The sequence below is a fragment of the Microbulbifer sp. SE14 genome, assembly GCF_059834885.1.
On sequence record NZ_JCBAJA010000012.1, the window covers coordinates 56,903 to 113,952 of the forward strand.

The 57,050-nt window shown below is 60.7% G+C and carries 52 protein-coding genes, 1 tRNA gene and 1 pseudogene (2 of these 54 running past the window's edge); 26 read left to right on the plus strand and 28 right to left on the minus strand.

The features are described from left to right. The 8 genes from fadA to AC6R19_RS10375 all read left to right on the plus strand — a co-directional run. A protein-coding gene (gene fadA / locus AC6R19_RS10340) for an acetyl-CoA C-acyltransferase FadA (RefSeq protein ID WP_500579744.1) crosses the window boundary here: on the plus strand, window positions 1-622 show its 3' portion. It extends 554 nt beyond the left edge of the window; 622 of the gene's 1,176 nt are visible here — the last part of the coding sequence; the start codon falls outside the window, past its left edge; it ends in the stop codon at window positions 620-622. 467 nt (window positions 623-1,089) lie between these two features. After that, window positions 1,090-1,174 (plus strand) — tRNA-Leu (locus AC6R19_RS10345). Between the two features lie 226 nt (window positions 1,175-1,400). Further along, window positions 1,401-2,714, plus strand: a complete 1,314-nt coding sequence (gene tig, locus AC6R19_RS10350) for a trigger factor (RefSeq protein WP_500579745.1) — start codon at window positions 1,401-1,403, stop codon at window positions 2,712-2,714. A 192-nt stretch (window positions 2,715-2,906) separates the two neighbouring features. Further along, window positions 2,907-3,548 (plus strand): ATP-dependent Clp endopeptidase proteolytic subunit ClpP, encoded by a 642-nt coding sequence (gene clpP, locus AC6R19_RS10355; RefSeq protein ID WP_500579746.1) that lies wholly within the window; start codon window positions 2,907-2,909, stop codon window positions 3,546-3,548. A 249-nt stretch (window positions 3,549-3,797) separates the two neighbouring features. Then, a complete protein-coding gene (clpX, locus tag AC6R19_RS10360) occupies window positions 3,798-5,084 on the plus strand; it encodes an ATP-dependent Clp protease ATP-binding subunit ClpX (RefSeq protein WP_500579747.1) in 1,287 nt (428 codons plus the stop codon). A gap of 289 nt (window positions 5,085-5,373) precedes the next feature. After that, on the plus strand, window positions 5,374-7,779 hold the full coding sequence (lon, locus tag AC6R19_RS10365; protein WP_500579748.1) for an endopeptidase La: 2,406 nt from the start codon (window positions 5,374-5,376) through the stop codon (window positions 7,777-7,779). Between the two features lie 364 nt (window positions 7,780-8,143). Then, on the plus strand, window positions 8,144-8,470 hold the full coding sequence (hbs, locus tag AC6R19_RS10370; RefSeq protein WP_500579812.1) for a non-specific DNA-binding protein Hbs: 327 nt from the start codon (window positions 8,144-8,146) through the stop codon (window positions 8,468-8,470). A 293-nt stretch (window positions 8,471-8,763) separates the two neighbouring features. Next, the gene (locus tag AC6R19_RS10375) at window positions 8,764-10,641 is read left to right on the plus strand and encodes a SurA N-terminal domain-containing protein (RefSeq protein ID WP_500579749.1); all 1,878 of its coding nucleotides are present in this window, start codon (window positions 8,764-8,766) and stop codon (window positions 10,639-10,641) included. 147 nt (window positions 10,642-10,788) lie between these two features. Here the strand turns inward: AC6R19_RS10375 and AC6R19_RS10380 are convergent, their stop codons facing one another. Both AC6R19_RS10380 and gloB read right to left on the minus strand, forming a co-directional pair. After that, window positions 10,789-12,339, minus strand: coding sequence for a LysM peptidoglycan-binding domain-containing protein (locus AC6R19_RS10380; protein ID WP_500579750.1), 1,551 nt, complete (start codon window positions 12,337-12,339; stop codon window positions 10,789-10,791). A 202-nt stretch (window positions 12,340-12,541) separates the two neighbouring features. After that, complete coding sequence (gene gloB / locus AC6R19_RS10385) at window positions 12,542-13,336, minus strand: hydroxyacylglutathione hydrolase (RefSeq protein WP_500579751.1); 795 nt, start codon at window positions 13,334-13,336, stop codon at window positions 12,542-12,544. 217 nt (window positions 13,337-13,553) lie between these two features. Here gloB and AC6R19_RS10390 point away from each other — a divergent pair, with 217 nt between their 5' ends. From AC6R19_RS10390 to dnaQ, 3 genes are all read left to right on the plus strand, one after another. Continuing rightward, a complete protein-coding gene (locus tag AC6R19_RS10390; RefSeq protein WP_500579752.1) occupies window positions 13,554-14,342 on the plus strand; it encodes a class I SAM-dependent methyltransferase in 789 nt (262 codons plus the stop codon). Window positions 14,343-14,544: 202 nt separating this feature from the next. Further along, the gene (rnhA, locus tag AC6R19_RS10395; protein ID WP_500579753.1) at window positions 14,545-14,982 is read left to right on the plus strand and encodes a ribonuclease HI; all 438 of its coding nucleotides are present in this window, start codon (window positions 14,545-14,547) and stop codon (window positions 14,980-14,982) included. Window positions 14,983-14,995: 13 nt separating this feature from the next. After that, window positions 14,996-15,724 carry a DNA polymerase III subunit epsilon gene (dnaQ, locus tag AC6R19_RS10400; protein ID WP_500579754.1) on the plus strand — a complete coding sequence of 243 codons (729 nt, stop codon included), beginning with the start codon at window positions 14,996-14,998 and terminating at the stop codon, window positions 15,722-15,724. 202 nt (window positions 15,725-15,926) lie between these two features. Here the strand turns inward: dnaQ and nhaB are convergent, their stop codons facing one another. Further along, entirely contained in the window at window positions 15,927-17,462 is a 1,536-nt protein-coding gene (gene nhaB, locus AC6R19_RS10405) for a sodium/proton antiporter NhaB (protein WP_500579755.1), read from the minus strand. 373 nt (window positions 17,463-17,835) lie between these two features. Between nhaB and AC6R19_RS10410 the strand changes: the two genes are divergently transcribed. The 7 genes from AC6R19_RS10410 to AC6R19_RS10440 all read left to right on the plus strand — a co-directional run bounded on the left by AC6R19_RS10410 (window position 17,836) and on the right by AC6R19_RS10440 (window position 25,807). Beyond that, complete coding sequence (locus AC6R19_RS10410; RefSeq protein ID WP_500579756.1) at window positions 17,836-19,533, plus strand: FimL-related protein; 1,698 nt, start codon at window positions 17,836-17,838, stop codon at window positions 19,531-19,533. Window positions 19,534-19,564: 31 nt separating this feature from the next. Further along, window positions 19,565-20,380, plus strand: coding sequence for an NAD(+) diphosphatase (gene nudC / locus AC6R19_RS10415; protein WP_500579757.1), 816 nt, complete (start codon window positions 19,565-19,567; stop codon window positions 20,378-20,380). A 30-nt stretch (window positions 20,381-20,410) separates the two neighbouring features. Continuing rightward, the gene (locus AC6R19_RS10420; RefSeq protein WP_500579758.1) at window positions 20,411-21,061 is read left to right on the plus strand and encodes a cation/multidrug efflux pump; all 651 of its coding nucleotides are present in this window, start codon (window positions 20,411-20,413) and stop codon (window positions 21,059-21,061) included. A gap of 170 nt (window positions 21,062-21,231) precedes the next feature. Then, complete coding sequence (gene sohB / locus AC6R19_RS10425) at window positions 21,232-22,416, plus strand: protease SohB (RefSeq protein WP_500579759.1); 1,185 nt, start codon at window positions 21,232-21,234, stop codon at window positions 22,414-22,416. A gap of 237 nt (window positions 22,417-22,653) precedes the next feature. Then, window positions 22,654-23,655 carry a YhdH/YhfP family quinone oxidoreductase gene (locus tag AC6R19_RS10430; protein WP_500579760.1) on the plus strand — a complete coding sequence of 334 codons (1,002 nt, stop codon included), beginning with the start codon at window positions 22,654-22,656 and terminating at the stop codon, window positions 23,653-23,655. A 243-nt stretch (window positions 23,656-23,898) separates the two neighbouring features. Next, window positions 23,899-25,146, plus strand: a complete 1,248-nt coding sequence (locus AC6R19_RS10435) for a patatin-like phospholipase family protein (RefSeq protein WP_500579761.1) — start codon at window positions 23,899-23,901, stop codon at window positions 25,144-25,146. After that, on the plus strand, window positions 25,127-25,807 hold the full coding sequence (locus AC6R19_RS10440) for a DUF4919 domain-containing protein (protein WP_500579762.1): 681 nt from the start codon (window positions 25,127-25,129) through the stop codon (window positions 25,805-25,807). Before AC6R19_RS10435 ends, AC6R19_RS10440 begins: the two co-directional genes overlap by 20 nt. A gap of 266 nt (window positions 25,808-26,073) precedes the next feature. Here AC6R19_RS10440 and AC6R19_RS10445 read toward each other — a convergent pair whose 3' ends face one another. From AC6R19_RS10445 to AC6R19_RS10465, 5 genes are all read right to left on the minus strand, one after another. Continuing rightward, window positions 26,074-28,290, minus strand: coding sequence for an ATP-dependent helicase (locus tag AC6R19_RS10445; protein WP_500579763.1), 2,217 nt, complete (start codon window positions 28,288-28,290; stop codon window positions 26,074-26,076). Window positions 28,291-28,398: 108 nt separating this feature from the next. Beyond that, window positions 28,399-30,129 (minus strand): SulP family inorganic anion transporter, encoded by a 1,731-nt coding sequence (locus tag AC6R19_RS10450; protein ID WP_500579764.1) that lies wholly within the window; start codon window positions 30,127-30,129, stop codon window positions 28,399-28,401. Window positions 30,130-30,220: 91 nt separating this feature from the next. After that, on the minus strand, window positions 30,221-30,679 hold the full coding sequence (locus AC6R19_RS10455) for a DUF6691 family protein (RefSeq protein WP_500579765.1): 459 nt from the start codon (window positions 30,677-30,679) through the stop codon (window positions 30,221-30,223). A gap of 4 nt (window positions 30,680-30,683) precedes the next feature. Further along, window positions 30,684-31,118 (minus strand): YeeE/YedE family protein, encoded by a 435-nt coding sequence (locus AC6R19_RS10460; RefSeq protein ID WP_500579766.1) that lies wholly within the window; start codon window positions 31,116-31,118, stop codon window positions 30,684-30,686. A gap of 8 nt (window positions 31,119-31,126) precedes the next feature. Continuing rightward, window positions 31,127-31,441, minus strand: a complete 315-nt coding sequence (locus AC6R19_RS10465) for an ArsR/SmtB family transcription factor (RefSeq protein WP_500579767.1) — start codon at window positions 31,439-31,441, stop codon at window positions 31,127-31,129. A gap of 289 nt (window positions 31,442-31,730) precedes the next feature. Between AC6R19_RS10465 and AC6R19_RS10470 the strand changes: the two genes are divergently transcribed. From AC6R19_RS10470 to AC6R19_RS10480, 3 genes are all read left to right on the plus strand, one after another. Beyond that, window positions 31,731-32,600, plus strand: a complete 870-nt coding sequence (locus AC6R19_RS10470) for an MBL fold metallo-hydrolase (protein WP_500579768.1) — start codon at window positions 31,731-31,733, stop codon at window positions 32,598-32,600. A gap of 114 nt (window positions 32,601-32,714) precedes the next feature. Next, complete coding sequence (locus AC6R19_RS10475; protein WP_500579769.1) at window positions 32,715-33,131, plus strand: protein tyrosine phosphatase family protein; 417 nt, start codon at window positions 32,715-32,717, stop codon at window positions 33,129-33,131. A gap of 22 nt (window positions 33,132-33,153) precedes the next feature. Further along, a complete protein-coding gene (locus tag AC6R19_RS10480) occupies window positions 33,154-34,878 on the plus strand; it encodes a SulP family inorganic anion transporter (protein ID WP_500579770.1) in 1,725 nt (574 codons plus the stop codon). A 135-nt stretch (window positions 34,879-35,013) separates the two neighbouring features. Here AC6R19_RS10480 and AC6R19_RS10485 read toward each other — a convergent pair whose 3' ends face one another. The 5 genes from AC6R19_RS10485 to AC6R19_RS10505 form a co-directional block, all read right to left on the minus strand. Next, entirely contained in the window at window positions 35,014-35,223 is a 210-nt protein-coding gene (locus tag AC6R19_RS10485) for a cold-shock protein (RefSeq protein ID WP_500579771.1), read from the minus strand. A 211-nt stretch (window positions 35,224-35,434) separates the two neighbouring features. Further along, entirely contained in the window at window positions 35,435-36,349 is a 915-nt protein-coding gene (locus tag AC6R19_RS10490; RefSeq protein WP_500579772.1) for an alpha/beta fold hydrolase, read from the minus strand. Window positions 36,350-36,705: 356 nt separating this feature from the next. Continuing rightward, window positions 36,706-38,085, minus strand: a complete 1,380-nt coding sequence (locus AC6R19_RS10495) for a hypothetical protein (RefSeq protein ID WP_500579773.1) — start codon at window positions 38,083-38,085, stop codon at window positions 36,706-36,708. 8 nt (window positions 38,086-38,093) lie between these two features. Further along, complete coding sequence (locus AC6R19_RS10500; RefSeq protein ID WP_500579774.1) at window positions 38,094-38,474, minus strand: hypothetical protein; 381 nt, start codon at window positions 38,472-38,474, stop codon at window positions 38,094-38,096. A 13-nt stretch (window positions 38,475-38,487) separates the two neighbouring features. Then, a complete protein-coding gene (locus tag AC6R19_RS10505) occupies window positions 38,488-40,065 on the minus strand; it encodes a hypothetical protein (RefSeq protein WP_500579775.1) in 1,578 nt (525 codons plus the stop codon). A gap of 630 nt (window positions 40,066-40,695) precedes the next feature. Between AC6R19_RS10505 and AC6R19_RS10510 the strand changes: the two genes are divergently transcribed. After that, complete coding sequence (locus tag AC6R19_RS10510) at window positions 40,696-40,971, plus strand: hypothetical protein (RefSeq protein ID WP_500579776.1); 276 nt, start codon at window positions 40,696-40,698, stop codon at window positions 40,969-40,971. A 21-nt stretch (window positions 40,972-40,992) separates the two neighbouring features. On the opposite strand, the gene AC6R19_RS10515 is transcribed toward AC6R19_RS10510, so the two are convergent. The 8 genes from AC6R19_RS10515 to AC6R19_RS10550 all read right to left on the minus strand — a co-directional run bounded on the left by AC6R19_RS10515 (window position 40,993) and on the right by AC6R19_RS10550 (window position 46,931). Then, window positions 40,993-41,343: a DUF488 domain-containing protein gene (locus AC6R19_RS10515; RefSeq protein ID WP_500579777.1), complete on the minus strand. Its 351-nt coding sequence runs from the start codon at window positions 41,341-41,343 to the stop codon at window positions 40,993-40,995. Window positions 41,344-41,557: 214 nt separating this feature from the next. Next, on the minus strand, window positions 41,558-42,337 hold the full coding sequence (locus tag AC6R19_RS10520; RefSeq protein ID WP_500579778.1) for an SDR family NAD(P)-dependent oxidoreductase: 780 nt from the start codon (window positions 42,335-42,337) through the stop codon (window positions 41,558-41,560). A 16-nt stretch (window positions 42,338-42,353) separates the two neighbouring features. Then, complete coding sequence (locus AC6R19_RS10525; protein ID WP_500579779.1) at window positions 42,354-43,034, minus strand: glutathione S-transferase family protein; 681 nt, start codon at window positions 43,032-43,034, stop codon at window positions 42,354-42,356. A 69-nt stretch (window positions 43,035-43,103) separates the two neighbouring features. Continuing rightward, on the minus strand, window positions 43,104-43,430 hold the full coding sequence (locus tag AC6R19_RS10530; RefSeq protein ID WP_500579780.1) for a hypothetical protein: 327 nt from the start codon (window positions 43,428-43,430) through the stop codon (window positions 43,104-43,106). 26 nt (window positions 43,431-43,456) lie between these two features. Then, entirely contained in the window at window positions 43,457-43,702 is a 246-nt protein-coding gene (locus AC6R19_RS10535; RefSeq protein ID WP_500579781.1) for a hypothetical protein, read from the minus strand. 337 nt (window positions 43,703-44,039) lie between these two features. Then, window positions 44,040-44,999 carry a gliding motility protein GldB-related protein gene (locus AC6R19_RS10540; RefSeq protein ID WP_500579782.1) on the minus strand — a complete coding sequence of 320 codons (960 nt, stop codon included), beginning with the start codon at window positions 44,997-44,999 and terminating at the stop codon, window positions 44,040-44,042. Window positions 45,000-45,084: 85 nt separating this feature from the next. Next, on the minus strand, window positions 45,085-45,927 hold the full coding sequence (locus AC6R19_RS10545) for a YwqG family protein (RefSeq protein ID WP_500579783.1): 843 nt from the start codon (window positions 45,925-45,927) through the stop codon (window positions 45,085-45,087). Between the two features lie 119 nt (window positions 45,928-46,046). Then, a complete protein-coding gene (locus AC6R19_RS10550; protein WP_500579784.1) occupies window positions 46,047-46,931 on the minus strand; it encodes a LysR family transcriptional regulator in 885 nt (294 codons plus the stop codon). Window positions 46,932-47,052: 121 nt separating this feature from the next. Between AC6R19_RS10550 and AC6R19_RS10555 the strand changes: the two genes are divergently transcribed. After that, window positions 47,053-48,156, plus strand: coding sequence for a citrate/2-methylcitrate synthase (locus AC6R19_RS10555; RefSeq protein WP_500579785.1), 1,104 nt, complete (start codon window positions 47,053-47,055; stop codon window positions 48,154-48,156). A 185-nt stretch (window positions 48,157-48,341) separates the two neighbouring features. Here the strand turns inward: AC6R19_RS10555 and AC6R19_RS10560 are convergent, their stop codons facing one another. After that, entirely contained in the window at window positions 48,342-48,989 is a 648-nt protein-coding gene (locus tag AC6R19_RS10560) for a DUF899 domain-containing protein (RefSeq protein ID WP_500579786.1), read from the minus strand. 145 nt (window positions 48,990-49,134) lie between these two features. On the opposite strand from AC6R19_RS10560, the gene AC6R19_RS10565 reads away from it, so the two are divergent. Beyond that, the gene (locus tag AC6R19_RS10565; RefSeq protein WP_500579787.1) at window positions 49,135-50,121 is read left to right on the plus strand and encodes a GlxA family transcriptional regulator; all 987 of its coding nucleotides are present in this window, start codon (window positions 49,135-49,137) and stop codon (window positions 50,119-50,121) included. Between the two features lie 40 nt (window positions 50,122-50,161). Here AC6R19_RS10565 and AC6R19_RS10570 read toward each other — a convergent pair whose 3' ends face one another. The 6 genes and pseudogenes from AC6R19_RS10570 to ahpC all read right to left on the minus strand — a co-directional run bounded on the left by AC6R19_RS10570 (window position 50,162) and on the right by ahpC (window position 54,971). Then, window positions 50,162-50,455, minus strand: a complete 294-nt coding sequence (locus AC6R19_RS10570) for a transposase (RefSeq protein WP_500579813.1) — start codon at window positions 50,453-50,455, stop codon at window positions 50,162-50,164. Continuing rightward, window positions 50,450-50,938 (minus strand): annotated as a pseudogene (locus AC6R19_RS10575) (NAD(P)H-dependent oxidoreductase); the annotation flags it as partial. The gene AC6R19_RS10570 and the pseudogene AC6R19_RS10575, both read right to left, overlap by 6 nt. After that, window positions 50,872-51,756, minus strand: a complete 885-nt coding sequence (locus AC6R19_RS10580) for a TolB-like translocation protein (protein ID WP_500579788.1) — start codon at window positions 51,754-51,756, stop codon at window positions 50,872-50,874. The gene AC6R19_RS10580 and the pseudogene AC6R19_RS10575, both read right to left, overlap by 67 nt. 101 nt (window positions 51,757-51,857) lie before the next feature. After that, entirely contained in the window at window positions 51,858-52,103 is a 246-nt protein-coding gene (locus AC6R19_RS10585; protein ID WP_500579789.1) for a hypothetical protein, read from the minus strand. Between the two features lie 556 nt (window positions 52,104-52,659). Beyond that, window positions 52,660-54,261 carry an alkyl hydroperoxide reductase subunit F gene (gene ahpF, locus AC6R19_RS10590; protein WP_500579790.1) on the minus strand — a complete coding sequence of 534 codons (1,602 nt, stop codon included), beginning with the start codon at window positions 54,259-54,261 and terminating at the stop codon, window positions 52,660-52,662. A gap of 143 nt (window positions 54,262-54,404) precedes the next feature. Further along, window positions 54,405-54,971: an alkyl hydroperoxide reductase subunit C gene (ahpC, locus tag AC6R19_RS10595; RefSeq protein WP_500579791.1), complete on the minus strand. Its 567-nt coding sequence runs from the start codon at window positions 54,969-54,971 to the stop codon at window positions 54,405-54,407. A gap of 296 nt (window positions 54,972-55,267) precedes the next feature. Here ahpC and AC6R19_RS10600 point away from each other — a divergent pair, with 296 nt between their 5' ends. Both AC6R19_RS10600 and AC6R19_RS10605 read left to right on the plus strand, forming a co-directional pair. After that, window positions 55,268-56,584: a DUF2157 domain-containing protein gene (locus AC6R19_RS10600; protein ID WP_500579792.1), complete on the plus strand. Its 1,317-nt coding sequence runs from the start codon at window positions 55,268-55,270 to the stop codon at window positions 56,582-56,584. A gap of 11 nt (window positions 56,585-56,595) precedes the next feature. After that, a protein-coding gene (locus tag AC6R19_RS10605) for a GDYXXLXY domain-containing protein (protein WP_500579793.1) crosses the window boundary here: on the plus strand, window positions 56,596-57,050 show its 5' portion. Its footprint extends 76 nt past the window's final position; the window shows 455 of its 531 coding nt (coding positions 1-455); its start codon is at window positions 56,596-56,598; its stop codon lies beyond the right edge, outside the window.

Below are 57,050 nucleotides of genomic sequence, written 5' to 3' on the forward strand. Positions count from 1 at the left end.
AGATGGAAAATTCAACCGGGAGATCATCGCGATCGAGGGTCACGACGACGACGGCGTGCCCTTCCTGGTGGAATCCGACCAGACCATTCGCCCGGACACCACCGTCGAGGGCCTGGCGCAATTGAAGCCGGCCTTCGACCCCAAGCACGGCCAGGTCACCGCCGGCACCTCCTCGCAGATCACCGACGGCGCCTCAGTGATGCTGATCATGTCCGCCGAGCGCGCCCAGTCCCTGGGCCTGACGCCCATCGCCAAGGTGCGGGAGATGGCGCTGGCCGGCGTGGACCCGTCCATCATGGGTTACGGTCCCGTGCCCTCCACCCAGAAGGCGCTGAAGCGCACCGGTCTCAGTATCGACGACATCGATAAGGTGGAGTTGAACGAGGCCTTCGCTGCCCAGGCGCTGCCGGTGCTGAAGGATCTGCAGTTACTGGACAAGATGGACGAGAAGGTGAACCTCTACGGCGGCGCCATCGCCCTGGGTCACCCCTTCGGCTGTTCCGGCGTGCGTATCACCGGCACCCTGTTGTCGGTGATGCAGAACGAGGGTGGTGACCTGGGTGTCTCCACCATGTGTATCGGTCTGGGACAGGGCATCACCACCATCGTCGAGAGGGTGTAACCTGACTCGGGACTCGGGACTCGGGACTCGGGACTCGGGACTCGGGACTCGGGACTCGGGACTCGGGACTCGGGACTCGGGAAGAGGGCGCCTTCGGGCGCCTTTTACTTTTGTGCGGTAATGCTAGGGCTCGTTTAAGCATGCTGGGGCATGATGCGAAGGTCCTGCTGCCGGAGGGTTGGTTGCGGGACTGGCAGCGAGAGGGATCTCGCTGCCAGGCCTACAGGGATGTATTTAGGGGGGGCGCCTAGCCCGTGTCCCGCAACCAACCCTCCGGCAGCAGGGCCGCCACTGCGTTTTGCTTACCGCCACCCAGCGGGCTGTGGGGCCGTTGAGCCCGTATCCACTGGGCATTTTGTTGAAGCCCTTAGGCGCCTGTGGCACAATCTGCTCCCCTCGTCGCCGGGACCCGATGTTTTTGCGCTAAATTGCAGGAATATCAATAAGTTAGCGACGAAGTGGATTTCGGGGACGTGGTGGAATTGGTAGACACGCCAGATTTAGGTTCTGGTGCCGCAAGGTGTGGGAGTTCAAGTCTCCCCGTCCCCACCAAACCAAGGATTCCGCAGCCCGCACCTGCCCTTTGTGAGGCAAGGTACGGGCTGCTTGTATTTGGCGTCGGTCGGGAATTGCTCGGCAATGCCGATGGTGGTGCCAGTAGACGGTTGGCCGGTAGAGTCCCGGCGGCCAGGAAAGCGTTGGCGCTGCGGCGCGCTGGCAACAATAGAAGAGTCTAAAGCGCTGCGGCGCGAGTACAGAAAGTCTCACGAGGATTAACATGCAGGTTTCCATCGAAACAACTTCCGGCCTGGAGCGTCGTTTAACGGTTAATTTGCCGGCGGAAATCGTCGATAAGGAAGTGGACAAGCGCCTTCAGCAGGCCGCCAAGAGCGTCCGTGTAAACGGCTTCCGCAAGGGCAAGGTGCCGCTGAAAGTTGTTCGCCAGCGCTACGGTGCCGGCGTTCGCCAGGAAGTGCTGGGCGAAGTGATGAGCCGCTCCTTCTACGAGGCAGTACAGAAAGAGCAGGTCAAACCCGCCGGCCAGCCGAGCATCGAGGCCAAGCAGACCGCGCCCGGCGAGAACCTGGAATACGTCGCCACTTTCGAGGTGTACCCGGAAGTCGAGCTGGCCGACCTGGCGGAAGTCAGCGTCGAGCGCCCGGTTGCCGAAGTGACCGACAAAGACGTCGACAACATGATCGACGTGCTGCGCAAGCAGCAGCAGGACTGGAAAGACACCAAGCGCAAGGCGCAGAAGGGCGACCGGGTGACCATCGACTTCGTCGGCCGCAAGGACGGTGAAGAGTTCGAGGGCGGCAAGGCTGAAGGCCACAAGCTGGTGCTGGGCTCCGGCCAGATGATCCCGGGCTTCGAGGACGGCATCATCGGCATGAAGCCGGGCGAAGAGAAAGACATCGAAGTGACCTTCCCGGAAGACTACCAGGCGGAAGAGCTGCGCGGCGCCGAGGTGACTTTCAACATCAAGGTCACCGCCTCCGAGAAGCCCGAACTGCCGGAACTGAACGAAGAATTCTTCCAGACCTACGGGGTGGAAGAGGGCGGCGAAGAGAAGTTCCGCGAGGAAGTGCGCAGCAATATGCAGCGCGAGTTGAAAAATGCAGCGCTGAACAAGGTCAAGACCCAGGTCATGGACCAACTGTTCGAGAAGCACCAGGTGGAACTGCCCGCGGCACTGGTGGCCGGTGAGGTTCGCGCCCTGCGCGGCCAGATGGTGCAGCAGTTCGGTGGCCAGATCAAAATGGAAGACGCGGAAAGAATGCTGCCGGACACCATGTTCGAAGACCAGGCCAAGCGCCGTGTAGTGTTGGGCCTGGTGGTTGGCGAGATCGTCAAGCAGAACAAGATTTCCGTGGATGCCGACCGGGTCAAGACCAAGGTCGAGGAGCTGGCCTCCACCTACCAGCAGCCGGAAGAAGTGGTTGAGTACTACTACAACAACCGCGAACTGCTGTCCGGTGTCGAGTCTGTGGTTCTGGAAGACCAGGTTGTGGACTTCGTCCTCGAGGCCGCCAAGGTCAAGGAAGTGAAGAGCAGCTACGACGACGTCATCAAGCCCCAGAAGCAGGCTTAACCCGAGCGGTTAATCCTGTTGGGTGGCGGCCGCGATCCCGCGGTCGCCTTCCCCCTCCTTCCCCTATTTTTTGCCGGCTGGCTTTCTCACGTCCGACCGGTTAAGCTCAGAAAGACCGAATTTCCAGCCTCTGGCGCCATTGCCCGCCGGTTGGTTTGCCTATCACGCCACAAGAAGGAAGCTACGGTATCTATGGCACGTTTTGACTATCCTCAGTCCTCGATCGACCCGAAAGCCACCGGCCTGATTCCCATGGTGGTGGAGCAGACTGCCAGGGGCGAACGCTCTTTCGATATTTACTCGCGCCTGCTGAAGGAGCGGGTGATCTTCCTGGTGGGGCCCGTGGAAGACCATATGGCCAACCTGGTGGTGGCCCAGCTGCTGTTCCTGGAAGCAGAAAACCCGGACAAAGACATCCACCTGTACATCAATTCCCCGGGTGGCTCAGTGACTGCCGGCATGTCCATCTATGACACCATGCAGTTCATCAAGCCCGATGTCAGCACCATGTGTATCGGCCAGGCCTGCAGCATGGGGGCTTTCCTGCTCGCCTCTGGTGCCAACGGCAAGCGCTTCGCGACGCCCAATTCCCGGGTGATGATCCACCAGCCGAGCGGTGGCGCCCAGGGGCAGGCGAGCGATATCCATATCCACGCGCAGGAGATCCTGAAGATCCGTCAGCGCCTGAACGAGCTGATGGCCCACCACGCGGGCCGCTCGGTCAGCGATATAGAGCGCGACACCGAGCGCGATCACTTTCTGAGCGCCGACGAGGCCAAGGAGTACGGCCTGGTCGACGATGTGCTCTCGCGCCGCCAGGCCTTGGAAAAATAAGGCTGCCTGGCAGACAATATTGAGCCGCTGGTGGCGCCGCCGGCGACCGCGGACGGCCCCAGGGCCCGCCCGGGCACAAAAGGCTTGAAAAAGGCGCCAAAAGACAGCATCTTGCTATAGAAACAAGAGGGCGCCTCTGGAAATCATAGCGAGCGGGTGGCCGGTGGTGGCCGCCAGGTACGCGCGCAGTAGATTCCGGGGGTGACCGACGACGGGCCCCGGCTGGCCGAAGAACCACGGAGTATTTTGATGACCGACCAGAACAGCGGAGAAGACAACGGCAAACTGCTGTACTGTTCTTTCTGTGGCAAGAGCCAGCAGGAAGTGCGCAAGCTGATCGCCGGCCCGTCCGTTTTTATCTGTGACGAATGCGTCGAGTTGTGCACCGATATCATCCGCGAAGAGGTGCAGGAGACGTCTGAGGGTCCCGAGGGCCGCCTGCCCACACCGAGGGAAATCACCGAGATCCTCGACCAGTATGTGATCGGCCAGGAGCGGGCCAAGCGCGTGCTGGCGGTAGCCGTCTACAACCACTACAAGCGCCTGCGCAGCAAGACCGGGGTCAAGGGCAAGGAAGACGTCGAACTCAGCAAGTCCAATATCCTGCTGGTGGGCCCCACCGGCAGCGGCAAGACCCTGCTGGCGGAGACCCTGGCGCGCCTGCTCAATGTGCCCTTTACCATCGCCGACGCCACCACCCTGACCGAAGCCGGTTACGTGGGCGAGGACGTGGAAAATATTATCCAGAAGTTGTTGCAGAAGTGCGACTACGACGTCGAGAAAGCCCAGCAGGGCATCGTCTACATCGACGAGATCGACAAGATCTCGCGCAAGTCCGACAACCCGTCCATCACCCGGGATGTATCCGGTGAGGGCGTGCAGCAGGCGCTGCTGAAGCTGATCGAGGGCACTGTCGCCTCGGTTCCGCCCCAGGGCGGCCGCAAGCACCCGCAGCAGGAGTTCCTGCAGGTGGATACCTCCAATATCCTGTTTATCTGTGGCGGCGCCTTCGCCGGCCTCGACAAGGTGATCCGCGACCGCTCCGAGAAGGGCGGTATCGGCTTTTCCGCCGAGGTCAAGTCGAAGGATGGCAAGAGCAACTTCGGCGAAGTTCTGCGCGACCTGGAGCCCGAGGACCTGGTGCGCTACGGCCTGATCCCCGAGTTTGTCGGCCGCCTGCCGGTCACCGCGACCCTGGAGGAGCTGGATCGCGCCGCACTGGTCAAGATACTGACCGAGCCGCGCAACGCCCTGACCAAGCAGTACGCCAAGCTGTTCGAGATGGAGGACGTGGAGCTGGACTTCCGCCCGGACGCCCTGGATGCGGTGGCAACCAAGGCCATGGAGCGCAAGACCGGTGCCCGCGGTCTGCGCTCCATCATGGAGTCGGTGCTTCTGGAGACCATGTACGACATCCCCTCCACCGACAATGTCGCCAAAGTGGTTATCGACGAGGCGGTCATCAAGGGGGAGTCTGCCCCGCTGCTGGTGTACGAGAACGAGTCCCAGCCGCAGAAGGCGGCGCCGGAAGAATGAGCTCAGCCTGGTAAAAAAAGCCGTCAGACTCCGCAAAAAGCCCCAGCCCGGGGCTTTTTTATGCTTGGGGCCTAGGGTGCGCCGAGGCGCCAACCTGGCCTCCGGTGTTTCCCGCTGCGCACGGCGCACCCTGCCTCGGCACAAATTCACCGTTAGATTAGACTTGTATTCCGGTCATCGCTCCCCCATCTCTAGCAACTGACAGGCGGCGGCCGAGAGTAAACTGTATCTCCAACAGCAGCAGTCGATGCCGCGCCAACAACCCAGTGATCGGGCCGAGAGGAGTTCTATGGATCAGCCATCCGATACCAAACTTGAATATCCGCTGTTGCCGCTGCGGGATGTGGTCGTCTACCCGCATATGGTGATCCCGCTTTTTGTCGGCCGGGAGAAATCCATAGACGCGCTCGAAGAGGCGATGCGCAGCGACAAGCAGGTGCTGCTCGTGGCGCAACGCAAGGCTTCGGAAGATGATCCGGGCGCCGATGACATCTATCGCGTCGGCACCGTCGCCAGCGTGCTGCAACTGCTCAAGCTGCCCGACGGCACCGTCAAGGTGTTGGTAGAGGGCAGCCAGCGGGTCAATATCCTCGAGGTGACCGAAGGCGACGGCCACTACCGCGCCACTGTGGAGCCGATGGAAACCGAGGAACTGCCGGAGGCGGAGGCCGAGGCGTTGGTGCGCTCGGCGATGACGCAATTCGAACAGTATGTCTCGGTGAGCAAGAAGGTGCCCAACGAGGTGATCACGTCGCTCTCGGGCATCGACGAACCGGGGCGCCTGGCCGACACCATCGCCGCCCACATGTCGCTGGAGCTGCCGCAAAAACAGGAGTTGCTGGAAACTGCCAGCGTCAAGGAGCGCCTGGAGCATCTGCTCGGCCTGATGGATTCGGAGATCGACCTGATCCAGGTGGAAAAGCGCATCCGCGGCCGCGTCAAGAAACAGATGGAAAAAAGCCAGCGCGAGTACTACCTGAATGAGCAGATGAAGGCCATTCAGAAGGAGCTGGGTGAAATCACCGAAGAGCCCAGCGAGATCGAAGAGCTGGAGAAGAAAATCGCCGAGGCTGGCATGACCTCGGAAGCGGAGAAGAAAACCCGCGCGGAGCTGGCGAAACTGAAAATGATGTCGCCCATGTCCGCCGAGGCCTCGGTGCTGCGCAGCTATATCGACTGGATGCTGAATGTGCCGTGGAAAAAGGCCAGTCGCGTGCGCCACGACCTGATAAAGGCCGAGGAAATACTCGAGAAGGATCACTACGGCCTGGAAGAGGTCAAGGAGCGGATTCTCGAATACCTGGCGGTGCAGAAGCGGGTGAAAAAGGTCAAGGGGCCAATCCTGTGCCTGGTGGGGCCGCCCGGGGTGGGCAAGACCTCCCTCGGCCAGTCCATCGCCCGCGCCACCAATCGCCAATATGTGCGCATGGCGCTCGGTGGTGTGCGCGACGAAGCGGAAATCCGCGGCCACCGCCGCACTTACATCGGCTCGCTGCCCGGCAAGCTGATCCAGAAGATTTCCAAGGTTGGGGTGAGAAACCCGCTGTTCCTGCTCGACGAGGTGGACAAGATGGGCATGGATCACCGCGGTGACCCCGCCTCGGCACTGCTGGAAGTGTTGGACCCGGAGCAGAACAAGTCGTTTAACGACCACTACCTGGAAGTGGACTACGACCTGTCCGATGTTATGTTCGTCTGTACGTCCAACTCGATGAATATTCCCGGTCCGCTGCTGGACCGCATGGAAGTCATCCGTATTCCCGGTTACACCGAGGACGAGAAGCTGAATATCGCCCAGCGTTACCTGGTGCCGAAACAGCGCAAGGCCGCGGGTATGAAAGACGACGAACTGGCCCTGGCCGACGACACGGTGCGCGATATAGTGCGCTACTACACCCGCGAGGCGGGGGTGCGCAACCTGGATCGCGAGATTGCCAAGATCTGCCGCAAGGTGGTGACCAGGCACGTGCGCGAGGAAACCAGCGAGAAGGTCACTGTGGTGCCCGAGCAGCTGGAGGATCTGCTGGGTGTGCGCAAGTACGATTTCGGCCGCGCGGAAGAGGAAAACAAAATCGGCCAGGTCATCGGGCTGGCCTGGACAGAGGTGGGGGGCGACCTGCTCACCATCGAGGCCTCAGCGATGCCCGGCAAGGGGCGGATGATCAAGACCGGTTCCCTCGGGGACGTGATGCAGGAGTCCATCCAGGCGGCGCTCACCGTGGTGCGCGCTCGGGCCCAGGCCCTGGGTATAGCGCCGGATTTTCACGAGACAAAGGATATCCACATCCATGTTCCGGAAGGTGCGACGCCGAAGGATGGTCCCTCTGCAGGTATCGCTATGTGCACCGCCTTCGCATCCGTGCTCACCGGCATACCGGTGCGCTCCGAAGTGGCCATGACCGGCGAGATCACCCTGCGCGGAGAAGTTTTGCGTATCGGTGGTCTGAAGGAAAAGTTGCTGGCGGCACACCGCGGCGGTATCAAGACGGTGTTGATACCGGCGGACAACGAGCGGGACCTGAAAGACATTCCGGACAATATTCTGCAGGACCTGGTGATCAAGCCGGTCAAGTGGATAGACCAAGTGCTGGAGCTGGCACTCGAGCACAAACCGGAATCCCTGTCCGACGAGGAGTACATGGCCCTGCAGAAGCAGGCCGAGGAGCGCTCGCAGCGCTCGATGCATACGCATTAGTCAAAAAAAGGGGCATCGGCCGATGCCCCGGCATTCTCCGGCCATAATTGCTCACCCCCTGCTGCCGGTGGCCAATTGGGAAAAAGCCTCATCGGTCTGTTTACCAGCCGCAGGCGCTTTCCCCAATTGGCCCCCCGGTATCAGGGCCTTGGCATTCTTTTCCGAATCCCGGTGGGGTGGGCTGTTACCTCCGGCTAAAAAATAATCTGCCCGGGGCGGAAAGCTGCTGGAGATTTGTCCAACTGCCCGGAAACCCGCATGGTTCCTTGACCCGCTATCGGGCAGTTGGTATAAAACGTGCCTTATTGCCCGGCGCCCAAATTGCCGGCGATTAGTAGATGGCTTGAAAGTCTCGAACGCAGTGGTGTCCCGCCAGCGGGCACCCCAAACATACCTAGAAAGAACAGAGGGATTAAGTGTGAATAAGTCCGAACTGATTGAAGCGATTGCCGCATCTGCAGACATTCCGAAAGCAGCCGCCGGCCGTGCTCTGGACGCATTGGTAGACAGCATTACCGACGCCCTGAAAAAAGGCGATCAGGTTGCCCTGGTAGGTTTCGGTACTTTCGCTGTCAAAGAGCGCGCTGCCCGCACCGGCCGCAACCCGCGCACCGGCGATCCGATCGAAATCGCAGCGGCAAAAATCCCGAGCTTCAAGGCCGGCAAGGCCCTGAAGGATGCGGTAAATTAAGAAGCCTCGTTTAAACGTCGAAGCTTCAAAGAGGCGTATCGCTCGGATGCGCCTTTTTTGTATCTGGTAATAACTCAAGTTTTGTAGTTCACATTGAGGGCGGGAAGCCTCGGGATGGCACTGTGCGAGGCCCTACTATCGGTGGCGATCTGGCAAATATTTACCGATGAGGTTTTTTGCCAGGTGGCCACCGGTAGCAGGGCCGTTCAAAGGCGCCTCCCCTCGGCGCTGGCAATCCCTGTGAACTCCGAAACTTGAGTAATAATTAATAGAGTTAACTATCGGAGCTGACCATGCTTCAGTCCATGCGAGATAACCTGAAGGGCACCGCGGCAGTCATTGTCGCCGGCTTTTTCGGTTTCATTATGGTCATTGGGGGAATTGATTTTTTCACCGGTGCCAGTGGTGGTGCCGCCGATGCGGTAGCCGAGGTCAACGGCGAGAAGATCAGCAACCTGGATCTGCAGCGCGCAATCCAGAACCGCCGCAATATGATCATGAGCCAGTACGGTGAAAATGTACCTGCGGACCTGCTGAGCGACGAGCAGCTCCGCGAGCCGGTACTGCAGCAACTGGTAACCAGTTCGGTGATGCGCCAGGCGGCCCAGGACAGCGGCATGGTGATGAGCGCTGCAGTGGTCGACAGGGAGACGGTGCAGATTCCCGGCTTTCAGGTTGGCGGCAAATTTGATCCGCAGGTGTTCCGCGACGCACTGCGCCGCATGGGCTACAGCCCCGCCAGCTTCCGCCAGATCATGGAGCGCGACCTGGTGCTGCAGCAGTACGCCGACAGCGTGACCGACAGCGCCTTCACCACCCGCGCCGACGCGGAGCAGGTGGTGTCCGTTTCCATGGAGGAGCGCGACTTCGATTACGTCATCCTGCCCGTGCAGGGGCTGCTGGACGAGGTGGCCGTCAGCGACAGCGAAGTAGAGCAGTACTATCAGGACAGCCGGGACCAGTTCCAGCGCCCGGAGCAGGTGGCCATCGAGTATATCGAACTGAAACCGGAGCTCTTCGCCGGCAATATCGATGTGTCGGAGCAGGATGTGCGGGCCCAGTACGAGCAGGAAGTGGCCAATTTCCAGGCCGAGATCCGCCGCCGCGCCGCCCACATACTGTTGGAGGAGGGCAGTGAGGACAAGGTGGCCGAAATCCAGGCCAAGCTGGATGCCGGCGAGGACTTCGCCGAGCTGGCGAAGACCTATTCCGACGACCTGGGCTCCCGCGACGAGGGCGGCGACCTGGGCTTTACCAGCGGCGATGTCTTCCCGGAGGAATTTGAAGAGGCCCTGGCTTCCCTGGAGGTGGGGCAGGTCTCCGGTCCCGTGACCACCGACAGCGGCACCCACTTTATCAAGCTGCTGGAGGTCGAGGATGCCGAGGCGCCCACCTTCGAGGAGCGCAAGGCGGCGATCACCGCGCAGCTGCGCAACGCCGAGGCGGAGCGCGAGTTTGTCGGCGCCCTGGGGCGCCTGGCGGATCTCGCCTACAACGCCGATACCCTGGCCGGCCCGGCAGAGGAGTTGGGCGTGCCGCTGCAGACCAGCGAACTGTTCGGCCGCCAGGGCGGCAGTGGCGTCACCGCCAATGACAAGGTAGTGGCCGCGGCCTTCGCTCCGGAAGTGAAGGAGGACGGTAACACCTCCGATGTCCTGAACCTGAGCGAGAACCACTCCGTGGTGCTGCGGGTGACCGAGCACAAGCCCGCCGGTACCTATCCGCTGGAAGAGGTGAAACAGCAGATCGTCGACCGCCTGAAACGCGAAAAGGCGAGCGAGCAGCTGGCGAGCCGCGCGCAGCAGCTGAAGGAGCAACTGGAAGCGGGTGGGAACTTCGCCGAGCTGGCCGAGGCCCAGGAACTGACCCTGGAGACCAGCGACAAGACCCGCCGGGGAGGCTTCGGCAAGCGCGGCGAGATCATCGCCGAGGCCTTTGCCCTGGAGGCGCCCGGCTCCCGCGGCGATGTGGTCACCAGCTTTGCCACCAGCGATGGCGACCGGGTCGTGCTGAAACTGCGCAATGTCCGCCCCGGCCAGCTGTCACGCCAGAGCAGCGAACAGCGCCGCGCACTGATGCAGCAGCTGGCATCGGTGAACGGCCAGGCTGAACTGGCGGCGGTGCAGAAGTACCTGTCCGACAGGGCGGATATCGAGATGCCTGAGAAGTGATTGGTGGCCGGTGGTGAGTGGCCCGTGAAACCGCTCGCCGACTGGTTCACGTCAAACAAAAAAGCCCGCTTGCGCGGGCTTTTTCCGTTGTTAGGACACTGACGTTGGACTTCGCTGTGCTCAACCCAGCCCTACGCCAGCCGTCGATCAGCCGCTGGTGGCGCTGTCGACAAACAGGGTCAGGTTCTGGCCCGGCTGCAGGTAGCTGGATTTGCTGATCTTGTTCCAGCGCAGGATATCGTCGATATCGATGCTGAACTTGCTGGCGATACGGTACAGGGAGTCGCCGCTGCGCACCCGGTAGGAGACTTTGCGGGTGGTGCGGTCATCGCTGCCGCCGCCGTAAGCCACCAGCTTGTGCCCCGGGCGCAGTGTGTCACCGGGCGCCATATTGTTCCAACTGGCCAGTTGGCGCACGCTGACGTTGAGGGAGCGGGATATGTCCCAGAGGGTATCGCCGGGGCGCACCGTGTAGCTGGTCTTGCGCCCGCTGCCGGAGGACTGGCGGCGCTTGACGCGCTCGTCCAGGGCGTAGGCGTACTGGCCAGCGGGCCCGGAGGCGCTGGGGATCAGCAGGGTCTTGCCGGCGCGAATGTTGTTGCCGCGCAGTTTGTTGGCCTCGCGGATGGCGGCCACGGTGGTCTCGTAGCGGCGGGCTATGGTGGACAGGGTGTCGCCGCGGGCTATCGTGTAGCGCTGCCAACTGACGCGCTGGTCTTTCGGCAGCTCCGCCAGGGCGGCTTCGAAGATATCCCGTTTCTCCACCGGTACCAGCAGGCGGTGGTCACCGTTGGGATCGGTGGCCCAGCGGTTGAATTCGGGGTTCAGGAGGTAGAGCTCTTCGGTCTCGATACCGGCGAGATCCGCCGCCTGGGCCAGGTCTATCTGGCTGCCCACGTCCACGGCGGCGTAATAGGGCTGGTTGGGTACGTCGTGCAGCGGCACACGGTAGTAGTCGGGACGGGAAACCACCTCCGCCAGCGCCAGCAGCTGCGGCACATAGCGCTGGGTTTCCCGCGGCAGTTTCAGGTCCCAGAAGCTGGTGCCCAGGCCGCGGCGCCGGTTGCGCTCGACGGCGCGGCGCACAGTGCCCTCACCGGCATTGTAGGCGGCCAGCGCCAGCTCCCAGTCGCCGCCGAAGTGCTGCGACAGGTAGGTGAAATATTTGATGGCCGCGCGGGTGGATTCATCCACGTCCCGGCGCCCGTCGGACCACCAGTTCTGGTTCAGGCCGTAGTGGCGGCCGGTGGCGGGAATAAATTGCCACATGCCGGAGGCGCGGGCGTGGGAATAGGCAAAGGGGTCGTAGGCGCTCTCGACGATCGGTAGCAGTGCCAGCTCCAGTGGCAGGTTGGACTGCTCCAGCTGTTCCGCCACGTGGAAGATGTAGCGGCGCGAGCGCTCGGTCACCCGGGCCATATAGCCCTCGTTGCGCGAGAAGTAGGCGATGTAATCCTTGACCTTGGGGTGGTCGATACGGCGGTCGAGGCGGAAGCCGCGGCGCAGGCGATCCCAGATATCCACCGGTGGCAGGGTCTTTTCCGCCGGTTTCAGGATGTCGGTAGTGCTGGCGGTCGCTACAGGGGTTTCTGCCCCCTGCGGTATCTGATTCCCGGGCGCGATGCGCTGTTCCTGCATCTGCGCGCAGGCCCCCACCGCCGCTGCCAATAGGGCGACGGCAAATTTCTTGTGAACCATGCTTGGTGTTCCGCGAGTCGTTCTTTTAATGTCCCGGCTCAGGATACGCTTTTGCGCTTATCTGGTATTGCACCTGAGCTTATCGTTGTAATTGTCTGATTCTAAAGACCGCGGTTAGTTTCGGTCAATGTGAAATGGCTAATTATTGCGCAGAATGTCGGAGGGAGCCCTGCTTCTTTCCGTCGTTTCGGCGTGAATTTGATTAAAAATTGTCCTTCCAGCGCCTCAGTCTGGCGAACACCTCCACCTCGTCTGAATCCTCCGCGCCGCCGTTGGCATCGTGGTTGGCCGCGCGGCGTGCCACGGCGGGAATATGGCAGCGCAGAAACGGATTGGTGGCCAGTTCCTCACCGATGGTCGAGGGCAGGGTGGGGTGCTCGTCCGCGCGCAGTGCTTCCACTTCGGCGATACGGTTCTGAATGGCGGTGTTGCCCGGCTCTGCGGCCTCGGCAAAGCGCAGGTTCGCCAGGGTGTACTCGTGGGCGCAGTAGACCCGGGTTTCCGGGGGCAGGGCGCCCAGCTTCGCCAGTGAGGTGTACATCTGTGCGGGCGTCCCTTCAAACAGGCGGCCGCAGCCGGCGGCGAAGAGGGTATCGCCGCAGAAAAGGTGCAACTGGGGCGTGCTTCGGGACTTACTGTCGGAGCCCTCCTCTTCGAGCAGCAGGGCGAGGTGATCCAGGGTGTGCCCGGGGACATCCATGACCTCCAGCGGCAGGCCCAGCACCTCGCATCGGTCGCCGTCCGCCAGCGGCTCGGTGACGCCCTCGATGGAGCTGGGGCCGTATACCGGGCATTTGTAGCGGTTGCGGAGCTGTTCGATGCCGCCGGTGTGGTCCCGGTGGTGGTGGGTGATCAGTATGCCGTTGAGGGGATTGTCGCCCAGGGCTTCGATCACGGGCCGGGCGTCGCCGGGGTCCACTACCCAGTGTTCTCCGTCGCGCTCCAGGTGCCAGATATAGTTGTCGCTGAAGGCCGGGATGGGGGATATCGTAAGCATTTTGCAGGCCGCTGATTCATTTTCCGAAACGATACCATTAAGGTAGCTCGCGATAAATCGAGGAGTGACAAGTTCTGGATTGGACACAGGGTTGCAGTGCTCTCAAGATGCCTGAGAGAAAATTGTCCCGTTGGGAAGAAATGTAAAACATTGGTCTCTCCTGGCGCTGTATCAGTACAATCGGGCTCCTGCAGACTCGCAAACGGTCGGAGAAACCATGGGAAAGAGACCCCTGTTGGGCAGACGCGCTGAAATACCCTCGCTGGGACAGTCATGTCCGGGGTTGTCGCGCTGGTTCGCCAGCCCCCTGGGAGAGGAGATTCTTTCCCAGCAGCTGGCATTGACGCAGCCGCTGGTGGAGCGGATGTTCGGCTACCACCTGATGCAGGCGGGAGTGACCAGTGCAGTGGACTTCGCCGCCTGCAGCCGCATCAATCACCGCTTTCGCCTCAGTGCCTGCAGTGAGCAGCAGGGCGCGGCACTGGTGGAGTTCGAGCAGTTGCCCCTGCCGTCGGAGTCCATCGATGTGGTGCTGCTGCACCACCTGCTCGATTTCACCAATCATCCCCACCAGTTGCTGCGCGAGGCGGCGCGGGTGCTGATACCCGGCGGTCACCTGTTGTTGATCGGTTTCAATCCCTTTTCCCTGCTGGGGCTGTCGCGCCTGCTGTTTTCCGGCAGTGCGCACCAGCGCGGCAACCAGCTGCGCGCGGCGCGGGTGGCAGACTGGATGAACCTGCTGGACCTGCAGGCGAGTACCGTCGAGCGCGGCTTTTTCCGCCTGCCGCTGCAGCAGCGCGAGCTGCTGGCGAAGACAGCGTGGATGGAGCGACTGGGGGCCCGCTGGAACTTGCCTTGGGGCGGCTTTTACCTCATAGTCGCGCGCAAAGAAGTGGCGCGTATGCGCACCATCAGGATCAATTGGCGCGGCGAGCAGAAACCTTCGCTGACGGCTGTGCCTTCCAGCTCGCGCGTGGCGGCGCGCGGGCAGCATCACAAGCGTTAGGGCGCCTCTAGATATCGTAGCGAGCGGGCGGCTGGTGGTGGCCGCCGGAGCGCAGGAAGCGGAGTGTACTTTAGTACATGAGCATTGCGACCGGGCTGGCGCACCAGCACCGCCGGACGCCGCCAGGCGCACGCGCAGTAGATTATAGAGGTGGCCGTTAGCTGACGCCCTGTCAAAAAATCCAGCGATAAAAGCTTTCAAATTGAAACAAGTAACCATTTATACCGATGGCGCCTGCCGCGGAAATCCGGGCCCCGGGGGCTGGGGTGCACTGCTGATACACGGCGATGCGGAAAAAGAAATCTACGGCGGTGAGGCCCATACCACCAACAACCGTATGGAGTTGCTGGCCGCCATCGAGGCACTGGGTGCGCTCAAGCAGCCCTGTCGCGTCGATCTGCATACCGATTCCCAGTACCTGCGCCAGGGAATTACCGGTTGGATCAACAACTGGAAGAGGAACGGCTGGAAAACCGCGAACAAGAAACCGGTGAAAAATGCCGATCTGTGGCGCGCACTGGACGAGCGCATCGCCAATCACGATGTGCACTGGCACTGGGTCAAGGGTCACGCCGGCCACCCGGGCAACGAGCGGGCCGACCAGCTGGCCAACCGCGGCATAGACGAGATGAAGACTTGAGGGGGAGTTGGGAATGCGTCAGGTAGTTCTGGATACCGAAACCACCGGCCTGGATCCGAAATCCGGGCACCGCATCATTGAAATCGGCTGTGTCGAGCTGGTCAACCGCAAGCTCACCGGGCGCCACTACCACCAGTACATCAATCCCGAGCGGCAAGTGGACGACGGCGCTATCGAAGTCCACGGCATCACCAACGAATTCCTGGTGGACAAGCCGGTCTTCGCGCAGATAGCCGATGACTTCATGGCTTTTTGTGAGGGCGCGGAGCTGGTCATTCACAATGCGCCCTTCGACGTCGGCTTTATCAACTGGGAGCTGAAACTGCTGGGCAACCCCCGCTGGCAGAGTGTCGCCGCGCATTGCAGCGTGCTGGACACCCTGGCACTGGCGCGGGAAAAGCACCCGGGGCAAAAGAACAACCTGGACGCGCTGTGCAAGCGCTACTTCGTCGACAACTCACAGCGGGACCTGCACGGCGCCCTGCTGGATGCGGAGATCCTCGCCGACGTCTACCTGATGATGACCGGCGGCCAGACGGATCTGGTGCTGGCCCAGGGCGGCGATCAGCAATCAGATGAGGAGGAGGGCGGCGAGCGGCGCGACGTCACGCCCGGTGCCATACGCCGGCTGGCCGCGGATCGCGCGCCCTTGTCAGTACTGCAGGCCAGTGCGGAAGAGATGGAGGCGCATCAGTCGATGCTGGCGCTGTTGGAGAAGTCTGCAGGCAAGCACTTCTGGTAAAAAATGCGGAATCCAATCGATTCCGCATTTTTGTCGCAGGTTGGGCTGAGCGTAGCGAAGCCCAGCGGGCCGGGGCCGTGCCGGGGTTGACTCGCGCCATCCATGGCGCTCGCCCTTCGGGGCCTGCGGCGTCCCAATTTGCTCCCGGCAAATTGGTCGCAAAGCTCACCCAATCTACATGCTGTTCCCCAGTCCCTATTGATCAAATCGCGTAAATCACACAGACCAGCGCCACCGCACTGAGCACCACCGTATAGGGCAGGGCCATCAATACCATGCGGCCGTAAGACAGGCGAATCAGTGGCGCCAGGGCCGAGGTCAGCAGGAACAGGAAGGCAGCCTGGCCGTTGGGGGTCGCCACGCTCGGCAGGTTGGTGCCGGTGTTGATCGCGATGGCCAGCTTGTCGAAATGCTCGCGGGTGATTTCGCCGGCGGTGAGCGCGGCCTTCACCTCGTTGATATACACGGTGGCCACGAACACATTGTCGCTGATCATCGACAGAATGCCGTTGGCAAGGAACAGCATACCCGGTTGCTGCGAGGGCTCGAGTCCCAGCACGAAGTGGGTGACCGGCTCGAACAGGTGCTGCTGGTGAATCACTGCGACTATGGCGAAGAAAACCACCAGCAGTGCGGTAAACGGCAGCGCCTCCTCGAAGGCGTGGCCGATGCGGGCCTCTTGCACCACGCCGTTAAAGGCGGTCAGCAGCACGATGATCATCAGGCCGATAATGCCCACCTCGGCGACATGAAATGCCAGCGCCAGCACCAGTAGCACTGCCACGATGCCCTGTATCCAGAGTTCTGCGATATCGCCCGGTGTGCGCTTTTTTTCCTCTTCCCGGGAGAAGTTCATCAGCACTTCGCGCACTGCGCTGGGCAGTTTGGCACCGTAACCGCAGATGCCGGTCTTTTCCAGGAGTACACAGGTGGCGAGGCCGGCGAAGAAAGTGGGTATCGTAACCGGGGCCATGTTCAGGAAGAACTGCACAAATTCCCAGCCGGCTTTCTCCGCGATCAGCAGGTTCTGCGGCTCACCCACCAGGGTGCAGACGCCACCGAGGGCGGTGCCCACGGCGCCGTGCATGATCAGGCTGCGCAGGTAGGCGCGGAACTGGTCCAGGTCCTCGCGGTGGTACTCGACCACGTGATCGTCGTTGGAGTGATCGTGTTCATGGTGATGGTGTGGCTGGTTGGAGGCCACCCGGTGATAGACCGAATAGAACCCCACGGCAACCGCAATCAGTACCGCAGTCACGGTCAGCGCGTCGAGAAACGCCGACAGCACCGCGGCCACGGCGCTGAAGAGCAGCGAAAGCATCGTCTTGGAATTGACGTGGATCAGGATCTTGGTGAAGACGAACAGCAGCAGGCTCTTCATAAAGTAGATGCCGGCCACCATAAACATCAGCAGCAGGATCACTTCGAAGTTTTCGGTCACCTCGTGGTATACGGCATCGGTACTGGTCATGCCCAGCAGTACCGCCTCGATGGCCAGCAGGCCTCCCGGCTGCAGCGGGTAGCATTTGAGGGCCATGGCCAGGGTGAAGATAAACTCGGCTATCAGGACCCAGCCGGTGACAAAGGGGCCGCTGACATAGAGGAGTAGCGGGTTGATGATCAAGAATGCGGCGATGGTGACTTTGTACCAGTCGGGCGCCTCCCCCAGAAAGTTGTCGGTAAAGGCGCGGCTGAAGCCGCTGCCGGAAGCGGTGAGCGCATTGTTGTAGGTGTTCATTATTACTTCCTTCGTTGACCGTAAGGTCCTGGCCGGCACTGGGGCTCACCTCCCGGAGCTTTGCCCGGTGCCTTGCAGGTTGCCGGATAGCGGCAGTGTCCGCACCTGGCGCAGCGCGCAACCCTCAAGTAGGGGCTGTGCGGCTGTCGCCCCAACGCTACCCAGTTTGCAGCAAAATTCAAGTGGTTTTACCAATTGCCGGCTTCGCCGGGCCGTTTTGTCGATTGTTCGGTGGAAAATACCGGCGGAAAGGTGGACTCTTTGCGGGTTTGGTATAAATTGCCTTTTTCCCGGCCAAATTGCCCTTGCCCGGGAAATTTGTACAACGAATAGACAATCAATGACGATTAATAAGAGTGCAGCGGTGTAGTCAGTGACTGAATTGCGCGATATCAACATAACTTCTGTCAATGTGGTCAAGGACGAGCTGGTGGCGGCGGTGGATGCCGCCGCGGCTCACCTGGACCAGTTCGCGGTGGATCACAACAACAAACAGTCGCTGGAGCAGTGCCTTGCCGCATTGCGCCAAGTCAGTGGTGTCCTGCAGATGGTACAGCTGCACGCGGGGGAACTGCTGGCCCAGGAAATGCTGAGCGCCCTGGCCGATATTCAGGCGGGACGCCAGGAGGCGGCGGGCGACCTGATGGAGGGGCTGGGTACCGGTTTCTACGTGGTGACCCGCTATCTCGATTTCGTGCAGAACCGCGGCACCGCGCGTCCCGAACTGCTGATCCCCTATATCAACAACCTGCGTGCGGCGCGCTCGCAGCCGCCGGTTCCGGAGAGCCATTTCTTCCGCTGCCGCCTGGACGCCAATGTGCCGGGCGCCGTCTCCTCGGCGGTGATGTCCGAGGACCTGCGCAACTTCGTGCGACGCTTCCGCCATATGTACCAGGTGGGGCTGCTGGCCCTGCTGAAGGGCAAGCCGGCCAAGCCCGCCTACACCATGATGGCGCGCGCCCTGCAGCGGGTCGCCAGCATTTCCGCCGGTCGCCCCAACGGCAAGCTGTGGGCGGTGGCCGGTGCGGCCCTGGGCGGCATGGCGTCGCGGGAGATGCATATCAACCGCTCGCGGGTCATGGTGTTCAGCATGTTCGACCGGCGCCTGCGGGCGCTACAGCGGGAGGGCGACGCGGCGCTGGACCAGCCGGCGCCGCCGGTGCTGCTGAAGGAGTGCCTCTACTGGCTGGCACTGTCGGCACCCAGCGGCCAGGGGGCGAAAATGCTGGAAGCCTTTGCCGCGACGTCCCTCGGCTACAGCGAGGCGGAACTGGAGCGCGAGCGGGCCAGCCTCGGCGGGCCCGGGGCCACCGCGATCAGCGCCGTGGCCAGCGCCCTGGATGAGGAGCTCTCCGGGGTACGTCGCATGCTCGACGACGTGGAGATGATCGGGGCCTCGGACCTGGAAGGCGACGATGGCCTGGTCGACACCCTGCAGCGCATCGCCAGCACCCTGCGGCTGCTGAACTTCAAACGGATCGGCGACGGTTTGAGCAGCGCGGTGCAGGAGTACCGCAGCAGTGCCTCCGCCGGCGGCTCCGTCGCCGAGGCCGCGCTGCAGAAGCTGACCGGCCAGGTGCTGATGGTGGACAGCACCATCCGCGCCCTGCGCCAGAGCTCCTGTATCGATGTGGACGAATACGGCCACGCGGATATTGCCCTGGAGCACAGCCAACTGGCGGAGGCCGAGGTGGCGGTGCTGAAGGAGGCGGAGGCCGGCCTGTCGCTGATCAAGCGCGCCCTGGCTTCCTACGCCGAGTCGGGCTTCGACCACGGCCATATCCGCAACGTTTCTACCACATTGAATTCTGTGCGCGGTGGCCTGGTGGTGCTCAACCTGCGCCGCGCCGCCGCGGTGGTGGAGCGGCTGGTGGATTTTGTCGAGACGGTGATGGAGCAGCGCGACGCTGCGCCGGCGATAGAGCAGTCCCTGGATATCTTCGCCGATGCGATCATCAGCCTGGAATACTACCTCGGCGAGGTGAAGCTGCACCGCAATGCGGACATACAGTCCCTGAACCTGGCGGTGGAGAGTCTCGATGCGCTCGGCTATCCGGTCGAGGTGGCCTGATCGACAGCACGAGTTTTATAGGAAGGCCGCAGTGAGCGCTATCTTCATCCCCGCCGCCAGTGTCCAGCCCCTGCCGACGCACGCCCGGCACATACTGATAGCTGAGGGGCAGCTTCTCTGCTGTGGCGACGGGTTTCTGCACGAAGGTGGCCTGTTGCGGGAAGAGCTGGTCAGTTGCAGTCATTACCTGGGAGACCTGGAGGGCCGACCCTGCGGCGTGCACCTGCTCTCCCGGCAGATAGACATCGCCGGCTGCGAGTGGCGCAACCTGCGCAGCCTGCTGGGAAGGGTCGACGAGCTGCACTTCGCCCTCGCCGGGCGCGCCGTGCAGGTGGTCGACTGGGACAGCGACCACCGCTTCTGCGGCCGCTGCGGCGGTGCGACCGAATACCACCCCAGCGACCGCGCGCGTGTCTGCCCCGCCTGCCAGTTTGCGGTATACCCGCGTATCTCCCCCTGTGTCATCATGCTGGTCACCCGCGGCGAGGAGTGCCTGCTGGCCCGCCACACCGGGAATCGCTACTCGAAGTACACGGCCCTGGCCGGTTTTATCGAGCCGGGTGAAAATGCCGAGCAGGCGCTGGCGCGGGAGGTGCGCGAGGAGGTGGGCCTGGAAGTCGGCGAGAGCCGCTATATCGGCAGCCAGTCCTGGCCTTTTCCCGGCCAGCTGATGCTGGGCTACCTGGCGGAGTGGGCGGGTGGCGACCTGGACCCCGACCGGGAGGAGATCGCCGAGGCGGAGTGGTTCCACTACGGTGCACTGCCCGAACTGCCGCCGCCGCAGACGCTGTCCGGGCAGCTGGTCCGCACTTTTGCGCAAATAGCTGCGGACAAAAACAGCCGTTAGACCAATACGGAAACGGAGCGGGATAAAAACATGTATATCGCCATAACATTTTTGATTGCCATCCTGGCACTGCTGCTGGTGTTCTGGGGGAGCAAAGTATTACTGGGCGGCAGCTGGGTTCTCGGGTTTATCCGCGGCACTGTCGGCCTGCTGTTTCTCGGCGCGGCACTGCTGATCGTTCTGGTGGCGGCGGATGTATACAGCTACCGGAACCTGGCGGAGGAGCACAGCGTTGGCACCGTGTCCTTCAAAAAAGTCGGTGAGCAGCTGTACGAGGCCAGGTTTTCCGACGAAGACGGCCTGGCGCGGCAATTCGAACTGCACGGTGACCAGTGGCAGCTGGACGCACGCATGTTGAAGTGGAAGGGCCCGCTGGCGCGCTGGGGAATCCAGCCCGCCTACCGCCTGGACCGCCTCAGCGGCCGCTATCTTACTCTGCAGGACGAGCGCACCAGGGAGCGCTCGGTGCACCAACTGGTGGGCAGCAATTACGGTGTGGACCTCTGGCAGTCGCTGCGCGGCATCGATAAAAAACTGCCGTTTGTGGATGCCGTCTACGGCAGCGCCACCTTCCTGCCAATGGAAGACGGCGCCGTCTACGAGGTACGCATCACCCACAATGGCCTGCTGGCGCGACCGCTCAATCAGCAGGCCAGTTCGGCATTGAACGAATGGCAGTGAACTAATCGGTTAGCACAAGCAAGGCGCCGCTGCCGGTGGCCCTCCGGGAAATATTTGCCGATGAGGCTTTTTGCCGGAGGGCACCGGCAGCGGCGCCGATCGAAGCCCTTAACCCATCGGGGTTGAGTCCGCTGTAAATTTGCATTGCAAGGCAGCAATCTGGAGTCTTAGTGGAATTTCTCAGTGAATACGGCCTCTTCCTGGCCAAGGTAGTAACCATCGTCGTCGCCCTGCTGGTACTTATCGGTTTTATCGTCGCCAACCGTGAGCACCTGAAAGACCGGGTGCAGGGACACATCAGTGTCACCAAGCTCAATGACCGCTACGAGCAGTTCAAGGAAACCCTGCTCGAGGCAGTGATGGACAAGCACGAGTTTTCCCGGCGCAAAAAGGAGATGGCCAAGGACAGGAAGGCGCAGGAAAAGGCCCTGGCCAAAAAACACAAGGCGGAGTTGAAAAAGAAACCGCAGGAAAAAGTCCGGCACGACGACCTGGAGAGCACCGATACGCCGGTGCCGGAGCAGGGCGAGGCCGACGCGGAGGCGGGCGAGCAGCACACCCCGGCACTGGTGACGCAGAAGCCGGAGGGCGAGCGCAAGCGTATCTATGTGATGCATTTCGATGGCGATCTCAAGGCCAGCGCGCTCTCCCATTTGCGCGAGGAGGTCACCGCGGTCTTGCAGGTGGCCGAACCCGGCGACGAGGTGGTGGTGTGCCTGGAGAGCCCCGGTGGCATGGTGGCCAATTACGGCCTGGCAGCCAGCCAACTGGCGAGGGTGCGCAGCGCCGGTATCCAGCTGACCGTTGCCGTGGACAAGGTGGCGGCCAGCGGCGGCTACATGATGGCCTGCGTCGCCGACCGCATTCTGGCGGCGCCCTTTGCGATGCTGGGCTCCATCGGCGTGCTGGCGCAGCTGCCGAATTTCAATCGCCTGCTCAAGCGCCACGACGTGGATTTCGAGCTGTTTACCGCCGGCGAGTACAAGCGCACCGTGACCATGTTCGGCGAGAATACGCCGGAGGGCCGGGAGAAATTCCAGAGCGACCTGGAGGACATTCACGCGCTCTTCCAGCACTTCGTCGCCGAGTACCGGCCGAAGCTGGATATCGCCAAGGTGGCCACCGGCGAGGTCTGGTTCGGCCAGCGGGCCCTGGATCTCAACCTGGTGGATGAGTTGAAAACCTCCGACGAGTATCTCACCAGCTGCGCCCGGGACGCGGACCTCTACCAGGTGGAGTACAAGGAAAAGAAGAATATCGCCAGGAAGATCGGCCTCGCCGCCGAGTCGGGCGTCGAATCCGCACTGGTGCGCCTCTTCTCCCGCCTGACAGCCTGGCGCCACCAGGCGCAGTGATTTGAGTGGCTAGAGGTCGTTGGTGAACGGCCGGCGCATCGGCGGCAGGGTTGGGATCTACCTTTCCCTGTTGCCAGTAGGCAAGGCCTGGGCGGCCCTGCTGCCGGTGGCCATTTGGGAAAAAGCCTCATCGGCAAACATTGCCCAAATGGCCACCGGCATCAGGGCCTTCGCATCAGGCTGTATCATTCTTTCTCGAGTCCCGAGGGGTGCAGTTGCGGAAAAGGAAGCAAAGCCATGGATAAAACCTTTCGCGCTATCTGGGTCGAGGAAGTGGCCCCGGGCAAGTACGACCAGCGGGTGATAGAACGGCGCCTGGAAGACCTGCCGGACAACCCGTTGCTGCTGGCGGTAAGCCACTCCTCCCTGAACTACAAGGACGCCCTGTCCGCCTTCGGCAACCGCGCCATTACCAACGAGTATCCGCATACGCCCGGTATAGACGCGGTGGGGAAGGTGATAGAGGACAAGAGCGGCACCTACGCCCCGGGCGACCAGTTGCTGGTCACCGGCTACGATCTGGGCATGAATACCCCCGGCGGTCTCGCCGAGCGCATCAGGATTCCCGCCAACTGGGCGCTGCCGCTGCCTGAGGGGCTGACGGCGCGGGAGTCGATGATTCTCGGTACTGCCGGTCTTACCGCCGGACTCTGCGTGGAAAAACTGCTGGAGGCCAGGGCCAAGCCGGAAGACGGTGAGGTGCTGGTGACCGGCGCCACCGGTGGCGTCGGCTCAATCGCCGTGGCGCTGCTGGCCAAATTGGGGTTCCGCGTGGCGGCGGTGACCGGCAAACTGGAATCGGCGGAATTCCTGACCGGCCTGGGTGCCTGGAAGGTCTTGGACCGGGAGACGCTGGCGCCCTTCGCCAGCAAGGCCATGGCCAAGCCGCTGTGGGCCTGGGCGGTGGATACAGTCGGCGGCGAAACCCTGTTCAACGTGATCAAGTCCCTGGCCTACGGCGGCGGCGTCGCCGCCTGCGGCATGGCTTCCGGCGCCCAGTTCCAGGCCAACGTGTTCCCCTTTATCCTGCGCGGTATCAGCCTGCTCGGCGTCGACAGCGTCGAGCTGCCGCTGGAGAAGAAGGCGTCGGTGTGGCGGAAGCTCGCCGGCGATTGGTACATCGGCGAGCAGTTGGGCCGTATCGCCGAGGATATCTCCCTGGAGCAGGCGCCGGAGTTTCTCGCGCGGCTGCACCGGGGGCACGGTATCGGGCGCTATGTGGTGGATATGGCGCTGTGATTTCCGGGACTCGGGACTCGGAAATGCGCGTAGGTTGGGGTGAGTTGTACGAACCCCAACATGGCGGCGGGTATCCCGTTGGGGTTCGCCAGGCTCACCCCAACCTACACACCGGCCGGCTGCTATGCTAAATACCCCCGGCAATAAATACTCCGGGAATCGGGTTTCTCAATAGTCTGGTTGTCAGTAAAGTTGTCTGCGTTTTCTCGCTATTGGTAGAAAAAATTGTCCACGAATAACGAATTGCCAAAGCTTACCCATCAGGCCAGTGCCCTGGTGCTGTCCGGCGGCGGGGCCCGTGCGGCCTACCAGGCCGGGGTGCTCAAGGCGCTGGCGGAACTGACGCCGGACAGCAATCCACACCCCTTCCAGATCATCTGCGGCACCTCGGCGGGCGCCGTCAACGCGCTGCTGCTCGCCTCCCACCCGGGTACTTTCAGGGAGGCGGTGGAGCGGCTCTGCGCCCTGTGGATGCAGCTGACAGTCGACCAGATCTACCGCACCAGCTGGTACAGCCTGCTGGGCAACATGGCGTCCATCACCTGCTCCCTGTTCAACCAGGGAATAGGGCGCCAGAAGCCCCTGGCGCTGCTGGACAATACACCGCTGCGGGAACTGGTGACGGAGATGGTCCAGTTCGGCAATATCCAGCGGAATATCGATGCGGGGCATCTGCGCGCCGTCTGCGTCAACGCCCTCTCCTACAGCGAGGGGGAATCGGTCAGTTTCTTCCAGGGCGCCGAGGCGCTGCCCGAGTGGCGGCGCTTCCGCCGCTACGGTGTGCGCACCCGACTGACCGTCGATCACCTGATGGCCTCCGCGGCCATCCCGACCCTCTTCTCCACCGTCAAGATCGGCGACGACTACTTCGGCGACGGCGCCGTGCGCCAGCTGGCGCCGATCAGCCCGGCGCTGCACCTGGGGGCCAACCGGGTTTTCGTAGTGGGGGTGTCCGACAACCGCTCGCCGGTGCACTGGGGCAAGAAGCGCACCAAGCCGCCGCGCCACTCGCCGTCCATGGCGCAGATCGCCGGCCAGCTGTTCAACGCCGCCTTTATCGACAGCCTCGAGGGGGACCTGGAACACCTCGACAGGGTCAACCTGCTGCTGGACTCCGTGGACAGCAAGAACCTCGCCGACCTGGCGCCGCTGCGCCCGGTGGAGTCTGCGGTGATCGAGCCCTCCCAGAGCCTGGACCGGCTGGCGGGGCGCAAGGTGCGCTTCCTGCCGCCGGCGCTGCGCTGGCTGTTCCGCTCCACCGGTGCCACCACCTCCGGTGGGGGGGCCTCGGCCGCCAGCTACCTGCTGTTCGAGAAACCTTTCATCGGCGAGCTGGTCGAACTGGGCTACCAGGACGCCATGTGGGAGCGGGACAAGCTGCGCGCCTTTTTGCAGCCGGCGGCGGAGCCCGTGGAAGAGGAACGCAAGGGCCTGTTCGGCCTCAGGGTAAAACCGGTAACGGAAGCAACCGATGGTAATACGCAACCTTAAGTATCTAGGCGTGACGGCGCTGCTGGGCCTGTCCGCAATCCTCGCCGCCTGCAGCGCGCCGGCAACCGATGGCGAGTCGCAATCGAAATTGCGGCAGCCGGAAGAGAGCGAATACCGCCGCCTGCTGGCGGAGGCGCAGCAACTGTCGTTCACCCTCGACTTCGATGCCCTGCGGCGCGCCTTTGTCGAGTCGCCGGAGTACAACCCCTACGGTGGGGTAAAACTGACCGGCCTGGCGGAGGCCTACAACTCGGTGGAGGAATCCGAATTCGACGAGTGCCTGGAGCATGTGGACCGGGTGCTGGCCGACAATTACATGAGCCTCGAAGCTCATATGATCGGCGTCGTCTGCAGCGGTCGCAGCGCCGATTTCGATCGGGAGGACAGGCACCGCTATATGGTTGAGGGACTGATGGAGTCCATCGAGAGCAGCGGCGACGGCCGCAGCCAGGGCAGCGCCTACCAGACTATCAGCACCTCCGAGCTGCGCGGCTTCGTGCGCCTCAAGGGCTTGCAGGTGCTGGAACAGTCCATCGTCTACGACCAGCGCGGCATCTACGACAAGATGCAGGTGCGCGACCCGGAATCCGGCGACGAGTACGCGCTCTATTTCAATGTCAGCCAGCAGTTTGTGCACGGCGTGGAGAGCGTTGCGGACTGATTCCCGCAGCGGATTTATTGCATTCCCCTGTAGGAGCGGCCCATGGCCGCGATCGATCTCACCGAATCCACCAGGCTGGTCGCCTCGCACACAGTAAGGCCCAGCTACCGGCGGTCCTCCGGGAAATGTTTGCCGATGAGGCTTTTTCCCGGAGGACCGCCGGTAGCTGGGCCGCTCGAAGCCGCTATACCAGAGGCTACTGCGCAGATCGATCGCGGCCAACGGCCGCTCCTACATTGCGCTGTCGGGAATTTTTAGCGGCGCTGTCACATCAGGAATTGCTCCAGCTTTTCCCAATCGAAGCGCCGCGTCTGCCGGTCGCTGAACAGCACCTCGACCCTGTCGTCCTCCCACTTGACCACCCGCCCGTGGCCCAGCTTGCGGTGGCGGATTCCCTCGCCCAGGACCGGCCGGCGCACCGGCGCGCGCGGACCGCTGATCTCCGGGTTGTAGTCGCATGCCTCCAGGTAGTGCAGCGCCTGGCGGGTGACCGGGACTGAGCTGGTTATCTCCGCCGGGCGCTCCCGCAATGCACCGGCGATCAGCCTGCACAGGGGCAGCTGCATCTCGTCGATAAACAGCGACGGCTGCTGTTCCACCTCCATTTTTTTCTCCTTCGACGGCGCCGGTGGTGCCAGCAGGTAGAGCCGGTGGCGCGCGCGGGTCATGGCCACGTACATCAGGCGCCGCTCGCTCTCCATCGACGCCGGCGTGGAGAAATCCCGCTGCGGCTGGTAGGGCATGGTGTATTGGGTCAGGGACGGGATGATCACCCAGTCCCACTCCAGCCCCTTGGCCTGGTGCATGGTGGTGATCTGCACCGCGTCCGCCCGGGTCTGCTCGCCCTCGCGGTGCTGGCGTTGCAGTTCCCGCAGGTGCGCCAGCGCCTCGGCGGGCGGCTGCTTGAGGGTGTCCAGGTACTGGGAGAAGGCCAGTATCGTCAGCTGGCGCTCCTCCCCCTGCTGGCGGGTGAAGCTGTCGTCACCGATGCCGTTCAGGTAGTCCAGTTCCGCCAACTGGCGGCGCAGCAGCTCGCCGGCCAGGCCGTGCCAGTTTTCCACTTCTGTCAGCAGGTCGGCGCGTTGGCGCAGCCGCTTCAGCTGCGCCTTGCTCAATGACTCCGGAACCAGTCCCGGCAGATATTTGCCCCAGCCCTTTTCCCGCAGGGCCAGTCGCGCGCAGATAGGCTCCAGCACCTTGCGCGGAATGCGGATATGGGGTGCGGTCAGCCACTCGTAGAGTCCCTGCTCGCGCCTTTTGGCCGGCAGTTGGGCGAAACGGCCAGCGGCGATATTCAGGCTCCAGAACAGCGGGCGCAGTTCTCGCCGCGACAGCACCGTATTGCGGTTGCCGGAGCGGTAGGGAATATTGTTGGCCAGCAGTGCCAGTTCGATGGGCGCGGCCACCGACCAGAGGCGCACCAGTATCGCGATGCGGTCCAGCGGCTGCCCCTGCAGCTGTGCCCGGCGAAGGTGATCCACCAGCCAGCGGCTCTCCTTTTCCGTCTGCACCAGCTCGATATCCGTGTGCTGCTCGCCGTTGGCCGACACGCAGAAAATATCCGCGCGCTCGCGGTTGTTGCCGATAAAGTGGTTCGCAGCCAGGGACAGCTGGTGGCCATAGCGGAAGGTGCGGCTCAGGCGATACACATTGGACGGTGGAAAATCGCCATCGAAAAACTTGAGCAGGAAATTGGGCTTGGAGCCGCGCCACTCGTAGATGGTCTGGTCCGGATCGCCGATGGCGATTACATTACCGGACTTGCCGTAGAGCACCCGCAGCAGGAAGTGCTGCACCTCATTGATATCCTGGTACTCGTCCACCAGGATATCCTCGTAGTAGCTGCCGTACTGCTCGGCGATACCCGGCTCCAGGCTGAACAGTATCGCCGGGTCGTAGATCAGGTCCGCGTAGGTCACCGCGTTCTGGCTGCGGCGCCAGTCCTCGAAGGTGCGGAATACCTTCAGGAAATACATATACTCGTCGCCGAGTTTCAGTTCCTGGAAGGCACTGAAGTCGCCGGTGAGGATCGTCTTCGTGTAGTCGATAAAAAATTCCGCCGCCTCTATCTCCGACTGCTTGCGCGTGCGTATCTCTTCCAGTTCATAGGGCGGCGCGCACTTTTCGATGGCCTTCCAGATCTGCAGCTGTACGGTGGACTGGGGCAGGGGCGTCAGGTTGGCCGGCGAGAGGTGCCGCTTGGCGATCATGCGCTGGTAGAGGCGGTAGCCGAGGCTGTGGAAAGTGTGCACCGCGGGCGCGGGCCCGCCTGCCAGCTGTTGCAGGCGCCGCTCGAAGTCCTCCCGCGCACTGCGGTTGTACATCAACACCAGCATCCGCTCGGCGGCGATGCCGGCGTCCAGGCGGTTTTTCACATAGTGCAGCAGTGCGGTGGTCTTGCCGGAGCCGGCCACGGCGATGATCTTGGCATGGCCGCCGGGATGGTCGGCGATGGCCTGCTGTTCTTCCGTGAGTCGCTGCATCGGATCTGGCTGCCCAAATACTGGATATTCTGCCAGTATATCGGTGGTCGGAACAAGTTCGCCGCGCTATGCGCAGGTTGGGCTGAGCTCCGCGAAGCCCAACCTGCGTCAGCTGCTCGCGGCCTCCTCGCCGCTCAGCCTGTCCCGGCGCAGGGCCAGCTCGGCGATATAGGTTGACAGGAACACCCGACCGCTCAGTTCCTCCAGGAACCGCGAGCGCCCCAGCCGGTCCAGCACCGGCCCCTTCACCTCCGACAGGTGCAGGCGTATTTCCCGCTCGCGCAGATCCCGGTTCACCTGCTGCAGCCGCTCCAGGGCGGTGCCGTCGATGCGGCTGACCGACGACAGTATCAGCACCAGCTCGCGGATCTGCGGGTGGCGCTTGAGCTCGCTCAACAGCCTGTCCTCCACCGCGCTGATATTGCTGAAAAACAGGTTCTCGTCGATGCGCAGGAAGAGGATATCCGGCTGTACCTTGACCGTGTGCCTGAGCACATTGCGGAAGTGCTCGGTGCCGGGCACGCGGCCCACCACGGCGATATGGGGGCGGCTGGTGCGCCAGATCAGGGTCGCGAAGGACAGGCCTATACCGATACCGATCCCCGCCTCGACCCCGAACAGCAGCACGCCGAGAAAGGTGCCGGTCATGGCCACGCCGTCGGTGCGGTCGTAGCGCCAGTTGCACAGGAAGCCATCTACGTCGACCAGGCTGGCGGCGGCGACGATGATGGTGGCGGCCAGTACACACAGTGGCAGTTCGGAAAAGGGGGCGGTGGCAAACAGCAGCACCAGCGCCAGCAGCCCCGCGGCTATGACACCGCTCATCGGCGAAGCCGCGCCGCCCTCGTCGTTGATTGCGGTGCGGGCAAAGCTGCCGGTCACCGCGAAACCGCCGGACAGGGCACTGAGCAGGTTGGCAGCCCCCAACCCCCGCAGCTCCGCGTCCGCATTCAGGCGCTCGCCGCGGCGCAGGGCAATGGCGTGGGCGATGGACAGGCTTTCGACAAAACCCAGCAGGGCGATGATCAGTGCGGGCAGCAGCAGCCTGTAGGCCAGGTTCCAGTCGACGCCCGGCAGGCCCAGCTGCGGCAGTCCCGGCGGAATCGCACCCACCACGGCCATCTGCTCCTCCCAGTGGAATACCGTCGTCAGCGCAATGGACACGAGCACCACCAGCATCGGCGCCAGCCTGGACAGCAGGTGGGCAGCGGTTTCAGGCAGTCCCAGCACTTTCAGCAGCGGCGTCAACCACAGGCGTGCGGCGATCAGTGCCAGGGTAGCCGCCAGCCCCAGCCCTGCGGTGGCCCGGTTCGCATTGGGGATTTCCCGCAGGGTGCTCACCAGCAGTTGCAGCGCCGTATCGCCGTCGCTGTCGATGCCGAAGAGGGGGGCTATCTGGCCGACGATAATCAGCGTGGCGGCGCCGGAGACAAAACCGCTGATCACCGGGTGGCTGAGGAGGTTGGACAGGGTGCCGAGGCCCAGCAGCCCCATCACAAACAGGAAGACGCCACTCAGCGCCGCAAGGAGAATCGCGCCGGCGATATATTCCGGGCTTCCCGGGGCCGCCAGGGGAGACAGCGCCGACGCCGTCATCAGCGCCAGCACCGCCACCGGACCGACGGACAGGACTGTGCTGGTGCCAAACAGGGCGTAGCCGAGCAGTGGCAGCAGTCCGGCGTAAAGGCCGGTATGGGGCGGCAGACCCGCCAGGGCGGCGTAGGCCAGTGCCTGTGGCACCAGCATCATGGTTGCCACCAGTGCGGCGATCGAATCCCCCGCCAGCCATTGGCGCCGGTAGTGTTTCAACCAGTGGGGAATCAGTCGTCTGGCCGGCATCCCTGCCTTTGTTCCATTGTCGCTGTTTTGGAAAACTCTCAGACAAGATAGACGGAGAATCCCCTACCTGATCTGGAGGGCGAATCCACCGTCAGGCGCATCCGTCAGTATGAGCGGCCCGCAGCCGCCGGCGGTTCAGCAGGTGGAAAACACCCATACCCGCCAGCATGGCCGAGGTAAATACGATCGCCTTCAACTCGCCGGCGCCGGTGGCCACTATCGCCGGTCCCGGGCAGAAGCCCGCCAGGCCCCAGCCGATACCGAACACCAGGCTGCCGATCACCAGCGGGCGGTCGATATCGCGCCGGGTCGGCAACTGGATCTGTTCGCCGATCAGTGACAGGTCGCGGTTTTTCGCCAACCAGAAGACCGGCAGGCCCACGCCGATGGCACCGACCATCACCAGGCCCAGGGACGGGTCCCAGGCGCCTGCCAGGTCGAGGAAACCGAGCACCTTTTCCGGGTTGGCCATGCCGGAGAGCAGCAGGCCCAGGCCGAACACCAGGCCGGCGGCAAAAGCGGTGGCCTTTGGGAAGTGGGATCTGTTCATCGTCTCAAACCCCCAGCAGGTGGCGAACCACATAGACGGTGGCGAAGCCGCCGCCCATAAATACCAGGGTCGCCGCCAGCGAGCGCGGCGACAGGCGCGACAGGCCGCAGACCCCGTGGCCGCTGGTGCAGCCGGAGGCGTAACGGGTGCCGAGGCCCACCAGCAGGCCCGCGGCCAGCAGCAGCGGATAGCCGGCCTCTATCCGGATCGGCGGCAGGGCGCCAAACAGGACCCAGAGGGCGGGGCCGACCAGCAGGCCTAAGGCAAATGCCAGGCGCCAGCCGGTCTCGCCGGCGCTGCGCTCAAACAGGCCGCCGACAATGCCGGAGATGCCGGCGATGCGGCCGTTCAGCAATAACAGCAGCGCCGTCGCCAGGCCGATCAGGGCCCCGCCTGCGAGTGCGGACAGGGGGGTAAATGCATGCCAGTCGATATTCATCCTGGGAGTTACTCCGTACAGTAGAGTTGATACAGGGTTTGCAGCAGTGCCAGCACCCGCTGGTCCGCTATCCGGTAGTAGACGTGTTTGCCCTCGCGGCGGGTGGCCACCAGGCCCTCGCGGCGCAGTACACCCAGCTGTTGCGACAGGCTGGGCTGGCGGATGTCCAGTTGCTCTTCCAGTTGGCCCACATTGAGCTCCTCCTGGCTCAACTGGCACAGCAGCAGCAGCCGGTCCGGGTTGCCCAGGGAACGCAGCACCAGCGACACTTCGCCGGCAGTGGCGCGCATCCTGTCGAGGCTGATATCGGAAGTGTCGGGCATCCGCTTTTCCTGTGGGCATTCGGTTTACGGAAAAACATTATATTGATTTATATATTATCGACAAGTATATTGTTGATATCGCAAATCGGGAGGGCATCAGATGTCTGCGACGAAACCAGGCCTGCATATTTCACAAAGATCCGTAGCGAGGTGGTGCCAGGGCGCGTCATGGCTGGTTTTCGCGACCGAGGAGCGCGCAGACGTACTCGCCAATACGTTGAGCACTCCGGCGGAGAGAAAACCAGTCAGGGCGTGTTCTGGCGCCGCCGCAGTAGGGGGGTTGTGAGATATGCAGGCTATAACCCAGGTCCACCCGTTTCTGGACCCCGAGACAGAGACCTGGAGCTACGTGGTCTACGACCACCCGGGCGGCAGCGCCGCGGTGGTGGACCCGGTGCTCAACTTCGACTCCGCGTCCGGCCACACCAACACGGCCGGCGCCAAGGAAATCATCGAATTCCTGCGCGTGGAGAAGCTGACCCTGGAGTGGATACTGGAGACCCACGCCCACGCCGACCACCTGTCCGCGGCGCCCTATATCCGCGAACAGATGGGCGGCCGGATTGCCATCGGCGACCAGATCCGCCAGGTGCAGGGCATCTTCCGCGAGGTGTTCAACCTGGAGCGGGAGTTCCTGGTGGACGGCAGTCAGTTCGACCACCTGTTTCACGACGGCGACACCTTCAATATCGGCGAGCTGGAGGCGCGGGTCATCTACGCCCCGGGCCACACCCCGGCGGATATGGCCTGGCTGATCGGCGACGCGCTGTTTGTCGGCGACACGCTGTTCATGCCGGATGTGGGCAGCGCCCGCTGCGACTTCCCCGGCGGCGACGCCGCCACCCTCTACCGCTCGGTGCGCAAGCTGCTGGAACTGCCGGAAGACACGCGCATGTTCATGTGCCACGACTACCCGCCATCAGGGGGGCGCGAGCACCGCTGCGAGACCACCGTGGGGGACCAGAAGCGCAACAATATCCACCTGCACCAGGGGGTGACCGAGGAGGAGTTCGTGGCCATGCGCAACAAGCGCGACGCGACCCTGCCGATGCCGCGGCTGATCATCCCGTCGATCCAGGTCAATATCCGTGCCGGGCAGCTGCCGCCGGCGGAGGACAACGGCACCGTCTACCTGAAGGTGCCGATCAACAAGCTCTGACCGCGCTTAGGATACGCCGCGACCGGGCGGCACACCCAGCGGTGTTGCCGTCATTCCGGCCTGCGTCGGCATGACGAACCGTTAAATGTTTGAGCGACTAATTTCGAGGTGACGATGAACATCAAATATCTGGACGACCAGGTCAGCGTGTCGGAACAGCTCGGCTGCGATGCCGTGGCACAGCTGGCAGGGTTGGGCGTTGAGGTCCTGGTCTGCAACCGCCTGGAAGACGAGTGCGAAGACCAGCCCGGTTTCGCCGAACTGGAACAGGCCGCCCGCGACAACGATATGGAGTTCGTCGCCATTCCGTTCGCCCGCGGCCAGATGACCCTGGAGCACTGCCGGGAATTCGCCGGTGTCCTCGGCTCGGGCAGGAAAGTGCACGCCTTCTGCCGCACCGGTAACCGCTCCTGCAACCTCTGGGCCGCTGCGCGCAGTCTCGCCGGCGCGGACAAGAAGGCATTGCTGAAAGGTGCCTGCGCGGCGGGCTTCGACGTCAGCGGCGTGGTCGTCGCCTTCGATGTGGAATAAGTTGGCCGTATAGAGAAACAGAATGCGCTCGCTGTCAGCCTACCTGCCCGCCATCGACTGGCTGGGGCAATACAACACCCGTACCCTGAGCCGCGACCTGATGGCCGCTGTGATCGTCACCATCATGCTGATCCCCCAGTCGCTGGCCTATGCGCTGCTGGCGGGCGTGCCGGCGCAGGTCGGCCTCTACGCGAGCATAGTGCCGCTGCTGGCCTATGCAGTCTTCGGCACCAGCCGTACCCTGTCGGTGGGGCCCGTCGCCGTGGCCTCGCTGATGAGCGCCGCGGCCCTGAGTGAGGTCGCGTTGCAGGGCAGTGCGGAATACCTGCTGGCCGCGGCCCTGCTGGCGCTGCTGTCCGGTCTCTTCCTGACCCTGCTGGGGGTGATGCGGCTCGGGTTTCTTGCCAATTTCCTCTCCCACCCGGTGATCTCCGGATTTATCACGGCTTCCGGCATATTGATCGCGCTGAGTCAGCTGAAGCATATCCTCGGCGTAGATGCCAGCGGCGACAACCTGCTGCAGTTGCTGACGTCGCTGCAGGAAAATGTCGGCGGCATCAATTCCTATGCCCTGGTTACCGGCATCGCGGTGATACTGTTTCTCTACTGGTCGCGCTCCGCTGCGGTGCGGCTGTTCGAGCGGTTGTCGTTTTCCTCCCATACGGCGGGCCTGCTGGTCAAGGCCGCCCCGGTGGTGGGGGTGCTGGCCACCATCGCCGCCGCAGTGGTACTCGATTTCGAGGGCAAACAGGTGGCGCTGGTGGGCGCCATTCCATCCGGCCTGCCGACACTGCAAGTTCCCGGGCTGACCTGGGATCTGGTCGAGGCGCTGACAGTGCCGGCGATCATGATCTCCGTTATCGGCTATGTGGAATCGGTGTCGGTGGGCAAGACCCTGGCCGCCAAGCGGCGCCAGAAAATCGACATGAACCGGGAGCTGATCGCCTTGGGCGCGGCCAATATCGGCTCCGGCCTGTCCGGCGCCTTTCCGGTCACCGGTGGCTTCTCCCGCTCGGTGGTCAACTTCGATGCGGGCGCCGAGACCCAGATGGCCGGTGTCTTCACCGCCATTGGCATCGCGCTGGCCTCGATCTTCCTGACGCCGTTTCTCTACTACCTTCCCAAGGCGACCCTGGCTGCGACGATCGTCGTCGCGGTGCTGTCGCTGGTGGACTTCTCCATCCTGAAAAAGACCTGGCAGTTTTCCCGCAGCGATTTTCTCGCGGTGATGGTCACGATAGTGGTGACTCTGCTGTTCGGCGTGGAGGCCGGTGTGTCCTGCGGTGTGGCCGCCTCCATAGTCCTGTTCCTGTACCGGACATCCCGGCCCCATATCGCCGAGGTGGGCCTGGTCGAGGGCACTGAGCATTTCCGCAATATCAGGCGGCACAAGGTGCTGACGGTGCCGGAGATACTGGCCATACGCGTCGACGAGAGCCTGATGTTCTCCAACGCCAGCTACCTGGAGGACCGCATCTACGCGGATCTGGCGGCCAACGAACGGGTGCGGCATGTGATCCTGATGTGCAGCGCCATCAACGAAATCGACTGGAGCGCGCTGGAGGTACTGGAGGCAATCAACGAGCGCCTGGTGGAGCAGGGGATGCAGCTGCACCTGTCCGAGGTGAAAGGGCCGGTGATGGACAGCCTGCAGAAAAGCGGCTTCCTGCAGCAGTTGTCCGGGAAGATTTTCCTGTCCCAGTTCCAGGCGTTTTCACAGTTGAGATCCGGACTGGAGGTGGAGTAACCGCCCGACCTGTCCCGGCTTCAATTGGCGACACCTACAAAAAAGGCGAAACCATCGGTTTCGCCTTTTTTTGGCCGCGCACCTCGGCGGGCGGCTGCCGGACCCGAAGGGGATCCGGACTTGCAGTCGCTATCTTTAGACAACGACGATATTTTCGGCCTGCAGGCCTTTGGGGCCCTTGGCTACACTGAACTCCACCTTTTGCCCTTCGATCAGGGTTTTGAAGCCGGAGTCGGAAATCGCACTGTAGTGTGCGAAGACGTCGGGCCCGGACTGCTGCTCAATAAAGCCGAAGCCCTTGGATTCGTCGAACCACTTGACGGTTCCTGTGACTGTGTTAGACATAATCGTGTCCTAATAACTAAACAATATAAGAAGCCATTGAAAATGGCGGATCTGGCGGGAAAGTAAGCAGGACTTAAAACTAACGGACGAGGATTATGGGTATAACTTCGTAACAGGAGAGAATGTTCGTGTGCTTAATTTCTAGCGCCCTGGCAGTGTATAGAGATTGATCGGGAAGTCAATCAATACTTTTTCCGGGGAGTCGGCGCTGTCAATGCGATTCCAGAAAAGACAGCATCGCCCTGGTCACCGCCTCAGGCTGCTCCAGCGCAGACAAATGTCCGGCGCGCTCGATAATCTGCAAGGTCGCATCCGGCAGCCGCTCGGCCATGCTGGCGGAGCAGGGCGGCGGCAGAGAAACGTCTTCCTCGCCTACTAGTACCAGGGCCGGCTGGCGGATATCGCCGAGCCTGTCCCGCAGGGAATCCCGCGCGCAGAGGGCATCGACCATGTGTTCGATGGAGATCTGCGACATGGAGGCAAACTTTTCCTTCCACTGCCGTACCAGTTCCGGCTGGGTCCTGCGCGTGTGACGGCCAAACATCAGCTTGGCCACCTTGGGCAGCAGCGGCCTTATGCCAAAAATCTTTTCCGCCGCCACCATGGCCTTGTACTTGAATGTCTTGAAACGGGTCTCTGTGCCGGCGTGGCTGTCGAGCAGGATCAGGCCCGACACCCGTTCCGGCGCCACCAGCGCCGCGCGCAGCGCAATCATGCCGCCGATCGACAGCCCGGCCCAGACGGCGCTGTCGATATCCTCCGCATCCAGCACTGCCAGAACATCATTCACCAGGTCGTAGATATCCAGCGGCCGGTCGGCCGCGCTGGATTTGCCGTGGCCGCGCAGGTCGATATTGATTACCCGGTAATTTTCGGACAATGGCGGTACCTGCTTCGCCCACATATCGCCGTCGCAGAGAAAGCTGTGAAGCAACACGACCGGCGGCCCCGCTCCGAAGACGTCGTAGTGGATACGGTGGTTCTGGAGATCGATTTCTGGCATTGCGATGTCCCCGTTAATCGGCAGTGGCAATTTGCGCGTCTGGCTGGGTTTGCCGGTGTGCATATTCCAGAGCCGCATGCTGATAGCCGCCGCGGCTACCCAGAAACGGGATACCCGTTTCACGCGCATACCTGATGGCCTTCAAGGCGCCGGCAGTATCCCGGTAGGGGCTGGCCGGGACGCACCAGAGGCTGTCGAGCCCGGCTAGCACTGTAACGGAAACCTGGTCGGTCCCGATCCAGACGTCGTCAATGGCTATTGGTACTGAGGATCAGCGGCCGCTGGCCGCGCCCTTCCTTGCCGAGCAGGAGCAGAAGGTCAGGGCGCGGGTGTACATGGCTCTCCTCGTCGCCGGAGGATACCACGTAGCCGGCGGGGAGCGGTGGCCTCGAGAAACTCTTCGGTGACGTCGGAGGAGCCGTGGTGGCACCATTTCATCAGGTCCACACCGAAGCGTGGCGATCTTTGAGTACGTCGCCCTAAGATCGCAGGATTTCCCTGGCGACTCCCAAGCCGCGGCTAGTGGTGGTTTCCGGACCCTGTGACCAGTGATCGATAATAGCGAAAGCAAGCTCCCGCCTTCTAGGGCCACTACGGCTCTTCGCAAGTTCACCGAGGACCCAATGATTGTGTGCAATCCTCGTGTCTCGCGCGATTGAGCGAATATCCTGGTCCGCCTCGGAGAATAACGGCAATGCTGCGGTCAGTTCACCCGGCTGGGTCAAGGTCTTTGGGGAGATGCGCGGCCGCTCTGCCTCCGTCCACCAGCGCCTGGCACGCTCCGGGTCGTGACCAAACTTTTCCCTGAAGGCCTTTGTGAAAGGGCTGAGGAAGGGCCAGTTTCCGCCATTCAGGATGCGCTCGACAATTTCCCTGGTACTCGCCCGATCGCCAAAATTTTCCGGATCGTAGAGCACGCGGTCCTTTGCCGCAGCATGAATCGGGCTGGTGGCATCTGTGGTGACCAGCGTCTCGGGCGCCAGGGCGGCTGCGGCAATGGGCAATAGTGAGGGCGCTCCCAGGCCCAAGCAGTGAAATTTCGACAAGCGAGTATTGCGATCGCGGAAACCGTCTGCGATGCCTTTGAGTACCTGTGCCAGGCGCACATAGCGGCGCGGAACCGGACGCGCAAGTTTGAAGGAGGCTCGACCGAGCACGAAAAAGTCCGTCGCGTTCAGGTCACCACAAACGCTCGCCAGGCCCATGGCAGCGAATTCCACTCCCGCCTCTGCGGCCAGCTGCCCTGCATCCCGCGCAGTGTTGTAATCTACAGCGCTCAATACCGCATATACAGGTAGTCCCTGACACAGCGGATTCTCAGCGACCCTTTGCCACAGTTTCAGGCTCCGACGATTGCGCGTGGCAAAGCGCCCCACTCTCCAACCGGTTATCTCTCGCTCCAGATTCAGCGCTACCAAGCAGGTACTGGAGAAATCCTCCTGGGCGATCAAATCGGTGGGATTCATCGATAGCTGGTTCTGGATTAATTGCGGGGAATCGATAGCCGTCGAAGTCTCGGTGCAGTTGGCGAGTACCTCCTCTGCCAATGAGTCAGCCTGTCTGCGCAAGCCGGGCGGAACTTCGAGGCCACGGGGAATGTGACCGAGTTTACGGCGGATAGCTTTTACCTCAAGAGAGAGTATCCGAGCCCTGCTGGAAAACTGAGCGATCACCGCATCAATCAGCTGTTTTGTGCCATTGTCGGCGAAGAGTGGCAAGCCTCTACGACGTACCTCGGCGGCTAATTTCAGTGTCGATGAGGTCACCCGGTGCGCCGACAGCAGATAACCGTCGGCGGTGACTGAGTGTGCCGCGAAGGAATCAAGTGTTTGCCGGCGCAGATTGGCAATGAACCGCATCAAGTAGACTACCCGCCAGGGCCATTCTCGTGGAGCGCATGAGAACAGGATTTGAACTCATCGAGCAGTGCCTGGAGCTCTTCCAGCGCAATTTCGAACTCTGTTTTCGCCATGTCAAAGATATTCCAGGCATCGAGTACTTCTGGATGATTTTCGATACATTCGGCGACCGCCTCATCCATTGCGTCTGTTGGAAAACCCAATTCGTCCTTTTGATGCAAATGCGGTAGATTGACTTCAGCGGTTTCGATGCATTCACTCCGCGCCATCTCCTTGGCTTGTTGCCAGTCCTGCGCGGCCGCAGCCATCAGTGCCAGAAGTGACCACAGCTCGGTAAGCTTGTCTTTAACACTTTCCTCTTCCGATAAGCACCCGTCGTCCGGTGGCATGGCATTTCTCCTGTCAGCGTAGAAATGGGGTAAAGAGCAGCTCCCCCGCGCCCAAGTTATCTCCACCGTCCTCTTCAGGATTGTGAGCTCCGAGAGACCAGTAGATATTGGCCCTGTTGCGCCAGGGCTGAAACCAGCGGCCGGCAAGCCGCAGAAAGGCAATCTCGAAGCTGGCCTTGCCTATCTGGGCCAGCTCAATCATATCCACCTCTACCCCGGGCTTGCCATCCAGCAGACTGGAGCTCCTGTTGAAAAGGCCGCTGAGCCGACAGAAGGCGCCTTTGGTAACGCCCGCGTGGGGTAGGTGGACAAATCTCACCACCCCGTTTGTCTCGGCACCGCTGGATGGGTCCCTCAGCCTCACCCTGCTAAATAGCATGCCGCTGCCCTGAGGAGAAGAGGTAACTTCCTCTACAAAGCCCTTAATCTCTACAAATTCTCCATCTAAACTCTCATTGAGCTTTGCGATTTCCACATTCTTACCATCGGGAATCTCGGCAGAAAACGCCATAGAACCGACCTTTCTCCGGAGATCTTTTAGGTCTTTCGGTGGGCTCGGGTCATAAACACCAGCTGCCAGCCGGTAACTGGCAGCATGGCTGGCAATGGCTTTTCGGGTAAGGAAGTGCGCATCTATGGCCAGACCACCCAGCTTTTCCGCCAGGCCGCCACTTTTGCGTCTCAGCATTTCCCGAATGCCATGTTGCATAGTCGCCTGCGCCCCAACCAGCGCAGGCAACCTGCGTTCTATATCACCAGCGAACGATACTGAGGTTTCAGTGATTTCCTCTGGATTCTCCATGAGCAAAGCGCTGTAAACCCGTTTATGCCCTCTCCGTAGAAAACGGGAAAACTCCTCAATAACTACCTTGACCGCGTCGATTTCTTCGGCTGAAAACTCGTGCTCACCTTCTTCTGCGCCCAAAGCGATATTGAACTGCGCGTGTACCAGTGCTAGCAAACCGCGACACAGACACATGATCACCGCATCCGTTACACTTGCCAGCCCTGTGCTCAGAAAGTCTTCTCTCTCAGGAAGATAGGCCTGCAAAAGGCTTACGTTCTCCGTCTCACCATTCGTCAGACTCTCCATTGACACCTGAATATCGATCTTTTCTTCCAAACCGGTAAGTTTTGTTTGCAATCGCTCCATAATGCTATTGGGGATCTTATTGCCGGTCAGCCGTTCGACTTTTGCCACGAGCCTGTCGAATCGTTTTTGAGGATCACTTTGACGTAATTTTTCTCCCAGATTCGCTGCGAACTTCTCCCGGTTGTCGCTGATAGCTATACCGCGAAGTACAAACAGAAACTCCAAACCCATACGATGATGCAGCTGAAGAAGCCTGGTAACACTGTCAACATAGCCTTGCAGACTGCGAAACTCCGTGTATCCCAACCCTAAGCAGCGACGTGCCTGTTCCTCGAGAATATTCCAGGATAGGGTCAGAAGCGGCTTCTGGAGGGCCATGGTTTCTAAAAAGAGGCGATGGTGCGCTGGGCGCTGGAGCGCGTAAGCCGGCAGAAAATCATATCTAGCCCGGGATAAGGCCGAACGTAATTCTCTATATTGCAATTTTTGGTCGACCATCAATCTCTCCATTTTATTGCCGATCGGATCTATATTTTCTGTCGGATATCAAGACATAGTAGATTATCTGGAACCCGACACAGATCTTTTTCATGCCAAAATATATATCTACTACTTCCGGCCTGGCGCAATACACCAATACTTTAGTTTTTCTACACAACAATCTGCTATTTGTTCATACGCAGTGCGAAGAAGCTTCGGTGAGATCGTCCACTATTTGTTGGAATCGGTCCCGGAAAGTAAAATGAACTTCTCCGTCAGTAAATTCTAATCGCTGGATATAAAATATTCGAAAATCAAATATTTTTTAAGGTTGTGCTATCGGAAAGTATGGCTTAAATGTAAGAGAAATATAGGTGGCGGAAATATAATTCTCTATACAGCCATGACTCGAACCTGTCCGATGGACCGTCCGGCCTTCGGCGCTTTCCGGCGCTGCGACGGCAGGCCTGGAAAGCGCTTGGGACTCGCTCGACTGAGCGGTCTGAGGCGTAGTGTGATACATCCCTCTATCTGCGTTTTTCATGAACATGGCTGCCGAAACTGGAATCGCTGTGACGCGATTCATTTGGAGTTCGCCAACAACACATGGGGTCTCAATGGGCCAGGCAGTATGCGAGGAGAATATGTATGGATAAGCTTATTGAAAAAGGTGATATCTATTTCTTTTATCGACCCAAGGTCAATAAAGAGAAGGTCGCGAGTATCGATGACATCCAGCGTCTATATCTTGTCCTGGTGCCAGGAGGTTGGACAGGTGTCCTGAGAGGGCGGGGCAGGATACTCCGCTTCAGGACGCTGAGCTATCCAGTCGCCTTTTTTGAGAGGTATGCGTTCTGGCGAACAAAATCGGTTCCGACTGCCGCGGTTCGCCTGCAAGCAGACAAGAGTGTATTGCAGAGATAAAAAAGAGACTCCTTACCGCGATCAAAGGGCCGATTCGATATACTCTTTCAGTGCGACCGCATTGTTGTAGTGGGTTTCCTTCGAGCCGAAAAGGAATACAGCTCTTTTCGATTTGATCTTGTCGACCAGCTCATCCACTGACTCGCTTTTATCCTTCAGTTCAGCATAATACCGTTTCTTGAATTCCGGCCATTTGTCGGGGTCGTGGTCGTACCACCGTCGTAGCTTATCGGAGGGAGCGAGCTCCTTTGCCCAGAGGTCGACCGCTGCGCTGTCTTTCGACAGGCCTCTGGGCCAGAGGCGGTCCACCAGGATCCGTATTCCGTCTCCGGATTCCGGCTCTTCGTAGACTCTCTTGGTTGTTATAGCCATGGGGGACTCTCCTTGCGGGCAGGGTGGTTGCGAGCCGACGTAGTGCAGCTTCCACTTGATCCGGAGCCAGGCCGGTGTGTGCCACTTCAGACCCTTCATCGCCGCTGGGGCAGCGCAGCTGGGCCGCCGGTTCCCGGTCATCCATAACTGCCCTCCTCAACTGTCCTTTGTTGGTGACGTGATTGGCCGACAGGCCGATAACCCGTCGATTTCTCTAGCGGCAGGAAGGCAGTCTCTGGGCCCCGTCGACGGGTATATTGGCTCCATTTATCCAGAAGGCGCGGGGCGACAGCAGGAAGAGGCAGGCATCCGCTATCTCGTCGGGCCTGGCGAGCCTGCCCATCGGGAACTCCCTCTCACAGAAATCGCTGAATATCTTCGGGTTTTCGCGGCTGAAGGTATCCCAGGATCCGCCTTCCACCATGGTCGATCCGGGAGAGACGCTGTTGATCCTGATTCCCCGCGGGGCCAGTTCACTGGCCAGCGACTTGACCATATGTATCTGCGCCGCCTTGGCCGACGCGTATTGTGCCCGGTGAACCGTGGGCTTCCACCCGGAAATCGACGAGACAACCAGTATACTGGCATTGGGGCTCTTTTCGAGATGGGGCAGGACTTCCTTGATAAAGGCGAAGCAGTGAAAGACGTTGAGTTCGTAGGTTTTCTTCCAGTCTTCCAGCGAATTTCCACCGATATCCCCGCCGAAGCTGCCGCCCGCGCAGAGTACCAGCAGATCGATTGCCTTCAGCTTGCCCAGGGTATTGTCGATGATGCGCTTCAGATCTTCTTCGTCTGTCACATCCCCCTCGGTGAGGCAGTAGTTGCCAGAGGCAATGTCCTGCAGCTCCCGGTCGAGTGCCTCCAGGCTTTCCCGGCCCCTTGCACAGATGGAGACATTGCACTTCTCACGGGCCAGGCTCAGGGCAATGGCCCTGCCGATTCCGCGGCTGCCGCCGGTTACCAGCGCATTGAGGTTGCCCAGTTTCAGATCCACGGGGTTCCCCTGTCGTTTAAATACAGGTCTCTGTATCGTCGATCCGGTAGTCTTCCAGGATAACCGGCGGCAATTGTTCGGCTTCATCCAACCACTCCCGAACCGAGTCCCTCGACACCAGCCGCGCCATCCACTGTTGCGTCAGCGGCCAGAGTTTGAGGTTAGGATTGTGTGACCGGATCCTGAGAACCGTGGGCACAAAGGCCAGGTCGGCCAGGGACAGCTGCCCGGTCAGGTAGGGGCCGTCGCTGTTGTGCAATTCGTTTTCCCAGACTTCCAAGATCCGCGCCGCATCCTTCATCTCATCGGCGGACATTTCCCGCTTGCCTGGGTAGAAATAGCTCTCGTAGGACAGTCTCGGGCAGATACCTGACAGCCCGGCGTGCTGCCAGGCCAGCAGGGAGCGGGTATGGGCGCGCAGGCGAATATCTGCAGGCAGGAGGGAACCGTCCCCAAGCTCATTCGCGTACTCCATGATGGCAAGGGAATCGTAGATAACGGTTTCACCGTCGACGAGTACGGGAACGGCGCCGGGGGGAGAAAATTCCTTTATTCTGGCCAGGTTTTCGAACCGTTGGGGCCTGCGGATATCGACGACCCGCTCTTCAAACTCTATGCCCTGCTCACGCAGCGCCAGCCAGGCCCTCAAGGCCCAGCTGGAGGCATTCTTTGTTCCGGAATACAAAATTCTGCCCATCAGCGCTCTCCTCAATCTATCCGATTCGTATTGGGAAGTACCCGCCCTAATGGCGGTTGTAGGCCTCTATCAGCTTGCCGTTTCGCGGCAGGCTACAGGTGGGGATAGTCGAGTGTCAAACTGGTGCTCGATTACCTCGTAATGCTGGACCGAGAGATCCGGTTTCAGTTCGTAAACATCGTCTTCCGGGTAAAGTCGCGCCCTTTCAATATGCTCTCCGGCGAATGCCCTGATTGCTGAAAGGCTGTCCCAGTAGGTGATGAGCGTGATCTCCACTTTCCCGGGAAGCCTCCTGCGGAAGATCTGCGCCCCCATATAGCCCGGGGTAGAGGACGAGTCCTTTATGCCGGTATCGTAAAGATAGCTGGTGAACCCCTCGGCGTGCCGCTCCTGCACACGGCATTTCCATTCTCGTGCAAACATTAAAAAGTACTCTTTCGATTTGATCTACAGTTGCAGATTTTGCAGCCTTCCAGGGCGGAAACCACTTTAGACGCTTCGAGCATTATTTCAGCCAGCTCCGATCCTCTGCCGGGTGCTGCAGTGAGCACGGCCTGCATGCCAAACCTGGTGCGGTTCTCCACATTCTGCGAAGCAGCCAATCCAGCCTGTACAACGCCGATAAACAGCAGCAGGCAGAGTGGTATTGCGGTGAATCCTTTAAACATATTCTCTCCCGTGTAAGGTGGTCAATCCCAATGGGATTCTCTGGAGTCCCATGGCCAGAGGTTGGGGAGCTGCGAAGCGGCGGCATCCGGATCGCATCCTGAGTGAAAAGATTTGCGTAAGTCACTCGCATTGACGGCGCTCGAGTAGGAGTGACACATAGCCTTAAGTACATCGTCTGCTTCAGACATTGTTTGCGTCCTCGTGGTATCCGGGGTGTACTGGATCAGAGGTACAACTGTCGACTGTCGGGCTCCCTTCTCACTGGTGTTCGTGCTCACCGCGCGCTGTTTGGGTCCCATGCTTATTTTCGAGCGCTGCAGATGTGTCGCACCCACCCTATTCGAGTGCGATCCCAGGGTGCCAGCCACTCTTGGCCAGGAAGTCCTTCGCGTCGGTCATCTCCAGGATCTCGCGCAGGGCCCGGCGCTTGTCGGGCGCGTTGCGGTAGTAGGCCTTGGCGATCCGATAGCCCACCCAGTAGCCGAGGTCGCCGGGAGTCTCCGGGGTGGCGTTGTAAACCCAGTCGGACAGGTCGGTCTTGTCGAGGTCGGCGACGAAGCGGGTCTCAATCTCCAGTTCGCGCCCGGCTGCCGCGGCTGCGTTGCGCGAATAGGCGACCTGGCCGGCGATAAGCTCGGCTACAAACTCGCCGATACCCTCGACCAGGGAGAGTTCCAGCACGGTGGGCTTTTCCTTGTCGCCGACGGTGCCTGCCATTACCTGCTGGACATGGACGTACTCGTGGGCGAGCACATAGACGATGCGGTCCTCGACGTCGGGGTTGAGCCAATCGGTTGCACACAGCGCCTCGAGCCCGACCTGGATACCGGTATCGGGCCCACCGACAGCCACCGGCTTGCCGCGGCCGATGGCGATGGTTACGGGCGGGAAACGCGCATCCGAATACAGGTGCCCCAGTTTTTGCAGTGCGGCCTCCAGGCGCTCCTGTGCCCGAGGCAGGACGGCCAGACAACGCTTGGCTTCGGCATACAGGGAGGGATTCTTCGTCAATGCGTCGGCAATCCGCTCGCCGGAGATTCGGCGCAGCCTGGCGAACAGATGCAGTCCATCCGAGCCCTGGTCGAGATATTCGCGCTGGAGCTGTTCCGCAGTTGGGCGCCCGTGCGCGGCATCATAGACGCGATAGAAAAGGTCGACATCTTCGGTTTGGACAATTTCCTCCGTCGACGGAGTATCATCCACTGCGGCGGCGCTCTTCGCCAGCACCAGGGTTATCGCGAATGCAAGCGTCCAGGCTGCAGCGACAGCTGCCTTCAGCCTCGTGTCTGTTTTCATGAAAATCCCTCTCTGGGTTGGCCCATAAAGTGCCCGGCTTGCCGCGGCTCCGCTGCACCATTGCTGGCCAACTCGCTGCGTCTGTCTAGCAACACTGCAGAATCAACCAGCTATTATCAAACCGATTCAACTTGGCATCTTGCTCCTGTACCCAAAAGTAGATCATTCCGCAGTCGCCCCACATTATGTCCAAGTCATCGTCGCTATCAAATTGAAACAGCAGCCTCCAGTCCTTTGCGCCTTCTTCCAGCTGTTTTGCCCTTTCGCTTTTATAGCCGTCAGGATTGCCGACATAAATACCATTGGATGCCAACTGAGACTCCAGCTCCATATAGTTGCCCTGGACTGGAGATGGGAAGCCGCCAACCTGGTGGGAGGGATGTTCGTCGCCTTCACTCAGATCAATGTATAAATCAATTTCCCTGTCTGATAAGTTTATATTCTCAACGCAGGGATCATCGTATCTGGGCAATACTTCTACAATCCTAGGCTCTATATGCCATTCTTTAATTTTCAATTCTTCATCCAGGCCTTCTGGATAATCGAAGAATCTGTCCGGATTGGGTTGAAACAGGACTCGCCACTTACTCCGGTCTTCAGGGTCGAAGCCCCATGGCATTTCAATGACATCGTAGAAGAAGAGCAGCAGTCCTTTGTCCCCTAACCATTCGTACTGATGCACGGTGGAGATCTCAGCCAGGTCGATCTGGGCCAGGAATGCCATCGGCTTCCCATTGCTTTCGGGCCAGTTGAAGTTGTGTGTATCAACGAAGGGTTTTCCTCCAAATTTGGAGCGCCTGGCCCGTGATGTTTTCACCAGCCGGATGGCGGGGCGCTTCAAATCTGCAATTTTTGGCTCTAAAGATTTCTTTACCTCTTCCCAATCAATTTTTGGCTTATTTCCAAATAATCTCTTAAAAAATTCCATTTTCTATCCTAAAGAGAGGCAGAATCTCCTGCCCCATATCTCAGTTGGTACCTTTGAACAAGAATGCTTTCCCAGTCCCTGTCCGTCAAGCCTGAGAGAAAGTGGTGCATTTGTTCAGGTTAGCGGGGCTCGGAGTGATCCGCCCCGCCGATCCAGTAGCGCCGGCACACCTGGATAAAGTCCCGGGCTACCGGACTCAGGTCTCGATCCTTGCGATAGAAGAGACCGACTTGACGCTCGATGCGGGCGAAATCGAATTCGTGCAGCGCGCGGAAATGCTGGATCTGCGGCAGCTGCCGCGTCACCTCCGTGCTGATGTAGCCCACGGCCAGCCCCCGGTCGATCAGGTTCAGGCGCACGTTCAGGCTGCTGATCTGCCAGATCATGCGGAAGCGGTCGCGCAGCTTTTCCTGGTAGGGGCGCTGGTCGGGCTCGTCCAGCGAGGACACCACCAGGGGGATGCGCTGCAGATCCTTGGCGGTCATCTCGGCGCGGTGGAGCGGGTGCGCGGGGCTGATCATCAGCAGGCGGTGTTCGTCGTAGAGGGGCTCGGTGCTGAAGCGGTCCATGCGTGTCTGGAAGGGACCCAGGCCCAGCTCGGCCTCGCCGCTCATTACCGCCTGCACTATCGCGCGGGACGGCTGTTCCACCAACCGCAGCCGGGCCTCCGGCCAGCGGCCGATAAAGGTGTGGATCAGGTCGGCCCCGGCGAAGCGGTTGTTGGTGCTGTCGATGGCGACGCTCAACTGCTGGTCCAGACCGCGCGCCAGCCGCGACAGGTCGGCCAGCACCGCCTGTTCCTGCTGTAATTGATCGTCCACGTAGCGGTAGAGGCGGCGGCCCGCCCGGGTCAGGCGCACGGGTCTGTCGCGGATCAGCAGCGGCTGGTTCAGCTTTACTTCCAGCTGCTTGACCGCCTGACTGACCGCCGACTGGGTCAGGTGCAGCTCCTGGGCCGCGGCGCGGAAGCCGCCGGAGCGGGCCACGGAGTGAAAGATACGCATTTCACTGCTTTCCAGGCGCATGATAAGCCCTGCTAATCATTCGTTTACAAAGTTTAATTAGATTAACAGCGCCCCCGGCTTTTTAATAGCTTCATCACAAACACCGTGTGAGGAGGTTGTCATGACAGAGGGAATCAACGCCGGTCTGGAGGGCGTTGTCGTGGGCGAGACGGAACTGTCCAACGTGGAGGGCGATATCGGCCGGCTGACCTATCGCGGCGAGCCCATCGAGGCGCTGGTCAAGCGGGACTTTCCCGCCGTGCTCAATTGGCTGATGACCGGCACCTGGCTGGACGAGGACCAGGGCAGGGCGCTGGACCGCTGGCTGGCCGACGAATCCGAACTGACCGCGGTGGAAACCCGCGTGCTGGAACAGCTGCCCCGCGACACCCACCCGATGGCGGTGCTGCAGGCCCTGGCGCCCATCGCCGATCTGACCCCGGCCCAACAGCCGCCGGCCTGGCTGGAGCAACAGTGGGTACCGGGCATGGTCCTGGCCGCCCGCATCAACGCCGCGGTGCGGGTCTGGCACAACCTGAGCCAGGGCGGCGACGTCTTCGCCGTGCCCGCCGGCCTGGGCTTCCTGGAAAAACTGCTCTTCGGCATCAACGGCACCGCGCCCGGGGAATTGGCCCTGCAGGCCATCAACACCACCCAGATATTGCAGCTGGACCACAGCTTCAATGCCGGCACCTTCGCCGGCCGGGTCATCGCCAGCACCGGTGCCAGCCTGTCCGCCAGCGTCGCCGGCAGTCTTGGCGCCCTGTCCGGCCCACTGCACGGCGGCGCCGACGAGGCGGCAGTGATGATGGCGCGCGGGATCGGCAGCCCCGAGAAGGCCGACGGCTGGGTGCGCGAGGCCCTGGCCAACAAGGTCAAGATCATGGGCATGGGGCACCGGGAGTACAAACGCCTCGATCCCCGCGCCGCCATCCTCAAACCCATGGCCCGCCAGTTCTGCGAAGGCACCGAATGGCAGACGCTGATGGAAACCCTGGTGGCGGTGGAAGACACCTGCCAGGACGTCTTCAGTGCCAAGGGCAAGGAGATTCACGCCAACCTGGAATTCTACAAGGGCGCCGTCTACCTGGCGCTGGGCATTCCGGAGCGCTACTTCACCTCCCTGTTCGCCTGCAGCCGGGTATTCGGCTGGATCTCGCACTTCCACGAGTTCAACCGGGACCCGCGATTGATCCGCCCGCGCGCGCTTTACGTCGGTCGTTGAGGGGGTTGTGCCGGCGGGGTGCCGACGCTGCCACCGGTGCCCCGAGCCGAATTGTCGGCCGCAGATGCTTGCCGTCTGCGCCAGTAGACGGCCGCCGTGGCGACGCAGCTGCCGCCAACGCCTCCGGCCAGCATCCAGCTTGTCAGCCCGGTCAGGGCACACAGCGGACACATTGCCAGTCCCCCTCAATATTCATCGTGTTTCTGCCACCACTGGTAGGGCGGCGTTTGCGGAACCCCTTCCGGGCTGTCCTCCCAGAGCTCCTGGCGACCCATCGGCGTGAGGTCGAGATAAGAGAAATTGGAGCCCAGGTATTCCGCGCCGCGCTGGGTGGTGTGGTAGCTGCGATAAATGGTGTCGTCGTCGCGGATAAATACGCTGATGCCGAACATTTCGCCGTTGTCGCGGGTCGCACCGAAATCCCGGTTGAAATCGCTCCCCGCGGAGGAATACCACGGAAACTCCCAACCCATACGCTCCCTGAACGCGGCGAGCTTGGGATAGGGGGCGAGTGAAACCAGCGCCAGTGAGGTGTCGCGCGCGTGGATATGGGCGATATGCCCCATGTTGTCGACCATCATCGAGCAGCCGGTGCAGGGCGATTCGGCAAACATGAAATGGTAGACAATCAGCTGCCTGCGCCCTTCAAACAGGTCCAGCAGGCCGACCTGGCCTTCGGGGCCAGTAAAGCGGTAACTCTTGCTGACTTCCGTCATCGGCAGGCGGCGGCGTTCGGCGTTCAGCGCATCCCGGAGCCGGGTGTGTTCCTTCTCCTTGATTCGAAAAGCATCCAGCGCGCTCTGCCATTCCTGTGTATCGACTATCCGGTTCATAGTGACCTCCGTTTGTAGTGTCCGGGGCAGTATGGCGCTCGGTGCGCTGGCAAGCGCTGTGGTCAAATGACGGGGATGGGGTGGTTTTGTGCCATCCGCTCGCCTATGATCTTCCGCAGTGAAAGGGACGGAGGGGCGTACGACAGTGAAGAGTGTCTATATCCTGGTCTATGAAGAAGTGGTGCTCTCGTCGGCGGCAGCGCCGCTGGATATATTCATGCGCACGAACGACATCCTCAGGCAGATGGGTCGGGCGGCGGCTTTCGATATCTCCCTGGTTGCCGAGCGGGCCAGCGATATCCGCCTCGGCGGCCCCGCGTCCTTCGCCTGCCAGCGCAGCCTGGAAGAGGTGCCGCCAAAGTCCGCCGGCCATCACCAGAGCCTGATCCTGGTTCCCGCCTTCGATGGCGAATGGGAGCTGCTGCGCAGCAAGAACGGTGCGGCCATTGCGTGGCTGAAACAGCACTATGCGGCCGGAACTGAAGTCGCGAGCCTGTGCAAGGGCAGCTATTTCCTGGCGGAGGCCGGACTGCTCCAGGGCAAGGCCTGCACTTCCCACTGGGCCGTCATCGACGATATGCGCCGCCGCTTCCCCGAGCTGGACCTGCAACCGGATTCCGTGCTCACCGACCAGAGCGGCGTCTATACCGGCGGCGGCGCGTTTTCGTCACTGAATCTGGTTTTGTATCTCGTCGAGAAATTCTGCGGGCACGATGTCGGCGTGCGGGTCGCCAAGAACTTTTCCATCCACCGGGATCATATGAACCAGGCGCATTTCTCGATATTCAGTGGCCTGAACCGGCACGGCGACAAGGCGATTCTGGATGCGCAGAGTTTTATCGAAGAGCGCTATGGCGAGGATATCAGTGTCGAGCAGATTGCGGCGCAGGTGAATATGAGCAAGCGCAACTTTATCCGCCGTTTCAAGGAGGCGCTTCAGATGACGCCGATTGAATATATCCAGCGGGTGAAAATTGAGGTTGCCAAGAAAGCCCTGGAGAGTGGCAGGCAGAATATCCAGGCGCTGACCTATGAAGTGGGTTACAACGATAGCAAGACCTTTCGCAGTGTTTTCAAGCGCTTGACCGGGGTTACGCCGCAGGACTATCGCAACAAATATGGGCGTGTATAAGAGGCTGTAAATAATTCTGTGTAACCGTCCATGCCGCTGGTTACTGGTGATCGACCAAGCGATCACAAAATTCGATCATAAAACGGTTTAGCGCTGGCTTCCAGTTGCGGATAGGCATCGTCCATTTTTTCGCTGCGGACTGCATGGCCAGGAAGACCACCTTCATCGCCGAGTCGTCCGTCGGGAACACCTTCCGTTGTTTCGTCGCCTTGCGGATAACGCTGTTAAGGGACTCAATGGCGTTGGTGGTGTAGATTACTTTCCGGATCTCTGGCGGATACTCAAACAGGGTGATCAGGTTCGGCCCGTACTCATCTGCATGGTCATACGCCACACCCGGTGCCCAAACGCGATCAAACCAGCCTTTAAGGACAGCGGGGAAACCAAACCACCAGGTGGGGAACACCAGCAAAATGGCCTCTGCCGCCAGCAATCGTTCCACCTGGGATTCTACCCGCTGAGCAAAGTAAGTGTTGGCATATTAGCTGCGCCGCTCTGCCTCCGTTAACGAAGCGGAGAATTCTTGGCCGTACAGGTCTTCCACCTCAACCGTATGCCCGGCAGCCTGAAGCGTGACGACTACCCGCTCAGTGAGTGATGAACACGGACTTTCCGAAAGCGGATGCGCTTTTACAACAAGGCACTTCATTTGATGGTAACTCTTCATTTTTCTTGGGTGTGATGTTACCCACGGGACCGCAGAAGGCGCGCCGTCTTTTGGCATCGCTCTTTCTGCGATTGATATATGGCTCATTTTTTGGGCCTGAGGTCTTCGATAACCTGCGCATCTACCCAATAGGTATCTACGTCGGGCCATGCACCATCAATCGCAGGCGTAGCAACTCTACTGAAGAAGAAATATTTTCCGTCTGGTGTTACCGATGGGCCGCCTTCCTGCTTTTCTGTGTTTATCTTGTTGCCCAGGTTGATCGCTTTACCCCACGAGCCATCTGGCTGCCGGAAGCTGATATAAATGTCTTTATCGCCATACCCGTTCTCTCTTTCGCCGTCCCACATAATATAGGATTCGTCCGGAGCAATGAAGGGATGGGCATTCCATTTTCCTGTGTTAATCTCTTTACCGAACGCTTTCGGTTCTTCGCGTTTACCGTCCACTAACCGTGAATAACGAATGACACCATCACCATGGGGCATACCTAACTCATCAAAAACATAAGTTCCTTTAGAGGAAACCTTAAGGCTCATGATTTTTATCTCTTCAAACGGGGAGCCAAGGCTTTTCATTTCTGACCATCCATCCTTTGTGCGCTCCTTATAGCGCTTGCCAAAATGCATGGTCTTGCCGTCGGGAGCGAAGGAGGGTCCGTGCCCGGGTAATGTATCAGACACATACCAACGATTATCTTTATTTTTAAAAACGACAGTTTCTACTTTTTTATTATCCGGACGCTGTCTGGTAAAATAAAATTCATGCATGTCGAAGGAGAACTTAGCGCCGCCTTCCCAATCCTTTGTTGCAATAATGCCGGGGGCAAAAAGTTCAGGGGTCAAGCCGGGAGTCTTTTGTCCGAGGTAGGGGCCTTGAAGAATTGGAAATTCATCTTGACTATAACTTTTACTGGTCATAAGTGGAATAGAAGACAGCAGAATAATTGAAATACAAATATGCTTCATAATTTATCCTTATTTTGAAGGCAACGAATTATTTAACTTCGTTTAATGTGATTTTCTGATGGCGACAAACAAATTATTAGGTGCATAAAGTAAACTGTCCCTCAACGGCGCCTGGTTAGCCTGGTTCCACTATTGGCTTCCACAAGAACTGATAATTTTTCTTGTCCCTTCTTGGATGGCTTAGTAAGTTCTACAGATTCTATAGCTGATGCCTCAACAGTTTTCTCCTTCCAATCTTCAGTTCTATCTTTATGAAGAAGTACTTCTGTAGCAGCGCGGACTATAATAGATAACTGAGCAGAAATCCCTTGTACATCGTCTCCAATTATTGGTGCATAGAAAGTCAAGGCACTTTTTCTTTAATGAGATCTCCTTTAAGACGATTTCCATATCCGAGGTCACCCAGTATTCCCATATTCAAAATCGAAGCCTGATCAGACACCTTTGATAGAAGCTCATGAATTGACTCCAACTGCTGTACCTGATATTGCACCTATAAGTCCTAGCCATGCTGTCATTAGTTTACTCACTTACGGCTAACATTTATATCGTAGTCGTAACGACCACTTTCCCCCCCTCATATCTCTATTGAGACAATTTGACCAAGAGTGCGCTGGAACGCTCGCAGCGTCAAGCTTGCAGGGGAACTGGTACGCTTTACCAGTTCTTGATAAACGATCGCCGTGCCTCATATCCCCATTTTTCCGCAGCCTCACAAGGCATTGTTTCATGGGATTTTCACCGGATATGGCAGTAGGGTCCTGATATCGAGTCCGGTGATTGTTTTCCAGGCAGACACGGGCGGGAATAGAGTGGGTAGGTGAAAATATGATCAGTGGTGAAAGGTAAGGAATAATGTCGGCCGGAATTGCTCCGGCCGCCTCTTATGTTCCTCGTGGTGGATTAAGCGCTGGCCGCTAGCGCCTCGAGGGCAGTCTTCACCTGTCCCGCCTCCTCGCTAACGGACGAGCGGATCAGGTAGTCGAAGGCCCCCAGCGCCGCGGTGGCCCCCGCACCCATGGAGATCACTATCTGCTTGTAGGGCACGGTGGTGGCATCGCCGGCGGCGTAGACGCCGGGGAGGCTGGTGGCTCCGCGTTCGTCTATGGCGATTTCGCCCACGCGGTTCAGTTCCACTTCGCTGTCCTTCAGGAACTCGGTGTTGGGCACCAGGCCTATCTGCACGAAGACGCCGGCCAGTTCCAGGTATTTGCTTTCGTCGCTCACCCGGTCTGTGTACTGCAGGCCGTTCACCTTGTTGCCGTCGCCGAGGATTTCGGTGGTCTGGGCATTGGTGATGATGTCGATGTTGTCCATCGACCGGGCCTTGCGCACCAGTACTTCGTCGGCGCGCAGTGTGTCGGCGAATTCCAGTACGGTGACATGCTTGACGATACCGGCCAGGTCGATGGCCGCCTCTATGCCGGAGTTGCCGCCGCCGATCACCGCTACATGTTTGCCCTTGAAAAAGGGGCCGTCGCAGTGAGGGCAGTAGGCCACGCCGCGGGTTTTGTACTCCTCCTCGCCGGGTACGCCCAGTTGTCTCCAGCGGGCGCCGGTGGCGAGGACTACCGAGCGGCTTTGCAGGGTGGCACCGCTCTGCAGTTCCAGGTCCAGCAGCTGGTTGCGGGCCAGGTTTGCCGCGCGCTGGCCGGTGATGATGTCCACGCCGTATTCCTTCACGTGCTGCTCCAGGCTGGCGGCGAGTTTGGGACCCTCGGTGTAGGGCACGGAGATAAAGTTCTCGATACCCACGGTGTCCATCACCTGGCCGCCGAAGCGCTCGGCCACCAGGCCGGTGCGGATGCCCTTGCGCGCGGCGTAGATGGCGGCCGCGGCGCCGGCGGGGCCGCCGCCCACTACCAGCACATCGTAGGCTTCTCTTTCGTTCAGGGATGCGGCCTCGCGTTCGGCGGCGCCGGTGTCCAGCCTGGCGACGATTTCCTGCAGGGTCATGCGGCCCTGGGCGAAGTGCTCGCCGTTCAGGTAGACCGATGGAACCGCCATCACGTTACGCTGTTCGACTTCGTCCTGGAAGAGGGCGCCGTCGATCATCTCGTGGGTGATATTCGGGTTCAGGGTCGCCATCAGGTTCAGGGCTTGGACAACGTCCGGACAGTTCTGGCAGGACAGCGAGATATAGGTTTCGAAGTGGTATTCGCCCTGGAGGTTGCGGATCTGCTCCAGCAGTTGCGGATCGGCCTTGGACGGGTGGCCGCCGGTCTGCAGCAGGGCGAGTACCAGGGAGGTGAACTCGTGGCCCAGGGGAATGCCGGCAAAGCTTACGCGTGGCGCTTCGCCGGTGCGGGCGACGGCCATGCTCGGTGTGCGCTTGCCGCTGCCGCTGTGGGTTTCGATCTTGTCGGAGAGACCGACGATTGCATCGGCCAGCTTTTCCAGCTCCGCGGATTTGGGGTTGTTGTCGCTGGACACACGCAGTTCGATCGGCTCGATGATATTGCGCAGGTAGGTGTCCAGTTGCTGTTTCAGGTTGGCGTCCAACATCGGTGTGTCCTGTCGATTGATAGGGTTAAAAAAGCCCACCCGGGGGTGGGCAAATGGGGATGGCAGTTCCGGTTGAGGTCTTGGCGGGCCTGCGGCCCGCGCGGGCGAACACAAGGTTCGCCCCTATAAAATGGTCGCGAGTGTTAGATCTTGCCGACCAGGTCCAGGGACGGGGCCAGGGTTGCTTCGCCTTCCTTCCACTTGGCCGGGCAGACTTCGCCCGGGTGGGCGGCGATGTACTGGGCGGCCTTGATCTTGCGCAGCAGTTCCTGGGCGTCGCGGCCGATTCCGCCGGCGGTGATCTCGACGATCTGGACCTTGCCCTCCGGGTCGATCACGAAGGTGCCGCGGTCGGCGATGCCTTCTTCCTCGATCATCACGCCGAAGTTGCGGGTGATGGTGCCGGTGGGGTCGCCGATCATCGGGAACTGGATCTTGCCGATGGTCTCGGAGGTGTCGTGCCATGCCTTGTGGGTGAAGTGGGTGTCGGTGGAGACCGAGTAAATCTCGACACCCAGCTTCTGGAACTCGGCGTAGTTGTCCGCCAGGTCGCCCAGTTCGGTGGGGCAGACGAAGGTGAAGTCGGCCGGGTAGAAGAAGAACACGGCCCACTTGCCTTTGACGTCGGCATCGCTGATGTCAAAGAAGTCGCCGGCCTGGTAGGCCTTGGCCTGGAAGGGCTTCAGTTCGGATTCGATATAGCGGGACATAGATAGCTCCTGGTTCACTGTGTTTGGGTTAGGAAGTTGCTTGGAACGGGTGTAATACTATGGGTCTGGATCGATTAATAAAAATAATCTATTTAAATGAGTTTGATAGTTTGCTTTGATTAATATGTGCTTATTCATAGTGCCGTAGGGTGCGCCATGGTGGCGGCGACAGGGCCAATTGGTAGCGCGGCGCACCCTAAGGTCAGGATTGCGCCGGCCGCCGCCATTGCCGATACTCGCTCGGCTGACCAGTGCGTCGTTATTTAGTCAGCACCGGCAGTCATTCAGGGGACGTTATGCGATTGATTCGGTTACTGAAGAACGACCTGGCGCGGGAAGCCGAGGAGTGGGTCGGGGAGGGGCTGATCAGCGAGGCCCAGGCGGAGCGGATCTGCGATCGCTACGGTGTCGACTACCAGCAGGCCAGGAACCGCTCCTTCGGCTACAAGGTGCTGGTGGGCTTGGGCTACCTGTTCATCGGCCTGGCGATCATCACCCTGCTCGGCGCCAACTGGGACGAGATACCGCGGGCGCTGCGCATGTGGGGCCTGATTGCGCTGACGGTGACCACCCAGGGGATAGCGCTGCGCCAGTATCTCGCCGGCGACCGCAGCGCCGGGGTGGGGCTCTTCCTGCTCGGCAATCTCTTCTTCGGTGCCTCGATTATCCTGATCGCACAGATCTACCACCTGGGCGAGCATATGCCCGACGGCGTCTTCTGGTGGGCGCTGGGCTGCCTGCCGTTTGCGCTGCTGACGAAGAATCCCTGGCTCACGCTGCAGGCGCATCTCCTCGCGCTGATCTGGTTCTTTCTCGAAGTCAGCTACGGCTTCTATCCGGCGCTCTTCCCGCTGTTTGTTCTCTCCTCTGTTTATGTGCTTTACCGCGGGCGCCAGAGCGTGGTGCTGTTGCTGGTGGTGCTGGCCAGTATCGGCTTCTGGGTCGAGTACTCCCTGGCGGCCTTCTGGCGGGAGGCGGAGCAGTTCTTTCTGTTCGACTTCCAGGCGGAAAACCTGGCGGTGGCCGTGGCGCTGTTTATCCTGCTGTTTGCGTTCGGCCACTGGCTGGATTCGCGGCCGGCCGCGGCGGGTCGGGATTACGCCGCGGTGATCTTGGTTTGGTGCCTGCGCTTTGCGCTGATTCTGATGCTGGTGATGAGTTTCGCCAATCCCTGGGAGGGACTGCTGGATGCGGACTGGAATCACCAGCCGTCCATGTGGGCGGTGATAGTGCTGCTCGGTGGCCTGGCGCTGTGGCTGGCAGCGAGGGCAGGGCGGCTGGTTTCCGTCGCGGTGTTGCTGGCCGCATTCCTGGTAACACTGCTGGCAGTGATTATTTCCGGCAACGAGGAGCATGCGGTCTATTTCCAGGTGGCCACCAATTTCGCCCTGATCGGCAGCGGTGTCTGGCTGATAGTGCGGGGCATCAACAGCGGCATCTCCCACTACTTCTTCCTCGGCGTGGCCTCGATACTGGTCACCGCGCTGCTGCGCTATATCGACCTGATCGGCGACTATGTGGGCGGGGCCGTGATCTTCGCCCTGTTCGCGGCATTGCTGCTGGGTGCGGCCAAATACTGGAAACGCCACCAGTCCCGGGAGAGTGCGCTATGAAGGGAAGCGGCATGAAGCGGAAAATCCAATTGGGCCTGGTTGCTGCCATCGCCTTCCAGTTCCTGATACTGGTCGGCATGTACGTCGGTGCGCAGATGCCGCTGTGGACCGGCGAGGCCATCCGCCTGGAGACGATCCCTGTGGATCCCCGCTCCCTGTTCCGCGGCAATTATGCGCGGCTCGAGTACAACTTCTCCCAACTGGACGCCTCGCTGTTTCCGGCGGACAAAAAGCTGCGCGAGGGCGAGGTGGTCTATGTCTCCCTGAAAGCGGACAAGAAAGGTTTCCACCGGCTGGCCGGTGCCAGCCTGGAGAAGCCGGAGGAGGGCGTCTTCCTGCGCGGCAGGGTTACCGGCGGCACTTGGCTGAGAGATGCGAAGAGCAGCTACCGGGTGAAGTACGGTATCGAGGCTTTCTTCGCGCCCAAAGAGAAGGCGCTGGGGCTGGAGAGCGAACTGCGCGATGG

Excerpts from the sequence above, each read along its gene's own strand:
- tig (WP_500579745.1), top strand. The coding sequence starts at position 1,401 with ATGCAGGTTTCCATCGAAACAACTTCCGGCCTGGAGCGTCGTTTAACG.
- clpP (WP_500579746.1), top strand. The coding sequence starts at position 2,907 with ATGGCACGTTTTGACTATCCTCAGTCCTCGATCGACCCGAAAGCCACC.
- clpX (WP_500579747.1), top strand. The coding sequence starts at position 3,798 with ATGACCGACCAGAACAGCGGAGAAGACAACGGCAAACTGCTGTACTGT.
- lon (WP_500579748.1), top strand. The coding sequence starts at position 5,374 with ATGGATCAGCCATCCGATACCAAACTTGAATATCCGCTGTTGCCGCTG.
- AC6R19_RS10375 (WP_500579749.1), top strand. The coding sequence starts at position 8,764 with ATGCTTCAGTCCATGCGAGATAACCTGAAGGGCACCGCGGCAGTCATT.
- AC6R19_RS10380 (WP_500579750.1), bottom strand. The coding sequence starts at position 12,339 with ATGGTTCACAAGAAATTTGCCGTCGCCCTATTGGCAGCGGCGGTGGGG.
- gloB (WP_500579751.1), bottom strand. The coding sequence starts at position 13,336 with ATGCTTACGATATCCCCCATCCCGGCCTTCAGCGACAACTATATCTGG.
- AC6R19_RS10390 (WP_500579752.1), top strand. The coding sequence starts at position 13,554 with ATGGGAAAGAGACCCCTGTTGGGCAGACGCGCTGAAATACCCTCGCTG.
- dnaQ (WP_500579754.1), top strand. The coding sequence starts at position 14,996 with ATGCGTCAGGTAGTTCTGGATACCGAAACCACCGGCCTGGATCCGAAA.
- nhaB (WP_500579755.1), bottom strand. The coding sequence starts at position 17,462 with ATGAACACCTACAACAATGCGCTCACCGCTTCCGGCAGCGGCTTCAGC.
- AC6R19_RS10420 (WP_500579758.1), top strand. The coding sequence starts at position 20,411 with ATGTATATCGCCATAACATTTTTGATTGCCATCCTGGCACTGCTGCTG.
- AC6R19_RS10430 (WP_500579760.1), top strand. The coding sequence starts at position 22,654 with ATGGATAAAACCTTTCGCGCTATCTGGGTCGAGGAAGTGGCCCCGGGC.
- AC6R19_RS10440 (WP_500579762.1), top strand. The coding sequence starts at position 25,127 with ATGGTAATACGCAACCTTAAGTATCTAGGCGTGACGGCGCTGCTGGGC.
- AC6R19_RS10445 (WP_500579763.1), bottom strand. The coding sequence starts at position 28,290 with ATGCAGCGACTCACGGAAGAACAGCAGGCCATCGCCGACCATCCCGGC.
- AC6R19_RS10450 (WP_500579764.1), bottom strand. The coding sequence starts at position 30,129 with ATGCCGGCCAGACGACTGATTCCCCACTGGTTGAAACACTACCGGCGC.
- AC6R19_RS10455 (WP_500579765.1), bottom strand. The coding sequence starts at position 30,679 with ATGAACAGATCCCACTTCCCAAAGGCCACCGCTTTTGCCGCCGGCCTG.
- AC6R19_RS10460 (WP_500579766.1), bottom strand. The coding sequence starts at position 31,118 with ATGAATATCGACTGGCATGCATTTACCCCCCTGTCCGCACTCGCAGGC.
- AC6R19_RS10465 (WP_500579767.1), bottom strand. The coding sequence starts at position 31,441 with ATGCCCGACACTTCCGATATCAGCCTCGACAGGATGCGCGCCACTGCC.
- AC6R19_RS10470 (WP_500579768.1), top strand. The coding sequence starts at position 31,731 with ATGCAGGCTATAACCCAGGTCCACCCGTTTCTGGACCCCGAGACAGAG.
- AC6R19_RS10475 (WP_500579769.1), top strand. The coding sequence starts at position 32,715 with ATGAACATCAAATATCTGGACGACCAGGTCAGCGTGTCGGAACAGCTC.
- AC6R19_RS10480 (WP_500579770.1), top strand. The coding sequence starts at position 33,154 with ATGCGCTCGCTGTCAGCCTACCTGCCCGCCATCGACTGGCTGGGGCAA.
- AC6R19_RS10485 (WP_500579771.1), bottom strand. The coding sequence starts at position 35,223 with ATGTCTAACACAGTCACAGGAACCGTCAAGTGGTTCGACGAATCCAAG.
- AC6R19_RS10495 (WP_500579773.1), bottom strand. The coding sequence starts at position 38,085 with ATGCGGTTCATTGCCAATCTGCGCCGGCAAACACTTGATTCCTTCGCG.
- AC6R19_RS10500 (WP_500579774.1), bottom strand. The coding sequence starts at position 38,474 with ATGCCACCGGACGACGGGTGCTTATCGGAAGAGGAAAGTGTTAAAGAC.
- AC6R19_RS10505 (WP_500579775.1), bottom strand. The coding sequence starts at position 40,065 with ATGGTCGACCAAAAATTGCAATATAGAGAATTACGTTCGGCCTTATCC.
- AC6R19_RS10510 (WP_500579776.1), top strand. The coding sequence starts at position 40,696 with ATGGATAAGCTTATTGAAAAAGGTGATATCTATTTCTTTTATCGACCC.
- AC6R19_RS10515 (WP_500579777.1), bottom strand. The coding sequence starts at position 41,343 with ATGGCTATAACAACCAAGAGAGTCTACGAAGAGCCGGAATCCGGAGAC.
- AC6R19_RS10525 (WP_500579779.1), bottom strand. The coding sequence starts at position 43,034 with ATGGGCAGAATTTTGTATTCCGGAACAAAGAATGCCTCCAGCTGGGCC.
- AC6R19_RS10535 (WP_500579781.1), bottom strand. The coding sequence starts at position 43,702 with ATGTTTAAAGGATTCACCGCAATACCACTCTGCCTGCTGCTGTTTATC.
- AC6R19_RS10540 (WP_500579782.1), bottom strand. The coding sequence starts at position 44,999 with ATGAAAACAGACACGAGGCTGAAGGCAGCTGTCGCTGCAGCCTGGACG.
- AC6R19_RS10545 (WP_500579783.1), bottom strand. The coding sequence starts at position 45,927 with ATGGAATTTTTTAAGAGATTATTTGGAAATAAGCCAAAAATTGATTGG.
- AC6R19_RS10550 (WP_500579784.1), bottom strand. The coding sequence starts at position 46,931 with ATGCGTATCTTTCACTCCGTGGCCCGCTCCGGCGGCTTCCGCGCCGCG.
- AC6R19_RS10555 (WP_500579785.1), top strand. The coding sequence starts at position 47,053 with ATGACAGAGGGAATCAACGCCGGTCTGGAGGGCGTTGTCGTGGGCGAG.
- AC6R19_RS10560 (WP_500579786.1), bottom strand. The coding sequence starts at position 48,989 with ATGAACCGGATAGTCGATACACAGGAATGGCAGAGCGCGCTGGATGCT.
- AC6R19_RS10580 (WP_500579788.1), bottom strand. The coding sequence starts at position 51,756 with ATGAAGCATATTTGTATTTCAATTATTCTGCTGTCTTCTATTCCACTT.
- ahpF (WP_500579790.1), bottom strand. The coding sequence starts at position 54,261 with ATGTTGGACGCCAACCTGAAACAGCAACTGGACACCTACCTGCGCAAT.
- ahpC (WP_500579791.1), bottom strand. The coding sequence starts at position 54,971 with ATGTCCCGCTATATCGAATCCGAACTGAAGCCCTTCCAGGCCAAGGCC.
- AC6R19_RS10600 (WP_500579792.1), top strand. The coding sequence starts at position 55,268 with ATGCGATTGATTCGGTTACTGAAGAACGACCTGGCGCGGGAAGCCGAG.